Annotated in this window: 47 protein-coding genes (2 of these 47 cut by a window edge); 15 read left to right on the top strand and 32 right to left on the bottom strand. The window is 54.2% G+C overall.

The annotated features are described in order from the left end of the window. A protein-coding gene (locus LQK91_RS09475) for a TfoX/Sxy family DNA transformation protein (protein ID WP_003850036.1) crosses the window boundary here: on the bottom strand, window positions 1–341 show its 5' portion. 289 nt of this gene lie to the left of the window's left edge; the window shows 341 of its 630 coding nt (coding positions 1–341); the start codon lies at window positions 339–341; its stop codon lies beyond the left edge, outside the window. A 210-nt stretch (window positions 342–551) separates the two neighbouring features. On the opposite strand from LQK91_RS09475, the gene sulA reads away from it, so the two are divergent. Next, window positions 552–1,043 carry an SOS-induced cell division inhibitor SulA gene (gene sulA / locus LQK91_RS09470; protein WP_003850038.1) on the top strand — a complete coding sequence of 164 codons (492 nt, stop codon included), beginning with the start codon at window positions 552–554 and terminating at the stop codon, window positions 1,041–1,043. 350 nt (window positions 1,044–1,393) lie between these two features. Continuing rightward, window positions 1,394–2,464, top strand: coding sequence for a porin OmpA (gene ompA / locus LQK91_RS09465; RefSeq protein WP_039660959.1), 1,071 nt, complete (start codon window positions 1,394–1,396; stop codon window positions 2,462–2,464). 97 nt (window positions 2,465–2,561) lie between these two features. Here the strand turns inward: ompA and matP are convergent, their stop codons facing one another. After that, complete coding sequence (gene matP, locus LQK91_RS09460) at window positions 2,562–3,029, bottom strand: macrodomain Ter protein MatP (protein WP_008925878.1); 468 nt, start codon at window positions 3,027–3,029, stop codon at window positions 2,562–2,564. Window positions 3,030–3,082: 53 nt separating this feature from the next. Here matP and LQK91_RS09455 point away from each other — a divergent pair, with 53 nt between their 5' ends. Beyond that, a complete protein-coding gene (locus LQK91_RS09455) occupies window positions 3,083–4,954 on the top strand; it encodes an AAA family ATPase (RefSeq protein ID WP_105099335.1) in 1,872 nt (623 codons plus the stop codon). A 68-nt stretch (window positions 4,955–5,022) separates the two neighbouring features. Continuing rightward, complete coding sequence (gene fabA / locus LQK91_RS09450) at window positions 5,023–5,541, top strand: bifunctional 3-hydroxydecanoyl-ACP dehydratase/trans-2-decenoyl-ACP isomerase (RefSeq protein ID WP_008925876.1); 519 nt, start codon at window positions 5,023–5,025, stop codon at window positions 5,539–5,541. A 68-nt stretch (window positions 5,542–5,609) separates the two neighbouring features. On the opposite strand, the gene rmf is transcribed toward fabA, so the two are convergent. From rmf to rlmKL, 6 genes are all read right to left on the bottom strand, one after another. After that, entirely contained in the window at window positions 5,610–5,777 is a 168-nt protein-coding gene (rmf, locus tag LQK91_RS09445; protein WP_008925875.1) for a ribosome modulation factor, read from the bottom strand. Between the two features lie 279 nt (window positions 5,778–6,056). Continuing rightward, window positions 6,057–6,626, bottom strand: a complete 570-nt coding sequence (gene pqiC, locus LQK91_RS09440; protein WP_105099336.1) for a membrane integrity-associated transporter subunit PqiC — start codon at window positions 6,624–6,626, stop codon at window positions 6,057–6,059. Beyond that, a complete protein-coding gene (pqiB, locus tag LQK91_RS09435; RefSeq protein WP_008925873.1) occupies window positions 6,623–8,266 on the bottom strand; it encodes an intermembrane transport protein PqiB in 1,644 nt (547 codons plus the stop codon). The genes pqiC and pqiB overlap by 4 nt, the downstream gene beginning before the upstream one ends. Beyond that, window positions 8,253–9,521 (bottom strand): membrane integrity-associated transporter subunit PqiA, encoded by a 1,269-nt coding sequence (pqiA, locus tag LQK91_RS09430; protein WP_008925872.1) that lies wholly within the window; start codon window positions 9,519–9,521, stop codon window positions 8,253–8,255. The genes pqiB and pqiA overlap by 14 nt, the downstream gene beginning before the upstream one ends. 14 nt (window positions 9,522–9,535) lie before the next feature. Next, on the bottom strand, window positions 9,536–11,452 hold the full coding sequence (locus tag LQK91_RS09425; protein WP_105099337.1) for an ABC transporter ATP-binding protein: 1,917 nt from the start codon (window positions 11,450–11,452) through the stop codon (window positions 9,536–9,538). Window positions 11,453–11,458: 6 nt separating this feature from the next. Continuing rightward, complete coding sequence (gene rlmKL, locus LQK91_RS09420; protein ID WP_039660952.1) at window positions 11,459–13,573, bottom strand: bifunctional 23S rRNA (guanine(2069)-N(7))-methyltransferase RlmK/23S rRNA (guanine(2445)-N(2))-methyltransferase RlmL; 2,115 nt, start codon at window positions 13,571–13,573, stop codon at window positions 11,459–11,461. A 110-nt stretch (window positions 13,574–13,683) separates the two neighbouring features. On the opposite strand from rlmKL, the gene LQK91_RS09415 reads away from it, so the two are divergent. Next, window positions 13,684–14,793 (top strand): YcbX family protein, encoded by a 1,110-nt coding sequence (locus tag LQK91_RS09415; protein WP_008925869.1) that lies wholly within the window; start codon window positions 13,684–13,686, stop codon window positions 14,791–14,793. Here LQK91_RS09415 and LQK91_RS09410 read toward each other — a convergent pair whose 3' ends face one another. The 4 genes from LQK91_RS09410 to LQK91_RS09395 all read right to left on the bottom strand — a co-directional run bounded on the left by LQK91_RS09410 (window position 14,794) and on the right by LQK91_RS09395 (window position 19,017). Further along, complete coding sequence (locus LQK91_RS09410; protein ID WP_008925868.1) at window positions 14,794–15,336, bottom strand: cell division protein ZapC; 543 nt, start codon at window positions 15,334–15,336, stop codon at window positions 14,794–14,796. A gap of 152 nt (window positions 15,337–15,488) precedes the next feature. Continuing rightward, the gene (gene pyrD, locus LQK91_RS09405; RefSeq protein WP_008925867.1) at window positions 15,489–16,499 is read right to left on the bottom strand and encodes a quinone-dependent dihydroorotate dehydrogenase; all 1,011 of its coding nucleotides are present in this window, start codon (window positions 16,497–16,499) and stop codon (window positions 15,489–15,491) included. A gap of 134 nt (window positions 16,500–16,633) precedes the next feature. Further along, window positions 16,634–17,935 carry a flippase gene (locus LQK91_RS09400; protein WP_039660951.1) on the bottom strand — a complete coding sequence of 434 codons (1,302 nt, stop codon included), beginning with the start codon at window positions 17,933–17,935 and terminating at the stop codon, window positions 16,634–16,636. Between the two features lie 101 nt (window positions 17,936–18,036). After that, window positions 18,037–19,017, bottom strand: a complete 981-nt coding sequence (locus LQK91_RS09395; protein ID WP_105099338.1) for a glycosyltransferase family 2 protein — start codon at window positions 19,015–19,017, stop codon at window positions 18,037–18,039. 749 nt (window positions 19,018–19,766) lie between these two features. Between LQK91_RS09395 and ssuE the strand changes: the two genes are divergently transcribed. The 5 genes from ssuE to ssuB are packed head-to-tail and all read left to right on the top strand — an operon-like array spanning window position 19,767 to window position 24,031. After that, window positions 19,767–20,318, top strand: coding sequence for an NADPH-dependent FMN reductase (ssuE, locus tag LQK91_RS09390; protein WP_105099339.1), 552 nt, complete (start codon window positions 19,767–19,769; stop codon window positions 20,316–20,318). An 11-nt stretch (window positions 20,319–20,329) separates the two neighbouring features. Next, on the top strand, window positions 20,330–21,283 hold the full coding sequence (locus LQK91_RS09385) for a sulfonate ABC transporter substrate-binding protein (RefSeq protein WP_105099340.1): 954 nt from the start codon (window positions 20,330–20,332) through the stop codon (window positions 21,281–21,283). 12 nt (window positions 21,284–21,295) lie between these two features. After that, window positions 21,296–22,444: an FMNH2-dependent alkanesulfonate monooxygenase gene (gene ssuD, locus LQK91_RS09380; RefSeq protein WP_039660947.1), complete on the top strand. Its 1,149-nt coding sequence runs from the start codon at window positions 21,296–21,298 to the stop codon at window positions 22,442–22,444. A 10-nt stretch (window positions 22,445–22,454) separates the two neighbouring features. Then, window positions 22,455–23,246 carry an aliphatic sulfonate ABC transporter permease SsuC gene (ssuC, locus tag LQK91_RS09375; protein WP_105099341.1) on the top strand — a complete coding sequence of 264 codons (792 nt, stop codon included), beginning with the start codon at window positions 22,455–22,457 and terminating at the stop codon, window positions 23,244–23,246. Then, the gene (gene ssuB, locus LQK91_RS09370; RefSeq protein ID WP_039660944.1) at window positions 23,243–24,031 is read left to right on the top strand and encodes an aliphatic sulfonates ABC transporter ATP-binding protein; all 789 of its coding nucleotides are present in this window, start codon (window positions 23,243–23,245) and stop codon (window positions 24,029–24,031) included. The genes ssuC and ssuB overlap by 4 nt, the downstream gene beginning before the upstream one ends. A 73-nt stretch (window positions 24,032–24,104) precedes the next feature. Here ssuB and pepN read toward each other — a convergent pair whose 3' ends face one another. Continuing rightward, window positions 24,105–26,720: an aminopeptidase N gene (gene pepN / locus LQK91_RS09365; RefSeq protein ID WP_105099342.1), complete on the bottom strand. Its 2,616-nt coding sequence runs from the start codon at window positions 26,718–26,720 to the stop codon at window positions 24,105–24,107. Between the two features lie 243 nt (window positions 26,721–26,963). Between pepN and pncB the strand changes: the two genes are divergently transcribed. From pncB to LQK91_RS09345, 4 genes are all read left to right on the top strand, one after another. Continuing rightward, entirely contained in the window at window positions 26,964–28,169 is a 1,206-nt protein-coding gene (pncB, locus tag LQK91_RS09360) for a nicotinate phosphoribosyltransferase (RefSeq protein WP_008925858.1), read from the top strand. Window positions 28,170–28,325: 156 nt separating this feature from the next. Continuing rightward, a complete protein-coding gene (gene asnS, locus LQK91_RS09355; protein WP_008925857.1) occupies window positions 28,326–29,726 on the top strand; it encodes an asparagine--tRNA ligase in 1,401 nt (466 codons plus the stop codon). 299 nt (window positions 29,727–30,025) lie between these two features. Beyond that, window positions 30,026–31,150, top strand: coding sequence for a porin OmpF (gene ompF, locus LQK91_RS09350; protein ID WP_105099343.1), 1,125 nt, complete (start codon window positions 30,026–30,028; stop codon window positions 31,148–31,150). Between the two features lie 233 nt (window positions 31,151–31,383). Beyond that, a complete protein-coding gene (locus LQK91_RS09345; RefSeq protein WP_008925855.1) occupies window positions 31,384–32,574 on the top strand; it encodes an amino acid aminotransferase in 1,191 nt (396 codons plus the stop codon). Window positions 32,575–32,639: 65 nt separating this feature from the next. Here the strand turns inward: LQK91_RS09345 and LQK91_RS09340 are convergent, their stop codons facing one another. The 7 genes from LQK91_RS09340 to cmoM all read right to left on the bottom strand — a co-directional run bounded on the left by LQK91_RS09340 (window position 32,640) and on the right by cmoM (window position 43,296). Then, the gene (locus tag LQK91_RS09340; protein ID WP_003849395.1) at window positions 32,640–33,269 is read right to left on the bottom strand and encodes an MBL fold metallo-hydrolase; all 630 of its coding nucleotides are present in this window, start codon (window positions 33,267–33,269) and stop codon (window positions 32,640–32,642) included. A 39-nt stretch (window positions 33,270–33,308) separates the two neighbouring features. Further along, window positions 33,309–33,857, bottom strand: coding sequence for a YcbK family protein (locus tag LQK91_RS09335; protein ID WP_003849393.1), 549 nt, complete (start codon window positions 33,855–33,857; stop codon window positions 33,309–33,311). A gap of 185 nt (window positions 33,858–34,042) precedes the next feature. Continuing rightward, window positions 34,043–35,854, bottom strand: coding sequence for a L,D-transpeptidase (ldtD, locus tag LQK91_RS09330; RefSeq protein ID WP_105099344.1), 1,812 nt, complete (start codon window positions 35,852–35,854; stop codon window positions 34,043–34,045). Window positions 35,855–36,001: 147 nt separating this feature from the next. Further along, window positions 36,002–40,489, bottom strand: coding sequence for a chromosome partition protein MukB (gene mukB / locus LQK91_RS09325; protein WP_008925853.1), 4,488 nt, complete (start codon window positions 40,487–40,489; stop codon window positions 36,002–36,004). Then, window positions 40,486–41,211, bottom strand: coding sequence for a chromosome partition protein MukE (gene mukE / locus LQK91_RS09320; protein WP_008925852.1), 726 nt, complete (start codon window positions 41,209–41,211; stop codon window positions 40,486–40,488). The genes mukB and mukE overlap by 4 nt, the downstream gene beginning before the upstream one ends. Further along, the gene (gene mukF / locus LQK91_RS09315) at window positions 41,192–42,514 is read right to left on the bottom strand and encodes a chromosome partition protein MukF (protein ID WP_003849384.1); all 1,323 of its coding nucleotides are present in this window, start codon (window positions 42,512–42,514) and stop codon (window positions 41,192–41,194) included. The genes mukE and mukF overlap by 20 nt, the downstream gene beginning before the upstream one ends. Further along, window positions 42,511–43,296, bottom strand: coding sequence for a tRNA uridine 5-oxyacetic acid(34) methyltransferase CmoM (gene cmoM / locus LQK91_RS09310; protein ID WP_008925851.1), 786 nt, complete (start codon window positions 43,294–43,296; stop codon window positions 42,511–42,513). Before cmoM ends, mukF begins: the two co-directional genes overlap by 4 nt. Before the next feature lie 125 nt (window positions 43,297–43,421). Between cmoM and elyC the strand changes: the two genes are divergently transcribed. Beyond that, window positions 43,422–44,204, top strand: coding sequence for an envelope biogenesis factor ElyC (gene elyC, locus LQK91_RS09305; RefSeq protein WP_008925850.1), 783 nt, complete (start codon window positions 43,422–43,424; stop codon window positions 44,202–44,204). Here the strand turns inward: elyC and LQK91_RS09300 are convergent. From LQK91_RS09300 to serC, 12 genes are all read right to left on the bottom strand, one after another. Next, window positions 44,184–45,077, bottom strand: coding sequence for a phosphotransferase (locus LQK91_RS09300; protein ID WP_008925849.1), 894 nt, complete (start codon window positions 45,075–45,077; stop codon window positions 44,184–44,186). The genes elyC and LQK91_RS09300 overlap by 21 nt on opposite strands. Before the next feature lie 111 nt (window positions 45,078–45,188). Next, complete coding sequence (gene kdsB / locus LQK91_RS09295) at window positions 45,189–45,938, bottom strand: 3-deoxy-manno-octulosonate cytidylyltransferase (RefSeq protein WP_008925848.1); 750 nt, start codon at window positions 45,936–45,938, stop codon at window positions 45,189–45,191. After that, window positions 45,935–46,117: a Trm112 family protein gene (locus LQK91_RS09290; protein WP_003849374.1), complete on the bottom strand. Its 183-nt coding sequence runs from the start codon at window positions 46,115–46,117 to the stop codon at window positions 45,935–45,937. Before LQK91_RS09290 ends, kdsB begins: the two co-directional genes overlap by 4 nt. 105 nt (window positions 46,118–46,222) lie before the next feature. Then, a complete protein-coding gene (locus tag LQK91_RS09285) occupies window positions 46,223–47,437 on the bottom strand; it encodes a winged helix-turn-helix domain-containing protein (RefSeq protein ID WP_008925847.1) in 1,215 nt (404 codons plus the stop codon). Window positions 47,438–47,476: 39 nt separating this feature from the next. Beyond that, the gene (gene lpxK, locus LQK91_RS09280; RefSeq protein WP_008925846.1) at window positions 47,477–48,463 is read right to left on the bottom strand and encodes a tetraacyldisaccharide 4'-kinase; all 987 of its coding nucleotides are present in this window, start codon (window positions 48,461–48,463) and stop codon (window positions 47,477–47,479) included. Then, window positions 48,460–50,208, bottom strand: a complete 1,749-nt coding sequence (gene msbA, locus LQK91_RS09275) for a lipid A ABC transporter ATP-binding protein/permease MsbA (protein ID WP_003849365.1) — start codon at window positions 50,206–50,208, stop codon at window positions 48,460–48,462. The genes lpxK and msbA overlap by 4 nt, the downstream gene beginning before the upstream one ends. A 34-nt stretch (window positions 50,209–50,242) precedes the next feature. Beyond that, complete coding sequence (locus LQK91_RS09270; protein ID WP_105099469.1) at window positions 50,243–52,498, bottom strand: DNA internalization-related competence protein ComEC/Rec2; 2,256 nt, start codon at window positions 52,496–52,498, stop codon at window positions 50,243–50,245. Window positions 52,499–52,702: 204 nt separating this feature from the next. Further along, window positions 52,703–52,987, bottom strand: coding sequence for an integration host factor subunit beta (gene ihfB / locus LQK91_RS09265; protein WP_003849360.1), 285 nt, complete (start codon window positions 52,985–52,987; stop codon window positions 52,703–52,705). An 82-nt stretch (window positions 52,988–53,069) separates the two neighbouring features. Further along, window positions 53,070–54,743 (bottom strand): 30S ribosomal protein S1, encoded by a 1,674-nt coding sequence (rpsA, locus tag LQK91_RS09260; RefSeq protein ID WP_003849352.1) that lies wholly within the window; start codon window positions 54,741–54,743, stop codon window positions 53,070–53,072. Between the two features lie 108 nt (window positions 54,744–54,851). Continuing rightward, window positions 54,852–55,538, bottom strand: a complete 687-nt coding sequence (gene cmk / locus LQK91_RS09255; RefSeq protein WP_105099345.1) for a (d)CMP kinase — start codon at window positions 55,536–55,538, stop codon at window positions 54,852–54,854. A 200-nt stretch (window positions 55,539–55,738) separates the two neighbouring features. Beyond that, window positions 55,739–57,025: a 3-phosphoshikimate 1-carboxyvinyltransferase gene (aroA, locus tag LQK91_RS09250; protein ID WP_003849347.1), complete on the bottom strand. Its 1,287-nt coding sequence runs from the start codon at window positions 57,023–57,025 to the stop codon at window positions 55,739–55,741. An 81-nt stretch (window positions 57,026–57,106) separates the two neighbouring features. After that, window positions 57,107–57,671 carry the 3' portion of a 3-phosphoserine/phosphohydroxythreonine transaminase gene (gene serC / locus LQK91_RS09245; RefSeq protein ID WP_003849345.1) on the bottom strand. The gene runs 521 nt beyond the window's last position, so only the last 565 of its 1,086 coding nucleotides appear in the window; its start codon lies off the right edge, out of view; its stop codon occupies window positions 57,107–57,109.

Here is a 57,671-nt window from a genome sequence, read left to right as displayed (position 1 = left end):
GCTTGTCTGTGCTGCAACTCGCGCTGTGCCGTTTCTAAAGAGGCCGCGGAGAGCGTCAGAAGATGGTCAGGATCCCGCCATAAGGCTTCATCGACCTGAAAGTAATCAAGCTTCACTGACTTGCCCCGTTTGCGAAAAATCAGGGGCTGGAGCGGACGGTCGGTAATGTAATCCCGCAAGGGTTCACTGGCCCGCAGGTAGAGTTCATCTTTATTAATTAACGCGAAAACCACGCTTTCGACAGCCAGTGCATAGCCACCAAACTGGGTCCGGGACTCAATTGTTCCCAACGGGCCCAGGTGCGCTCTGGAGCGCTCGACAACCGGATTAATCTTTTTCATTGCACCACCTCCATGTAAGAAATATCTGGTAAATTACGTTGTGTATCAGGTAATTAGAAGATAAAAAAAAGTGGCAGCGTGTTCAATGAATAAATAGTGCTTCAACTAATCTTGTCGCGTTTTTGCGAGGCGTTTTCAGAAATTTGGGTTGATCTTTATCCAGGATGACAGTACTGTATATTCATACAGTCCACTGCTGGTGATTAACTTATGCGAACACAACATCCTAATAATGCACGCTATGCTCATCATTATGCGTCCTCTTCTGTTCCGTCCACGCAGGGTGGTGGAATTACTGAGTTACGTTACAGCGAGCAGCCCGGTATGATGCAGATGATGCTGTTGCCGTTATTACAGCAACTGAGTCAGCAGTCACGCTGGCAGTTGTGGTTAACACCCGCACATAAACTGAACCGCACCTGGTTGCAGGAATCAGGCTTACCATTAGATAAAAGTATGCATATCGCCGATTCTGAACGTCTGAATGCGGTTGAGGCGATGGTTAAAGCGTTGCGTACGGGAAATTACAGCGTTGTTCTGGCATGGATTCCGTACGATCTTGATGAAAATGAGCGTCGTCAACTTGAAAATGCGGCAGCTGAGGGTGAAGCGCTGGGTTTGATTTTGCGGGCCAGTGGGACAACGGAAGCGCCTCTGAGACCGCAAAGTGCGATAAAAATTCAGTCGGATTTGTTTCATTAAGTAAAAATAAGAAGTTTCCCAGGCTATTATTCTTATCAGTTGTCGCTAAACCACTGATTCTGTTAGTTCGAGCTGTGACAATGGGTTAGCAGGTTTTTTGGGCTTTTTGCTGCGACGTTACGACCATCCTAATTGTTAGAAATTGTGTATAAACCGCTGTTTTTTTACAGTAGCGCCTCACATCATACTTGTAAGTTTCCAATCTCGTTGTAGACTTTAGCTCGCCAGGGTGCTCAATAACCTCCGTTTTTTGCGGTAGAGTCATAAGCGAGCGTTTTGACCCGGCGAAGGATTTAAACCAAGAGCAACCTTTTTGCTCATTGCCTATTTGGATGATAACGAGGCGCAAAATGAAAAAGACAGCTATCGCAATTGCAGTGGCACTGGCTGGCTTCGCTACCGTAGCGCAGGCCGCTCCGAAAGATAACACCTGGTACACCGGTGCTAAACTGGGCTGGTCTCAGTATCACGACACTGGCTACTACGGTCACGGTTACGAGAACAATGACGGTCCAACTCATGAAAGCCAGCTGGGCGCAGGTGCGTTCGTTGGTTATCAGGCAAACCCATACCTGGGCTTCGAGATGGGCTATGACTGGCTGGGTCGCATGCCTAATAAAGGCAATGTGACTAACGGCGCATTCAAAGCACAGGGCGTTCAGCTGGCTGCTAAACTGAGCTACCCAATTAATGACGATCTGGACGTGTATACTCGTCTGGGCGGCATGGTATGGCGTGCGGATGCAACGCAGACTAACTCAACTACTGGCCGCATCAGCGACCACGACACCGGCGTATCTCCGCTGGCTGCAGTTGGTGTTGAATATGCGCTGACTCAGAACTGGGCTACCCGTCTGGATTACCAGTGGGTTAACAACATCGGTGATGCACAGACCGTTGGTGCTCGTCCAGACAATGGCATGCTGAGCGTAGGCGTTTCATACCGCTTCGGTCAGGATGACGTCGCTGCTCCGGCACCAGCTCCGGCTCCAGCACCAGCGCCAGTTGTTGAAACCAAGCGTTTCACTCTGAAGTCTGACGTTCTGTTCACCTTCAACAAATCTACCCTGAAGCCAGAAGGCCAGCAGGCTCTGGATCAGCTGTACAGCCAGCTGAGCTCAATGGATCCTAAAGATGGTTCCGTTGTCGTACTGGGCTTCACCGACCGCATCGGTTCAGAGCAGTACAACCAGAAACTGTCTGAGAAACGTGCTCAGTCAGTCGTAGATTACCTGGTCTCTAAAGGTATCCCTTCTAACAAGATCTCTGCACGTGGCATGGGTAAATCTAACCCAGTTACCGGCAATACCTGTGACAGCGTGAAAGGCCGTAATGCCCTGATCGATTGCCTGTCTCCGGATCGTCGCGTAGAAATCGATGTTAAAGGCATCAAAGACGTTGTAACTCAGCCACAGGCTTAAGTTTACATGTCATAAAAAACCCCGCCAAGGCGGGGTTTTTTTATGCCAGTAATAAAGCTGGCATCAGGCGTTCAGGGATGACATTGCTCCCGTTACGTTACTCGCTTTCAGAGCCTGAATTACCCAGGATCGCCTGCAAATCCTGTTTCAGGCTGGACATCTGAGTGGCATATTTCTCTTTACGTTCTGCATCTTCTATCAACTGAACAATTGTTTCAGAAAGCGTGCAGCCGCGCCGCTGTGCCAGTCCCGCCAGTCGTTGCCAGACCAGATATTCAAGGTCGATGGATTTTTTACGGGTGTGCTGATGTTCAGCATTGAAATGGCGTTTTCGCCGGGCACGGATAGTCTGTTTCAGCCGATTATCCAGATCAGAATGGATATGTTCCGCGATCCATTCATTCACCGTGACCGGATTATTTTCCATCGCCAGAAGCTTATCGACTGCAGCCTGCGCCGCACTTAATTCAAGGTGACGCGTGATCAGTTCACCTTCCCGATGTTTTTTCACCAGGTATTTCCACTTCCATCCACATTCAAGATTTTCGAGTTGCTGGTATTTCATCGGAATCTCATCGTGATCACGTAACGAACTAAGAATAACAGCTTTTTTCCCGGATGCAGCAACGAAAAACATGCTGTCATCATCACATCTTCAACAGGAAGTCTGCAGTGCTTAACAAGGGTGATTCCTGTATAATCTCGCTTTTCTTAATACAGACAAATGCGATTATTTTGACCAGCACCCAACTTACGTGGCAGACCTTACAGCCGGATAGCGCGCAATACCAATCCGTTTTCTCCCGAATTGCTGATGAAGAAACTGATGCTCTGGCAACGGTACAGCCCCGTTTGCTGAATGCACTTGCGCATTTACACCATCAGACGCAAGGGTTCCCATTACTGCTGGTTCGTAGCCAGGAGAATCGCGATTATCTGGCATTCATTGCCCAGGCCGCACAACGGGTTATGGCCGACAGTACCACGCTGTATGGTGGTGATTACCATATCATGGCAGATAATGTCACGCTCCAGCCTCCCTCCGATCCGCAACGCCCGTTCACCAGTCAGGGTGGTATTCACTTTGCTGAGTGGATTGAGATGGAACAGTTGTTTGGCTGCGTGCGCCAGTATAAAGATCGCATCCAGCTCGAGCCGGGCCTGATACATCGCGCTAACGGCGGCACGCTGGTGCTCTCCTTGCAAAGCCTGATGACGCAGCCCATTCTCTGGTTGCGCCTGAAAAAGTGTATTGAACAGGGCTATGTCGAGTGGACATCCCAGGACGAACGCCAGCCGCTGCCGGTTTCTATTCCGCCTCTGCCACTCAGCCTCAATCTGGTCCTGTGTGGCGAACGTGAAACGCTGGCAGATTTTCAGGAGCTCGACCCTGAAGCACACGAAATGGCCATCTATACTGAGTTTGAAGAGAATATTCAGATTCTGGATGAGGATGACATGCTTGCCTGGTGTCGCTGGAACGCAGAACTGGCACAGCAGGCGGGGCTGCCCCTGCCGGAAGAGGACTTCTGGCCCGAGCTGATTAAAGAAGGCGCTCGCTATAGCGGCGATCAGGATACCCTGCCACTTTGTCCCCGCTGGCTCCAGCGTCAGATGCGCGAGTCAGCCCTGATGGGCGATGAACAACTCAATGCTGAAGCGCTACGTGATGCGTTGGAAGCGCGCTTATGGCGCGAGAATTATCTCAATGAACGGATGCGTGATGAGATCCTGCTGCGGCAGATTCTGATTGAAACTGAAGGTGAAGTTGTCGGTCAGATTAATGGTCTGTCAGTGGTGGAATTTCCTGGCCACCCGCGCGCCTGGGGCGATACTTCTCGCATTACCTGCGTAGTCCATCCTGGTGATGGTGAGTTCATGGATATCGAACGCAAAGCGGAGCTGGGCGGGAATATCCATGCCAAAGGTATGATGATTATGCAGGCTTACCTCACTGCCGAGCTGGAACTTGATCAGCAACTGCCCTTCTCGGCCTCAATGGTGTTTGAACAATCTTATTCCGAAGTGGATGGTGACAGCGCCTCGCTGGCTGAACTCTGTGCCTTAATAAGCGCATTGGCAAATCAGCCCATCAATCAGCAAATTGCTGTCACCGGCTCGGTCGATCAATTCGGCAACGTGCAACCTGTGGGCGGGCTGAATGAGAAGATCGAAGGCTTCTTTGATATTTGCCATCAGCGAGAACTGACGGGCCAGCAGGGAGTGATTATTCCTGCCTGCAATGTGCGTCATCTTAGTCTGAATCAGGCTGTTGTCACGGCGGTTGAGCAGGGTCGCTTCCACATCTGGGCCATTGACCAGGCCGAGGAAGCACTGCCGCTGCTGACGGGGAAAATCTGGAGTACCGAGGATGGTCTGGGTGATTGCCTGCTGAATACCATCCAGGAACGCATTAGCCTGTTCAACCAGCCGGACGGTCCGCAACGTCCCTGGGCGCTGCGCTGGCTTAACTGGTTTAACCACCGTTAATCCGATTTGCTCAGCGTACAACTGTTCGCTAATATTCGTGATTCACTAAAACAAGGCTTATTGAAAACATGGTAGATAAACGCGAATCCTATACCAAAGAAGATCTGATTCTGTCAGGTCGTGGTGAACTGTTTGGCGAAAATGGTCCGCCGCTTCCATCCGGCAACATGCTGATGATGGACCGCGTGGTCAAAATGACCGAAGACGGCGGCAAATATGACAAAGGCTTTGTTGAAGCGGAGCTGGATATCAATCCCGATCTCTGGTTCTTCGGTTGCCACTTCATTGGCGATCCGGTGATGCCGGGCTGCCTGGGCCTGGATGCCATGTGGCAGCTGGTTGGTTTCTATCTGGGCTGGCTGGGCGGCGAAGGTAAAGGCCGTGCACTGGGCGTGGGTGAAGTGAAATTCACCGGTCAGGTGTTGCCAGAAGCGAAGAAAGTTACTTACCGCATTCACTTCAAACGCGTGATCAACCGTAAACTGGTGATGGGCGTGGCAGATGGTGAAGTGCTGGTTGACGGTAATCTGATCTATACCGCCAGCGATCTGAAAGTCGGCCTGTTTAAAGATACCGCCGCTTTCTAAGCGTTTCCTCCGGAAACAAAAACCTCCGCGCATGGCGGAGGTTATATTCCCTTTTCAGTGACATCCGGTTATGCAGCTACCGACCTGTCCTCCATGGCTTGTCGCCAACCTCCCAACCAGTGAGACTTAGCGTCAATCAACTGATACGGACACATCTCTTTTGAGCGTCCAGTAATGCCTGCCTGATAACCACGTGAATGGGCGCGTTCGAGGCGGTCTCGTTTCTGTCTCTTCATACTCCGTGTCCCTCATGTAAGGTCTGTGGAATCTGGTGGAAAGAAAAGTGGTGATTTAATGTTCAACCACCCTTATGTTCTACCTCCTGCGAATCCAAAGATCAATGCTCAATCTTCATGCCAGTGTCATAAATGTGACCTTAATCGGTAAAAATAACGGCGTTTTGTGATGCACACATCAACACCATCTCTCTGATTAAGCTAATAAAAAAGCCCCTGGCCGGCGTCGAAAAATCACGACAACCGGACAGGGGCTTAGCTTATTTATTCACATTAATCTTAATTTAACGCAACCACACTGTTGGCAATCTTCTGCGCAGTCAGTTGCCAGCCCGCCGCCAGCGTACGGACCATAGCATCATAGCCATCTTCGGTTTGCGGCAGAACCAGATTAAACGCCTGCTTAGTCAGACGGCCCTGATGTTCCAGCGTCCATTCACCACTGACGATCGCTTTGCCATCGTAACGTCCCTGGAAGCCGGTGACCGTCACGTTAAGCGTATCGTGTTGCGCACCTAACGGTGAACCGGCCACCAGCCGGCCTGGCAACGCCTTGCTCAGGTTAGTGATCAGCGTCTGCTGCAACTGCTGATCGAGCGGACTGGCCCAGAGATTATTTGTGGCGATGACATATTTGACATCGCTGGTCTGATAAACCAGTCCATTGCCTGCCAGATAATCCGGCACCGTCACCTGCTGCACCCACAGCATCGGCTGCGCTTCATTCAGCTGGCTGCTGCTGACCTGCATGGATGCCGCCCCGGAGGGCAGCTGATACCAGGTATTGTCAACGCTGCTACTGCACGCACTTAACACCAGCGCGGCACAAAGTATCAATCCTTTCTTCACTGTTTCGCCCTCTTCGGCTGGGGATCCTGTCCCGGTTTCGCCTCAAATACCAGCGCATTGCTCTTATTGTTGAGCGTTCTCAGTACCGGCTGAAGTTCACGCAGTACCTGATCCAGTCGCTGCATATCGCCTACCACTTTGGTGTAAGCTGGCGAACCTGGCTGCAGGCCCTTCATGCTGCGGTTCAGCTCGCGCAATGTCTGCTGCAGATCTTCCGGCAGCGTTTTCATCGCCGGACTGCCAGTGACTTTGTTGATGTTGTCGATGGTGCGCTGCAGATCACGCATCGTTTTCTGGCTCTCTTTCAGTGTACCTGTGGCTTCGTTAACCATGCCGTTCAGTGGAAGACTGTTGATTTTATCCAGTGCCGCCATCAGCTTCTGCTGAATCTGGCTCAGGCCACCACTGACCGTTGGGATCACTTCATAGCCAGAGACTTTCTGTGGTCCTTTATAGGCTGGCGCATTGTCATAGAAGTCGAGATCGACATAGAGTGCGCCCGACAGCAGGTTGCCCGTTTTCAGCGTGGCACGCAGACCGCGTTTCTTACCATCCTGCAGATGCTGTTCAAGATCGAAATTTTCACCCAGCCGGCTGATAAAGCGATCCGGCTCAATACGAATCAGTACCGGTACGCGGTAATCATTATTCAGCGCCTGATCCAGGCCTGCTTTCATCAATGGCGCTTCAGAAACGGTACCCAGACGAATACCCCGGAACTCAACCGGCGCGCCTGCCTGAAGACCACGAATCGAGTCGGTGAAGAACATCAGGTAATCAATATGGTTGGTATAAAGTGAGTCCTGAATACTGCGCTGATCGTCAAACAGATGATAATCAGATTTGTTCTGCGCAGGCTCACCCAGTTCCCAGCCATCCGGCACATCAAAACTGACGCCACCACTGAAGAGCGTCGTGAGCGAACCCATTTCTACGCGCATGCCAGAGGCAGACATATCCACGGCGATACCGCTGTCCTTCCAGAAACGCACGTTGGTCGTCACCAGGCGGTCGTAAGGCGCAGCGACAAACAGCTGATAGGTCATCATACGTTTATCAGTATCAAAAACGCTGGTCTCAACCGTACCGACGCGATAGCCGCGGAACAGCACCGGATCGCCCGGATTAAGCTGACCCGCTTTTTTGCTGTCGAGAATAATGCGGATACCTTTCGCATCTGGCGGCGCTAAAGGAGGGGCATCGAGCAGGTTAAACTGTTCTGGCGCTTCACTTTTGGTGCCGGGCTGTAATTCAATGTAGGCACCTGACAGCAGCGTTCCCAGCCCGCTGATGCCTTCACGTCCTATTTGCGGTTTCACTACCCAGAAAACACTGTCTTTATGCAGCAGTTTTCCCATACCCGCATTAAGACGGGCCTTAATTTCTACATGGTGGAGATCGTCGCTTAACACCGCGCTCTCCACGATACCGACATCCACGCTGCGACTTTTAATTGTGGTTTTACCCGCAACAATGCCTTCGGCGTTTTCGGTGATTAAGGTGACTTCAGGCCCCTGATGGCTGAAATGGTAGAACAGGATCCACCCGCCAATTAACAGCGTAACGATGGGGACAATCCAGACCGGCGACCAGCGCTTAATCTGTTCCACCTTTGCATGGCCGTGGTTAGTTTCCGTCAAGGCGCGACTCCTTCATATTGTTTTCGCGTACACGATCCCAGGTTAATCGCGGGTCAAAGGTCATGGCAGCAATCATGGTGATAATCACCACCATCGCAAACAGTACTGCCCCCCACGCGGGATAAACATTCATTAATTGCCCCATACGCACCAGCGCAGAGAGCACGGCAATCACAAACACGTCAATCATTGACCAGCGGCCAACAAATTCAACCACTTCATAAATTTTGTGCATCCTGTGGCTGTCACGCCGTCCGCGCCCGCTGGCATCCCAGCAGAGCCAGCCAATCGCCAGCATTTTTAGCGTAGGCACCATAATGCTGGCGATAAAAATCACCAGCGCTACCGGATAAGAACCGTCATCCCACAGCACAATCACCCCCGCCATAATATTAGAGGGATACGCTGTGCCGAGGGTTTCCGTCACCATGATCGGCAACAGGTTGGCGGGGATATAAAGCAGTATGGAGGTAAACAACAGCGCCAGCGTCCACTGCAGGCTGTGCTTTCGTCGCGCCTGCGCCGTTACGCCGCAGCGCGGACAGGTATGCTCAGCTTCAGGCAGAATGGCCGTACAGCATGGGCAGGAACGCAGGCCCTGCTCTAAACCACTGATGCCCACTTCGGGCAGATGAGGTAGCGCGGGTCGGGGGGAGAGACTCTCCCACAACTCGCGCCGGTCAACGCACTGAAAGGCCCGAAGTTGTAACAGACAAAACAGCACCCACGGCCAGAAACTGGTCTCCAGGCCAATCTCACCGTAGGCCATCAGTTTGACGAAGCTGACCAGCACGCCCGCCATAAAAATTTCTGCCATGCCCCAGTTACGCAGCTGAAACAGGATGCGTGCCAGACCAATTTTAAGTCGGGTTGGAAAAGGAACCGGATTGACCAGCAGTATAATGGTGATCATGCAGAAAGCCGGGACCGCCTGCACAAAGAGCAGGAACAGCGTCGCCAGGCTGCTGTAATCTTCCGTCACCATGACCTTGGGGATCTGCGAAAGTGTAATCTGGCTGGTCAGCCCCGCAACTTTCATTGAGACAAAAGGAAACAGATTCGCCAGCAGCAGCATAAACAGTGCTGCCAGCGCATAGCCCGTCGGTCGTTTGCGCGGCTCGTGCCAGTTGGCCGTCAGGGAGGTGTGGCAGCGCGGGCATGATGCACGGCTGCCAACGGGAATGTCCGGCAGCTTAATCATTAAATCGCATTGTGGACAAAGTATCCACGCGTTACTTTTCACTGCTGAACACATCCGTTAGCCCTGCCCTACGCGCCGTTTTTCAGTGACTCAAGCTCTTCCCAGCGCGCAAAAGCGGTTTCCAGCTCCTGCTCAGCCTGCGCCAGATTATCCAGCACCGGCTGTGTCTGATCGTGTGCCTGACTGAAGAAGTCCGGGTGACTCATCTTCGCCTGCAGTTCGCCGATGCGCGCCTCCAGCTGCTCCAGTTTTTGCGGCAACTGTTCCAGCTCTCGCGCCAGGTTGTAGCTGAGTTTATTTACGTTACGCTTCGCATCACTCTTCTCTGCGGCAGGCTTAGCGGTATTAGCCGTCGCTTTTGCGGGTGTGGCAGCTCTGTGCTGACGGTAGGCGGCGCGCTGCTGCTGAGCATCGTGATAACCGCCTACAAAGGTGCCGATTTCGCCGTTACCTTCAAAAATCCAGCACTCAGTGACGGTATTGTCGACGAACTGACGATCGTGACTGACCAGTAAGACAGTGCCCTGATAACCATCAATCAGCTCCTCCAGCAGCTCCAGCGTTTCGACGTCGAGGTCGTTGGTTGGTTCATCCAGAATCATCAGGTTGCTGGGACGCAGGAACAGACGCGCCAGCAACAGGCGGTTACGTTCACCACCCGAAAGTGCGCGCACCGGCGTCATGGCACGTTTAGGATGGAACAGGAAGTCCTGCAGATAGCCCAGCACGTGGCGCGGTTTGCCGTTAACCAGCACTTCCTGCTTGCCTTCGGCCAGGTTGTCCATCACGGTGCGATCCGGATCCAGTTCAGCGCGATGCTGGTCAAAGTAGGCCACTTCCAGCTTGGTGCCGGAATGCACGCGGCCATGATCCGCTTTTAATTGCTGCAGCATCAGACGCAGTAAGGTGGTTTTACCGCAACCGTTCGGTCCAATCAGCGCAATTTTGTCGCCACGCTGAACCTGGGTTGAGAAATCCTTCACCAGCACTTTGCCGTCGACCGCGTAGTCGACATTTTCCAGCTCAAACACAATTTTGCCGGAGCGGGACGCTTCGCCCACCTGCATGTTGGCTTTGCCCATGACTTCGCGACGTTCCGAATGCTCACGACGCAGCGCTTTCAGCGCACGCACACGGCCTTCGTTACGTGTACGACGGGCTTTGATGCCCTGACGGATCCACACCTCTTCCTGCGCAAGCTTGCGGTCGAATTCTGCGTTCTGCATCTCTTCAACGCGCAAGGCTTCTTCTTTGCCTTCCAGATAGAGATCGTAGTTGCCCGGCCAGGAGACCAGCTTGCCGCGGTCGAGATCGACGATACGTGTCGCCATGTTGCGGATAAACGAACGGTCATGCGAAATAAAGATGATGCTGCCGGTGAAGTTCTTCAGGAACGTTTCCAGCCAGTCGATGGTTTTAATATCGAGGTGGTTGGTTGGCTCATCCAGCATCAGCACGCGCGGGTTACTGACCAGCGCACGGCCCAGCGCCGCTTTACGCAGCCAGCCGCCAGAGAGCGACGACAGTTCGGTATCGGGCTGCAGACCAATCTGCTCCAGCACGTCATGGATGCGACTTTCCAGCTGCCACAAATTCTGATGGTCGAGAATAGTCTGCAGACGCGCCATCTCATTGAGGTTTTTATCGCTTGGATCGTCCATCACCACATGGGAAATGGCGTGATAGGCTTTCAGATGCTCAGCCTGCTCTTCAACGCCCTCAGCCACGAAGTCATAGACCGAACCGGTGATGTTACGCGGTGGATCCTGTTGCAGACGCGCAACCACCAGATCGGTTTCATAAATAATGCGGCCATCATCCAGCGGCTGTTCGCCGTTGATGATTTTCATCAGTGTGGATTTACCTGCACCGTTACGGCCCACCAGACAGACGCGTTCGTTCTCTTCAATGTGCAGTTCGGTGTTGTCTAGCAGCGGCGCATCGCTGAAGGAGAGATAAGCGCCGTGGATACTGATTAATGACATGTAATCTTATTCCTTACCGGCGTGAGTGATCAGCCAGCAGTTGTGAATTTGACGGTTACGCGCGAAGTCCTGCGACTGTGTTTTCTGGGTAATATCCTGCGCCTGCAGGCCCAGTGCTTTCAGGCCATCCATGTCCATTTTGAAACCGCGTTTGTTATTGGAGAACATGATGGTGCCGCCGCGTCGCAGCAGGCGCTTCAGGTTACGCATCAGCATCATATGATCGCGCTGAACGTCAAAGCTCTCTTCCATACGTTTTGAGTTGGAGAAGGTTGGCGGATCGATAAAGATCAGGTCAAAATTCTCGTCACTCTCATTCAGCCAGCTCAGGCAGTCTGCCTGCATCAGGCGGTGCTGACGCCCGGTCAGTCCGTTAAGACGCAGGTTGCGCTCCGCCCACTCCAGATAGGTCCGCGACATATCGACCGTGGTGGTTGAACGCGCCCCACCCAGACCGGCATGCACACTGGCGGTGCCGGTATAGGCAAACAGGTTCAGGAAATCTTTGCCCTGGCTCATCTGGCCGAGCATTTTACGGGCAATGCGGTGATCGAGGAACAGGCCGGTATCGAGATAGTCGGTCAGATTCACCCAGAAATGCGCATTAAACTCTTTAACTTCGAAATAGTCGCCCTTTTCGCTGAGCTTCTGATACTGCGCTTTGCCTTTCTGACGCTCACGCGTTTTCATAATCAGACGGTCGGCAGGCAGTTCCAGTACGCTCAGGGTCGCGCTGATCACATCGAACAGGCGCTGACGCGCTTTGTTCGGATCGATCGTTTTCGGTGGCGCGTATTCCTGGATAATCACCCAGTCGCCATAGCGATCGACAGCGACGTTGTAGTCTGGCAGATCGGCGTCATAAATGCGGTAGCATTCAATGCCTTCCTGACGCGCCCACTTCTCCAGCTTTTTCACATTTTTACGCAGACGGTTCGCGTAATCTTCCGCAATCTGACCGGCGCTTTCATGGCTGTTGACCGCCAGCTGATAATTTTTCTGAACGCAATCCAGCGGACCGTTTTTCGCTTTGAACTGGCGGTCGGCACGCAGTTGCAGGCAGCTCAGCAGTTCAGGCGAGGCGCTGAACAGCGACAAATTCCAGCCGCCAAAATGCTGCTTCATCAGACGTCCAAGCTGGCTGTGCAGCGCAATGAGGGCGGGTTCGCTCTCCAGACGTTCACCGTAAGGCGGATTGCTCAGCACCGTGCCATGCACAGCCGGATCGACCGGATTGGTCAGCTTCAGCAGGTCCTGTTGAGCAAAGGTAAAGAGTTCATAAACGCCTGCGCGACGGGCATTCGCCTGCGCCCACTCCAGCACGCGGCCATTATTATCATAGCCAAAGAAGCGCGCCTGGGTGGCGGCGGTGCCCGCACGGGCACGCGCCTGCGCCTCGGCTTTCACGTCCTGCCACAGAGCCGCATTAAACTGGCTCCAGGCGGTGAAGCCCCAGTGCTTGCGCAGCAGGCCTGGTGCGCGATCGCAGGCGATCAGTGCGGCTTCAATCAGCAGCGTACCGGAACCACACATCGGATCGATCAGCGGCGTGGTCGGCTCCCAGCCAGAACGCAGCACAATCGCTGCGGCCAGCGTCTCTTTCAACGGTGCCTGACCGGTTTGCTGCCGATAGCCGCGCTGATGCAGCGAACTGCCGCTGAGATCCAGCGCAATACTGGCACGATCGTCATTCAGCCAGACGTTGACACGGATATCCGCCTGCTCACGATCGACATTCGGCCGCTCGAGGTTTTGACGGGTAAAGCTGTCCACGATGGCATCTTTCACTTTCAGCGCGCCAAACTGGCTATTACGAATCGAGTCGTTGGTGCCGCTGAAATGCACGACAAACGTTTTGTCGCTGCCGAACATCGTCGGCCAGTCCACGCTCTGTACACCCAGATAGAGATCAAGATCGCTGTAGACGCCAAACTCTCCCAGCGGCAACAGGATGCGTGATGCTAAACGACTCCACATCAGACTTTGGTACATGGCGCGATCGTCGGCTTCGTAGTGAACGCCTCCCTGCACCACTTGCAAATCCTGCGCGCCCAGCGCGTCCAGCTCACTTTTTAACAGCTCTTCGAGCCCACGCGCCGTGCTGGCAAACAGAGAATTCATATCGTCACTTTTTAACTCTTGAGAAAATTGTCGCGCATTATAGCGAATCGGAGACCTATGTCATAAAGTTAGCTTCTTTTGTGTCGCGCGTCGGGTTCAAGGAGAACACCATGATCACGCTTTCCCGCTTATTTATTCATCCTGTGAAGTCGATGCGGGGATTAGCGTTATCACACGCGCTGGTCACTGACAGCGGACTGGCGTTTGATCGTCTGTTTATGGTGACCGAACCTGATGGCACCTTTATTACCGCCCGCCAGCACCCGGAGATGGTGCGCTTTACGCCCGCGATTCTGCCGGATGGCCTGCTGTTGGCGGCGCCAGATGGGAGTCAGTCCCTGATCCGCTTCAGCGATTTCGATGAGCAGGATCATCCCACCGAAGTCTGGGGTAATCATTTTACCGCGCGCATAGCGCCCCTTGCGATAAATCAGTGGCTGAGCCAGTTCTTCCCGCGCGACGTTCAGTTGCGCTGGGTCGGGCCACAACCCAGCCGCCGGGTCAAAAAGTTTGATCATATTCCGCTTAGCTTTGCCGATGGCTTTCCGTTTTTGCTGATCAACAACGCGTCGCTGCATGATCTGCAACAACGCTGCCCGGCCAGCGTCCGAGCCGAACAGTTTCGTCCGAATCTGGTCGTCAGCGGTGCTGCCGCATGGGATGAAGATAGCTGGGCAGAAATTCAGATTGGCGACGTGATATTCGAGGTGCCAAAGCCCTGCAGTCGCTGTGTGCTCACCACGGTCAGCACCGAGACCGGCGTTAAGCATCCCACCGGTCATCCGCTGGCGACGTTGCAGACTTTTCGTACCGCTCAGGATGGCAGTGGTGACATCGATTTCGGCCTGAACTTAGTGGCGCGTAGCAGCGGCGTGGTGCGTGCGGGTGATGAAATGATTGTCCTGAAACGTCATGCATCGCGCAGGTATGGGGCGGGTGAAGTGGTTGAAACGTTGAAACCAGAAAAACAGGCGCCTGAAACCGTGAACATTACTTATCAGGGTCAGACATTCACCGGGGATAATCAGCAGGTGTTACTGGATCAACTGGAGATGCAGGGCTTTCGCATACCCTATTCCTGTCGTGCAGGTCTCTGTGGCAGTTGCAAGCTGAATCTGGTCGCAGGTGAGGTGAAGGCGCTGAAACAGAGTGCCCTGCGTCAGGACGGCACACTGTTAAGCTGTAGCTGTATTCCGGCGGGCGATGTTGAACTGAGATGATCAGACAGCGCGGGCGAAAGGTGCAGCAACGTCCTCATGCCAGGGCTGCAGGCGATCGTTCATCACTTTGATGGCATCGCCGAGCACCATGTTTTTTCCCGCCAGCGTGAGACCTTGCTGCGCCAGCAGACAGAGCGCCGCATTATCACCACTTTCAACCACCAGCAGACGTGCCTGTGTTCCCTCTTCAGCCAGCGTAACCTGTACCATTTCGCCAGGACGAGGCTGCATGGCCGGGGCATATGAGGTGAAATGCCAGCTTTTAGGCATCAGGGGTTTGAGAAAGCGGGCAGCGACCAGTGCGTTTAACACCAACTCAGCACGGTGACTGCCACTGAGTTTGCAATGACGGCAGGTCTCTTCAAACGTGTAATAAAGAGCAGCGTCATCGACACAAAAGCCCGATTCAGCGAAAGCGTCCGGCGTGAGCATTTTGCGGGAATAGCGGGAACGAAACAGCATACCGTCGGCCAGGTCGAGCATCATTCGATCGTGGCTGCTGTCAAAATACCAACGCCAGTTATCATCGGGTTTAATTTTCATCGTGTGCCCTGTATTTACCGCTGCGCCAAAAATCACGCAGAATTCAGCGAAAAAGAAACATAAGGAAAAGCTGAAAAAGCGTGCAACAGGACAAAATATAAACGAGCCGAGGGGATAAATAAAGCCCCCGGCCCGTCATTGTGAGAATTGTCTTAGATATTGGTAACGATATCTTTAATTAAGCCCGGTCCCTGATAAATAAAACCTGAATAAATCTGAACTAATGTTGCCCCGGCGGCGATTTTTTCACGTGCGGCCGTTAAAGAATCAATGCCACCAACGCCAATAATCGGCAGGCGTCCCTGCAGTTCCTGAGAGAGGCGCTGGATAACCGCTGTGCTCCGGGACTGAACTGGCCGGCCACTTAATCCGCCTGCTTCCTCAGCATATTTGAGTCCACTAACCAGCGAACGATCGAGGGTGGTATTGCAGGCAATAACACCATCAATCTGATGACGAATTAAACTGTCTGCGACCTGAATTAACTCCTCTTCCGAGAGATCGGGCGCAATTTTCACGGCCAGCGGAACATATTTAAGGTGACGCTGTTCCAGCTCTTTTTGTTTTTGTTTGATTGAGGAGAGCAGATCATCCAGCGCCTCGCCATATTGCAGCGAACGCAAACCTGGCGTGTTAGGGGAGGAAATATTGATGGCGATATAACCGGCGTGGGCATAGACCTTCTCCATGCAGATCAGATAATCATCTTTGCCCTGCTCGACTGGCGTATCTTTATTTTTACCGATATTGATTCCCAGCACGCCGTTAAAACGCGCTTTTTTCACGTTTTCAACCAGATGATCGACACCCAGATTATTAAATCCCATCCGATTGATAATTCCGCCTGCTTCCACCAGCCGAAACATGCGTGGCTTATCATTACCCGCCTGAGGGCGCGGCGTGACGGTACCGACTTCAACAAAACCAAAGCCCATCGCGGCAAACGCATCAATACACTCTGCGTTCTTATCCAGCCCGGCGGCCAGGCCCAGGGCGTTCTTAAAGGTCAGTCCCATACAGGTAACCGGACGCGACGGCAGAGTCTGGCGATAGAACATCTCAAGTGGCGTGCCGCTCATAAAGCGTAGTTGCTGAAAGGTGAGTTCGTGTGCGCGTTCGGGGTCGAGTTTAAACAGCGCCGGTCGGACGATAGGATAAAACATGCACTCTCCTGAAGGACGGAAGCGATCGTGGAAGTCGGTGCACGGGAAAATGTGCGCCAGAATGGTAAAGTGCTCTGGCGCAAAAGTAAATCGAACTGCGGGGTGGTGGGAAGTTAACTGAAAATCCCTTGATCTTACGCAGCGGAATCGTTTACGGGGTGATTTTCCACCTGCGAGGGGAACAGATATTCCCGCAGGATCCCGTGACGCTGCATGATGCCAAAAATACCGATGCAGACGAACGCTTCTGCCCCGACCATCGACCATGCGGCCCCGATCGCACCAAACTTCCACGCCAGGAAACAGCACAGCGGCACGTTAATCACACCCGCGGCCATCATCACCCACATACGCTGACGCGCTAAACCATGTGGAATCAGAATCTGTAATCCGGCCGGATAAGCAATGTTGCCAAACAGGAAGCAGAGCACAAAGACACGCAGCACATCCGCCGACGGAATAAAGTCCTTACCCAGTAAGATTGAAACCACCAGGTCAGCAAAGAACCAGGTAAAGATCACAATCGACAGACTCAGGGAAAACGACAGCAGCAGGCTTTTGCGCGTCGCTGCAATGGCAGCCCGTTTATCCCGGCCAAACAGATGACTGACGCGCGGGAAGAAGGCGCTGCCAATCTGCTCTGGCACAGAGTTAGCGGCTTTACGCAGACGATCCGCACCGTTATAGATACCCACCATATAGGTGGAGGTAAAGGAAGCGAGAATCACGACGTTGACGCTGTTGAACAGATTGGCACCGGCAATGGCGATAAAGACATCCATGCTGTCGGTGATGCGCTGTTTGATTTCACGGGGCTCAAAGCGATAACGGCCAATGACCTTCATCTCCAGCACAAACTTCAGCGTAATCGCTGCACTGATGATCGAGACAGTGCCAGGGATCAGGGCAGCCAGCCAGGTATCCTGCGGGGATTTCACCAGTAAAAACGTTAGCGGAATCGCACAGAAGTTCCCGAAGGTAGCGATCATTGCCGTCTTACCCAACTTCTCAAAGCCCTGCATCAGCCAGCCAAATGAAAACAACGAGCCTATCAGCGTGGTGCAGTTCGCCAGGATGATAAAGAACAACGGATGCCAGGCAGGATTGAACCAGGTCGCGGTCAGCAGCGTGCCGCTGGTCACCACCAGCAGCATCAGCTTGGCGTTAAATGTTGACCAGAAAAGCTGAGTGACGCGTTCTTTGTCATCACGATGGTGAGCAATATCTTTGGTGGTAAAGACATTGAATCCCCAGTCAGAGATGGTACTGCAATAGAGCACACAGGCGATCGCCAGTGCCAGCGTACCCATCTGCTCTACACCCAGAACACGGGCAAGATAGGGCAGCGTCGCCAGCGGAAAAAGAAACGACGCACCACGATAGGCCAGCAGGGAGAAAATATTAATAATCAGACTTTTATCAAGAACTTTTGCCATGACGCAACAACCTTATACACATTGCATGTCTCACCTTCTCATTTCGCTAAGGCATAAACAATATCGCTTCACATTTTTCAGAATCAGGCTGTTTTTTGTGATCAGGCCGCGTTTTTCAACTCTTTTTTGACTTTGTAATGCTGCAGCGCAATAAACAGTTCAGGACGATTAAACAATAACCGCTCTTTAAAGCTCTCTGCTTTTACATTACGTCCCAAAAAGCGAATAGCATTCAGCACATATTCAGGAACAGGTGTTCGATTGTAGAGTGATAAATAGATCATCAGACGAAACGAGTGAACTAAATAGGCTTTTTCCAGGGTGTCACGCCATGCTGATTTAACCATCGATCCGGTTAACGTGTTGTAGGCATGCATAAAAGCGTCATAGCGCTGATGGAAAAACTCATTGCTTTTAGTACTGTTGGTCAGTGAACCGTTGCGAATACGCTGTTTATAATAGACCTGATGACTGACCCAGGCCTGCTGACTTTTCATAAAACAGGAAAGGGTAAAATTGTGGTCTTCATGAACACGTTTAACAAAGCGCAATTTATGCTGCTCAATAACGCGTTTGCTGATGACATAACTCCAGGCCGCCGAGGTATAGCTGCCATTACGCAGCAGCGCCAGCAGGACCTCCTGTGGCTTTTGCTGGCCAAAGAGTTCGTGCCTCACTTTTGGTGAAGTGATGTCAATCTGACCATCGCGGAATACACACGATTTAAAACAGAACAGGTCCGTTTCACGATGCGTTTCCGCCACCCTGGCCAGCTCGGCCACCAGGCCGTCCGCCACGACGTCGTCCGGATCACAGAAAAAGAGAAACTGTCCCTTCGCCTGTGCAATGCCCACATCCCGGGCCTGACCGGCGCCTCCATTTTCAGTGGTAATTATTTTCACCTGAGGAAGATGCGCATAATTCTGTTCAAGTAAGGCTAATGTTCCATCGGTGGAACCATCATTCACAATGAGTATTTCATTGGGCGCTTTAACCTGACGTAATAATGAATCGACGCACTCCACAATATATTTTTCAACATTGTAAGTTGGAATAATTACAGATAATAGAGTGTCAGACATAGGCAATTCTCTGCTGTTAGAAAAAAGACAATACGCGTCACCTGCCAGATGCAGGTCCTGACCAGAGGCGAAACGTCGAAAAGAGTAATGCGCTATTATTATGATAGCTTTCATTTGGCCTGATTATCTTAAACCGGTAATGCGAATAAAGACCAGTCGTAAAAATTATCTTAACGTTTCCTGTGAAAATCACTGTTAATGAAAGTGCATCTATAGTCCGCGTAAATGTTAAAACCGTTGATGATCGATTTAAAATAGCCCGGCAAAGCAGACGTAACCATGTTCAGGAATGTGTAAGAGAACATCTGTAATAGTGAATAACTTCACCATTACTTCATTTTCATTGCAGTTTTCTTTCTGCGATTAATCTTAGCTTCAGGCAGGGGCTTCCGCAGACAGGCAGATTCTGTGCCGCTCAGAGGGGCTGTTATGCTCACCGCTTCGCTTTAACGCTGTATGACTCTCAGGAAGATTGATTAAGCAATCAGACGAAAACGATTTTTTTCAGCACCCTCCCCCGTTTTGACCATCTCGTATCACACTCCTTAATCAATTCACCGCCTGCCGGAACCTAAATTAAGAATTATCGGAAGCTTATGCGTTCCCTTCTGCAGCGGCGTCTTCTATTTGCATTTTTCACCCTTACTTTGCCGGATAAATCATTTAAGCCCACTCCGTAGCTCTGACAGTATGAAGCCATTAGTTCTCAACTTTAGATAATCAATAACTTTTAGTTATAAGGAGTGATGATGCGCGTTATTACGCTGGCTGGCAGCCCACGATTTCCTTCCCGCTCGACTTCATTACTGACGCTGTGTCAGCACAAGCTGGAAGCGCGTGGCATTGAAGTCATTCCCTGGAATATTCACAACTTTCAGCCTGACGATCTGATCAATGCACGTTTTGATGCACCCGCACTCCTGGCCCTCCGTAAAGACCTCGCGTCTGCTGATGGCCTGATTGTGGCGACACCTGTTTATAAGGCGTCCTTTTCAGGCGCGCTGAAAACCCTGCTCGATTTGCTACCTGAACGTGCACTCGAGCACAAGGTTGTGTTGCCGCTGGCCAGCGGCGGCAGTGTCGGCCACATGCTGGCGCTGGATTACGCCCTGAAACCGGTTCTTAACGCCTTAAAGGCGCAGGAGATCCTGCACGGTGTTTATGCCGAGGACAGCCAGATTACCCACTACGATCGTCAGCCGGTTTTACAGGATTCACTGTCACAGCGTCTGGATGAAGCCGTCACTGCGTTCTGGCTGGCGCTGACCCGTCACCACCACCCCGTTGCACAAGCGGTATAAGGAAGAGTTCGATGAAGCAAATAGTTGGAAAGTGGCTGGTGGCAGGCCTTTTACTCATCGCCCCTCTGGTTCAGGCCGCCGAATCCGATCCGGCTGAGATTCGTATCGGCTATCAGAAAGGTTCAGTCAGCATGGTGCTGGCAAAATCACATCAGTTACTGGAGAAGCGTTTTCCCCATACTCAGATTAAGTGGATCGAGTTCCCGGCGGGTCCACAAATGCTGGAAGCGCTGAACATCAACAGTATTGACCTCGGCAGCACCGGTGACCTTCCGCCACTGTTTGCCCAGGCCGCTGGCGCGGATCTGCTTTATGTCGGCTCTGAGCCGCCAAAGCCCAAAGCAGAAGTGATTCTGGTCCCAAAAGAGAGTCCTCTGAAACAGGTCGCAGATCTGAAAGGGAAAAAGGTCGCGTTCCAGAAAGGCTCCAGCTCGCACAATTTACTGCTTCGCGCCTTACAGCAGGCGGGCCTGAGTTTTAAAGATATTACACCGGTTTATCTGACACCCGCCGATGCGCGCGCCGCCTTCCAGCAGGGAGATGTTGATGCCTGGGCAATCTGGGACCCCTACTACTCCTCGGTGCTGTTGCAGGGTCATTCGCGTCTGCTGACTGATGGCAGCGCACTTAATCTGACTGGCTCATTCTATTTAGCGACCCGCAGCTATGCCGAAGCCCATGGCGCCTTTATCCAGCAGGTTCTCGATACCTTTAGCGCGGCCGATGCGCTGACAATCAGCCAGCGTCAGCAGAGCACCACACTGCTGGCGCAGGCAATGGGTCTGCCTGCGCCGGTTATCGCCAGCTATCTCAGCCATCGGCCACCAACCCGGATTTCACCGGTGAGCGCTGAAACCGCTGCGGCTCAGCAGCGCACCGCTGACCTGTTCTATGCCAATCATCTGTTGCCCGTAAAAGTGACGATTCAGGATCGCATCTGGCAACCGCATACCGTAACGCAATAAGGAGCAACAATAATGAGCGTATCCATTTTCTGGTTTCTGCCAACGCATGGCGACGGCCACTATCTTGGTACTGCCGAAGGGGCGCGACCGGTTGATCACGCCTATCTGCAACAGGTGGCACAGGCCGCCGACCGCCTCGGCTTCGGTGGCGTATTAATCCCGACCGGCCGTTCATGCGAAGATGCCTGGCTGGTTGCCGCCTCGCTGATTCCGGTCACTCAGCGTCTGCGCTTCCTGGTGGCGCTGCGCCCCGGCGTGATTTCACCGACTCAGGCGGCGCGTCAGGCTGCCACTCTGGATCGGCTCTCCAATGGCCGCGCGCTGTTCAATCTGGTGACCGGCGGCGATCCGGAAGAGCTGGCGGGCGACGGTGTGTTCCTGGATCACCGTGAGCGTTACGCAGAGTCTGCCGAGTTTACCCGTGTCTGGCGTCGGGTGCTGGAAGGCGAAACCGTCGATTATGAAGGCAGGCACGTGAAGGTTCGCGGCGCGCGTCTGATGTTTAAACCGGTGCAGCAGCCTCGTCCGCCACTCTGGTTCGGTGGCTCTTCTGAACCGGCCCAGGAGCTGGCGGCCGAACAGGTCGATGTTTATCTCACCTGGGGTGAGCCGCCTGCACAGGTCAAAGAGAAGATTGACCAGGTGCGTGCAAAAGCCGCTGCTCAGGGACGCACCGTACGCTTCGGCATCCGTCTGCATGTGATTGTGCGTGAAACAAATGAAGAAGCCTGGCAGGCCGCTGACCGGCTGATTGCCAATGTCGATGACGCCACTATCGCGAAAGCACAGGCAGCGTTCCAGCGGGCAGATTCTGTGGGTCAGCGCCGGATGGCCGCCCTGCACGGCGGTCGACGCGACAAGCTCGAAATCAGCCCGAACCTGTGGGCCGGCGTGGGCCTGGTGCGCAGCGGAGCCGGTACGGCGCTGGTCGGCGATGGTCCGACGGTTGCCGCACGTATCAGGGAGTATGAAGCGCTGGGCATCGAGACCTTTATCCTGTCGGGGTATCCGCATCTGGAAGAGGCGTATCGCGTTGGCGAACTGCTGTTCCCGCATCTGGATCTGCAGGTTCCCCTGGTGCCTCAGCCGCGGGTGGTTCAGGCGCACGGTGAAGCGGTCGCCAACGATTTTACCCCTGAGAAAAAAGTCGCCCGGGGCTGAGGAGAGCATGATGGCCAGAACCCGAAAACGCCTTGCTGATACATTGCTACCCTGGCTCCTGCCAACGCTGCTGGTCGTGGTGTGGCAGCTAGCCTCACAGACCGGCTGGTTATCAAACCGCATTCTGCCGGCACCGGAGAAGATCGTGACCACCTTCTGGCAGCTGACCGCCAGCGGTGAACTCTGGCAGCACCTGGCGATCAGCAGTTGGCGGGCGCTGATCGGCTTCAGCATCGGTGGATCTCTCGGCCTGCTGCTGGGCTTAATCACGGGCACCTCAAAAACCGGTGAGCGGTTGCTGGATACCTCGCTGCAGATGCTGCGTAATGTGCCGCATCTGGCACTGATCCCGCTGGTGATCCTCTGGTTCGGCATTGATGAATCCGCCAAAATCTTTCTGGTGGCGCTGGGCACGCTGTTTCCGATCTACCTGAATACTTATCATGGCATCCGCAACCTTGATCGCGGGCTGGTTGAGATGGCCCGCAGCTATGGCCTCTCCGGCTGGAGCCTGTTTATTCAGGTGATCCTGCCCGGTGCGCTGCCCAATATTATGGTCGGCGTACGGTTCGCGCTGGGTCTGATGTGGCTGACGCTGATTGTCGCCGAGACTATCTCCGCCAGTTCTGGCATCGGCTATCTGGCAATGAATGCGCGTGAATTCCTGCAGACCGATGTGGTGGTGGTGGCCATTATTCTCTACGCCCTGCTCGGCAAACTGGCGGATGTCGCCGCGTTGTTACTGGAACGTGTCTGGCTGCGCTGGCATCCCGCTTACCAACTGAAGGAGGAGAATGCATGAGCCAGACTTTCTCACCGGCCCGCCTCAACACCGGTACGCCGGTTGGCGTCAACGGCGTCAGCAAACAGTATGGCAGTCGCACCATACTCAATAAGATCGACCTGCATATTCCTTCAGGTCAGTTTGTGGCGGTAGTGGGTCGCAGCGGCTGTGGCAAAAGCACTCTGCTGCGTCTGCTGGCGGGACTTGAACAGAGTTCCAGCGGTGAACTGCTGGCGGGCAATGCGCCGCTGCAGTCAGCGCGAGAAGATACCCGCCTGATGTTTCAGGATGCGCGACTGCTGCCGTGGAAAAAAGTGATCGATAACGTCGGTCTGGGCCTGCGCGGACGCGAATGGCGCAGCGCGGCAATGGATGCCCTGGCGGCGGTAGGACTGGCCGATCGGGCCAGTGAGTGGCCGGCTGCACTCTCTGGCGGTCAGAAACAGCGCGTGGCACTGGCCAGGGCGCTGATCCATCGACCGGGTTTGCTGCTGCTGGATGAACCGCTGGGCGCACTGGATGCCCTGACGCGCATTGAAATGCAGGGATTGATTGAGTCACTGTGGCAACAGCATCATTTTACTGTGTTGCTGGTCACACATGATGTCAGTGAAGCGGTGGCAATGGCGGATCGCGTGCTGTTGATTGAAGAGGGCGAGATCGGTCTGGATCTGCTGGTGGACCTGCCCCGTCCGCGGCGTCGTGGATCTGCGCGGCTGGCCGAACTGGAAGCGGAGGTACTGGATCGGGTGATGCAGCGCACGGAACGCCCGCAGCCCGTCCGTTACGCGCAACAGCGCTGAAATAAAAAACGCCTGATGCAGTGCATCAGGCGTTTTAACAGCATAGCGTGTCAACCTATGCCAGGACGGGTCATCAGGCGTTCAGTGCCCGGGTAATTTTCTCGTAAAGATCGCCAGAGAGCTTATCCAGCTGCAGCAACTGCTCAAGCGCCTGGCGCATCATCGCCTGACGGTCTTCGTCATAACGTTTCAGACGAATCAGCGGTTCTACCATTCGCGCCGCGACCTGCGGATTACGGGTGTTCAGGTCGGTAAGCATCTCCACCAGGAACTTATAACCGCTGCCATCTTTCGCATGGAACGCGGCCGGGTTAGCCGAGGCAAAGGCCCCCACCAGCGAGCGAACGCGGTTCGGGTTACTCATGGTAAAGGAGCGATGAGTCAGAAGCTGACGCACATTGCGCATCACGTTGGCAGCCGGACTGGTGGCCTGCAGAACAAACCATTTGTCCATCACCAGACCATCCTGATGCCAGCGCTCATCGTAGGCCGCCAGCAGCGCATCACGGCACGGCAACTGAGCCGCCACAGCCGCGGAAAGCGCCGCCAGCGCATCCGTCATGTTGGTCGCCTGGTGGTACTGCGTCTGTACCAGCTTGTCTGCCAGCTGCGCATCGCTAAAGGCAAGATAGGTCAGGCAGGTATTTTTCAGGCTGCGCTGACCAATCGCATCATGCTCCACGCGGTATTCAGGCTGCTGATTGGCGTTGTAGATGGCAAAAAACTCATCGGCCAGTTCGCGGGCCAGCGTGCGTTGCAGAGCGTCACGCACCAGCGCAATCGCCTGCGGATCGATGGTATCGAACAGCTCGGCAATCTCATTTTCCGACGGCAGGGTCAGGATCAGCGCCGTCAGGGCCGGATCGCAGTCGGTATCCAGTAATACTGCACGGAAGGCGTCGGCGACATGCAGCGGCAGCGACAGATGCTGACCCTGCTGATAGCGTGCAACGTTCAGACGGATGTAGGTCGCCAGCAGGCTCTGCGCCGCATCCCAGCGGGAGAAGTCGTTGCGGGCATGGCGCATCAGGAAGGTGAGCTGCGCATCACTCCATTTATAATCGAGTTTCACTGGCGCAGAGAATTCGCGCAGCAGTGACGGCACCGGCTGGAAGTAGACGTTATCGAAAATAAAGGTCTGGAACTCCTCGGTGACATTCAGCACATGGTGCACCGGATGACCGTTGTTCTGCAGCGGGATCACCTTGCCTTCACCGTCATAAAGTTCAATATCCAGCGGGATATGCAGGGGCAGCTTCTCTTTCTGATCGGCGGTCGCTGGCGTGTGCTGCGTGACGTGTAGGGTGTACTGCTCCAGTTCCGGATTGTAATCGTCGCGCACCGTCAGTACCGGCGTACCGGACTGGCTGTACCAGCGGCGGAACTGCGACAGATCGACGTTTGAGGCATCTTCCATCGCCTGGACAAAGTCATCACAGGTGGCGGCGCTGCCGTCATGACGATCAAAGTAGAGCTTCATGCCTTTCTGGAAATTCTCTTCACCCAGCAGGGTATGCATCATACGGATCACTTCTGACCCTTTCTCATACACCGTCAGGGTGTAGAAGTTGTTCATCTCAATAACCTGATCCGGACGGATCGGGTGTGCCATTGGGCTGGCATCTTCGGCGAACTGTGCCCCACGCACGATACGCACATTATCGATGCGGTTCACGGCACGTGAACCCAGATCAGAGCTGAACTCCTGATCGCGGAACACGGTCAGTCCCTCTTTCAGGCTGAGCTGGAACCAGTCGCGGCAGGTCACGCGGTTGCCGGTCCAGTTGTGGAAATATTCGTGGCCGATAACGGCTTCAATACCGAGGTAATCTTTGTCGGTTGCCGTTTCCGCTTTCGCCAGTACATATTTGGCGTTGAAGACGTTCAGGCCTTTATTCTCCATCGCGCCCATGTTGAAGAAGTCCACCGCCACGATCATAAAGATGTCGAGGTCATACTCCAGGCCGAAACGCTCTTCATCCCACTTCATGCTGTTTTTCAGCGAGGTCATCGCCCAGTCAGCACGGTCGAGATTACCGCGATCGACGAAGATCTCCAGCGCCACATCACGGCCTGAACGGGTGGTAAAACTGTCACGCAACACATCGAAATCGCCTGCCACCAGCGCAAACAGGTAACACGGTTTCGGGAACGGATCTTCCCACTTCACCCAGCTGCGGCCCTGCTCATCCCGGCCGCTGTCAATGCGGTTACCGTTGGAGAGCAGGAATGGATAGCGTTCACCGTCGGCATAAATGGTGGTGGTAAAGCGCGCCAGGACATCCGGGCGATCGAGGTACCAGGTAATATGGCGGAAGCCTTCAGCTTCACATTGGGTGCAGAGCGCCTCGCCCGATTTGTACAACCCTTCCAGCGCGGTGTTCTGATCCGGATGAATATCATTGATGATTTTCAGGGTGAAGCTTTCCGGCAGCTGGCCGATCACCAGTGCGCCCTCTTCTTCACGGTAAGCCGTCCAGGGTTGCCCGTCGATCTCCAGCGCAATCAGCGTTAACGCTTCGCCGTCCAGTCGCAGCTCAGCCTGGCTGTCGCCCAGTCGTTTAACCTGGCTGATGGCCGTAACACGGGTGGTGGACGCATCCAGTTCAAAGGTTAAATCGATATCGGTGATGGTGTAATCAGGCGCACGATAATCGTGGCGATACTTGATTTGGGGCTGTTGCGTCATATTGCGTCTCGCGTTGTTATAAGTTTACCGGCAAAGTCTAAGCTTGTTACTACAAGCTTGCCACGCACAATGCACCTAAAAGGTGAAATGGCTACAGTTTGTTAACAAAGGCACAGATTGGCCTCGACCCACCCGACTGAAATATGCTGTGATCGGGTTCAGATAGTGAATTATACTTTCGCGTCTTTATGACTGTGTACAACACCGGGCTCTGCGCCACCGAACAGGATGCTGAAACGCGCCATGACAGGACATGCTTCCCCGATACTGACCTCGCTGCTGGATACGGACGCCTATAAGCTCCATATGCAGCAGGCCGTTTTCCACCGCTATCATGACGTAACGGTGGCGGCGGAGTTTCGCTGCCGCGGCGACGAACTGCTGGGTCTCTACGCTGACGAAATTCGTGACGCGATAACCGCTATGCAACACCTGGCGCTGACTGATGATGAAGCGACCTGGCTGTCTCACCTCCCCTTCTTCCAGCAGGATTACCTCAGCTGGTTACGCCAGTTCCGCTATAACCCGGATCAGGTTGAGGTGCGCAATCACCATGGCAAACTGGATATCCGTATTCAGGGGCCGTGGCGGGAAGTCATTATGTGGGAGGTGCCGCTGCTGGCGCTAATCAGCGAGATTGTGCATCGTCATCGCACACCGCAGGTCACCACCCAGCAGGCAATTGACCATTTACACCAGAAACTCGGCGACTTTAAGACGCAGGTAGCTGACCTGGATATGTCACGCTTCCGCCTGATGGATTTCGGCACCCGTCGTCGCTACTCGCAGGATGTGCAGCAGTCGATCGTCTCAACGCTGAAACAGGATTTCCCGTGGTTGATTGGCACCAGTAACTATGATCTGGCGCGCCGTCTGTCACTGACGCCGGTCGGGACGCAGGCACATGAGTGGTTCCAGGCCTTCCAGCAGATCAGCCCGGTCCTTGCTAATAGCCAGCGCGCGGCGCTGCAGGCGTGGCTCGATGAGTATGACGATCAACTGGGCATTGCGCTGACCGATTGTATTGCCATGGACGCCTTCCTGCGCGATTTCGGTCCGTTGTTTGCCCGTCGCTATCAGGGACTGCGCCATGACTCCGGCGATCCGGTTGAATGGGGCGAGAAAGCCCTTGCCCACTATCAGAGCCTGGGTATCGATCCGCAAAGCAAACACCTGGTCTTTTCTGACAACTTAAACCTCGACAAAGCCCTGGCGTTATACCGCCACTTTGGCCAGCGGACGAATGTCGTGTTCGGTATCGGTACCCGCCTGACCTGCGACATTCCGGGCGTAACGCCACTGAATATCGTTATCAAGCTGGTGCAGTGCAATGGTAAACCGGTGGCAAAACTCTCAGACAGCCCCGGCAAAACTATCTGTCAGGATAAAGCCTTTGTAAAAGCCCTGCGAAAAGCCTTTGATTTGCCGCTGGTGAAAAAAGCGAGTTAATCCTCTTCTTATCGGGGCGTTGATGCGCCCCGCCTCTGCTGTAATAAATCTGCATTCCCCCTGAATTTTGCTTGTTTCCTGAAGACTCGCAAGTAACATAGCAAAACCCCGGATGGGGCAACTTTTAACTCACTTCTTCTATATAGAGAGATATTTATGAGCGTAGTGCCTGTAGCGGACGTACTGCACGGTCGCGTCGCGGTTGACAGTGAAGTCACCGTACGTGGTTGGGTGCGTACCCGAAGAGATTCCAAAGCCGGTCTTTCCTTCATCGCTGTCTATGACGGCTCCTGCTTTAATCCCGTTCAGGCTGTCGTCAATAATTCTCTGAATAATTATCAGGATGAAGTGCTGCGTCTGACCACCGGCTGTTCCGTTATCGTCACCGGTAAAGTGGTGGCATCGCCGGGTCAGGGCCAGGCGTTTGAGATTCAGGCAACCAGCCTGGAAGTGGTGGGCTGGGTGGAAGATCCGGACAGCTATCCGATGGCGGCGAAACGTCACAGCATTGAGTATCTGCGTGAAGTGGCGCACCTGCGTCCACGCACCAACCTGATTGGTGCAGTGGCCCGCGTTCGCCATACCCTGGCGCAGGCACTGCATCGCTTCTTCCATGAAAATGGCTATTTCTGGGTCTCCACCCCGCTGATTACCGCCTCCGACACCGAAGGTGCAGGTGAAATGTTCCGTGTCTCTACGCTGGATATGGAAAACCTGCCGCGCAACGATCAGGGCAAAGTCGATTTCAGCGAAGATTTCTTTGGCAAAGAAGCTTTCCTGACCGTTTCCGGTCAGCTGAACGGTGAAACCTATGCCAGCGCCCTGTCGAAGATCTACACCTTTGGCCCGACGTTTCGCGCAGAGAACTCCAACACCAGCCGTCATCTGGCAGAATTCTGGATGCTGGAGCCGGAAATTGCGTTTGCGACACTGGATGATGCCGCCGCACTGGCCGAGTCAATGCTGAAGTATGTGTTCAATGCGGTGCTGGAAGAGCGCGCCGATGACATGGCCTTCTTCGCTGAGCGCGTCGATAAAGAAGCTGTAGAACGCCTCCAGCGTTTCATTACCACTGATTTTGCCCAGGTCGACTACACCGACGCGGTTGAAATCCTGATGAATTGCGGTCAGACCTTCGAAAACCCGGTTTCCTGGGGAATCGACCTCTCTTCTGAGCATGAGCGTTACCTGGCAGAGAAACATTTTAAAGCGCCAGTGGTGGTGAAAAACTATCCGAAAGACATTAAAGCGTTCTATATGCGTCTGAACGACGATGGCAAAACCGTGGCGGCAATGGATGTCCTGGCGCCTGGCATTGGTGAGATCATCGGTGGTTCACAGCGTGAAGAGCGTCTGGATGTGCTGGATGCACGACTCGAAGAGATGGGTCTGAATAAAGAAGATTACTGGTGGTATCGTGATCTGCGTCGCTACGGTACCGTGCCACATTCTGGATTTGGTTTGGGCTTTGAACGTTTAATCGCCTATGTCACTGGCGTACAAAATGTAAGGGATGTTATCCCCTTCCCGCGAACGCCACGCAACGCGAGTTTCTGATTTCGGCATTAAATATAAGAAATTCATATATATAACGAGGTCGGCACTGCCGGCCTTTTTTTATTTTTGTAAATTTTGAGTTCACTCACAAAGTTCCGTGTTTTTTACATTTTGTAATACATATTTTCCTGCTGAAACAAGATTACGAGTTTAGTAGCATTTAAGCGCTAGAATTACGGCGGGTGGGATGGAAAGATGCGTGCAGACACAGGAAGACACCAAACTTCGTTAAGGGTTCTGTAAAGATTTCCTGACGGCAGTGGCAGGTGTACAAATAACTCCAATGAGGGTAATGAATAATGATGAAGCGCAATATTCTTGCAGTGGTTATCCCTGCTCTGTTAGCCGCCGGCGCAGCAAATGCTGCAGAAATCTATAACAAAGACGGCAACAAACTGGACCTGTACGGTAAAGCTGTTGGCCTGCATTATTTTTCTGATAACGATGGCTCAGATGGCGACGGCAACAACGGCGACAAATCTTACGTTCGTTTCGGCTTTAAAGGCGAAACCCAGATTAATGACCAGCTGACCGGTTACGGCCAGTGGGAATACAACATTCAGGCGAATAACTCTGAAGGTTCTGACGCACAAAACGGCAACAAAACCCGTCTGGGCTTTGCCGGTCTGAAATTCGGCGACGCTGGCTCAATCGACTACGGCCGTAACTACGGTGTGGTTTATGATGCAATCGGCTGGACCGATATGCTGCCAGAGTTCGGTGGCGACTCAGGATACTCAGATAACTTCATGAACGGTCGTAGCACCGGCCTGCTGACCTACCGCAACACCAACTTCTTTGGTCTGGTAGATGGCTGGGACTTCGCACTTCAGTATCAGGGTAAAAACGAGCGTACCGACACGCGTCGTGCTAACGGCGACGGCTGGGGCGCATCAACCAGCTATACCTCACCAATCGGTGTTGGTGTTGTTGGCGCATACAGCAGCAGCGATCGCACAAACTCTCAGGCAGACGGCACTACCGATATCAATGGTAACGTTGTTGGCCAGGGCAAACGTGCTGAAAACTGGGCAACTGCTCTGAAATATGATGCAAATAATGTTTACCTGGCAGCGATGTACGGTGAAACCCGTAACTCTACACCAATCTCTGTTGTGACTGGTCTGAACAACACCACCAGCGCTGCTTCTGCTAACAAAGCACAGAACATTGAACTGGTTGCACAGTATCAGTTCGACTTCGGTCTGCGCCCATCCATTGCTTATGTTCAGTCTAAAGGCAAGGATATCGAAGGCGTTGGCGATGCTGACCTGATTAAATACATCGACGTTGGCGCGACTTACTACTTCAACAAAAACATGTCTACCTACGTGGATTATCAGATCAACCAGCTGGATGACAATAACGCGCTGGGTCTGAACACCGATGACACTGTAGCAGTAGGCCTGGTTTACCAGTTCTAATCCTGCTTCCGACGTGTTAAAAAACGGGGCTTAAGCCCCGTTTTTTTATGGCTGTCATTCCTGAAATCTGCCCGATACTCCGCTTTTTACTTCGCCTGAAATTCAGCTTCTCCTCGTCGTGAAATGAACACAGTAAAATTGATGATTTTGTCTCGCAAACGGTTGGCATTTCCCTGGCCTGACGTTAACCTGACAGCTCTTTCCGCTAACGTTCACGCTAATGGACCTGACACATGTTTGAATCGATCTCTGCTGCACCCGCCGATCCTATTCTTGGGCTGGCCGATCTGTTTCGTGCTGATGACCGACCTGAAAAAATCAATCTGGGTATCGGCGTCTACAAAGACGAAACCGGCAAGACCCCGGTGCTGACCAGTGTTAAAAAAGCTGAGCAATACCTGCTGGAAAACGAAACCACCAAAAACTATCTGAGCATTGATGGCCTGGCTGATTTCGCCCGCTGCACACAGGTCCTGCTGTTCGGTAATCAAAGCCCGCTGATCACGGCAGGCCGCGCCCGTACGGCGCAGACGCCAGGTGGCACAGGTGCGTTACGTGTGGCAGCAGATTTCCTCGCGACGCAGACCTCCGTGAAGCGGGTCTGGATCAGCAATCCGAGCTGGCCTAACCACAACAACGTGTTTAATGCGGCCGGTCTTGAAGTCTGTGAATACCACTATTATGACGCGGCAAACCATACGCTGGATTTTGAAGGCATGCTGACGTCGCTGCAGCAGGTTCAGCCAGGTGATGTGGTGCTGTTCCACGGCTGCTGCCATAACCCGACCGGTATTGACCCAACCGCTGAGCAGTGGCAACAGCTGGCGGAATTGTCACAGGCCAATGGGTGGCTGCCGTTGTTTGACTTCGCCTACCAGGGCTTTGCCCGTGGTCTGGATGAAGATGCAGAAGGCCTGCGCATTTTTGCCGCCTCGCATCAGGAACTGATCGTCGCCAGCTCCTACTCCAAGAACTTTGGTCTGTATAACGAGCGTGTCGGTGCCATCACCGTGGTGGCGGCTGAAGCCAGCGTGGCAGATACGGCGTTCAGTCAGGTGAAATACACCATCCGCGCTAACTACTCCAATCCGCCGGCGCATGGTGCCGCTATCGTCGCCACTATTCTGGGCAACGATACACTGCGAACCATCTGGGAGCAGGAGCTGTCAGATATGCGCCAGCGCATTCAGCGCATGCGTCAGCTGTTTGTGAACACCCTTGCAGAGAAAGGCGCTCAGCGTGACTTCAGCTTTATTATTAAGCAAAACGGTATGTTCTCGTTCAGTGGCTTAACCAAAGACCAGGTAATTCGCCTGCGTGAAGAGTTCGGTGTCTATGCCGTTAACTCAGGCCGGGTGAATGTGGCAGGCATGACGCCAGACAATATGTCGGCACTGTGCGAAGCGATTGTCGCGGTGCTGTAACGCTGACGACGAAACAAAAATGGGCCTGATGGCCCATTTTTTATTGCAGGAAAGATCGCTGATTTTTACTGCAGAAAAGGGTTACTCACGCGCTCATGTCCCAGCGTAGAAATCGGACCGTGACCGGGCAGAAACGTCACATCATCGCCCAGCGGCAGTAATTTTGTGCGGATAGCATTGATAAGCTGCTGATGATCGCCCTGCGGGAAGTCTGTGCGTCCCACCCCGCCATTAAAGATAACGTCGCCTGAAATCAGCAATCGTCCCTGACGGTCAAAGAAGACCACGTGGCCAGGTGAATGTCCCGGACAGTGCAGGACTTCGAGCGTGATCAACCCTACCTGAACGCTCTCCCCCTCTTCAAGCCAGCGATCGGGGGTAAAAGGTGCGCACTCGTCCAGGCCGAACATCCGGCTCTGGGTAGGTAGCGCTTCCAGCCAGAAAGCATCGCGCTTTTGCGGGCCGATAATCGGAATCTGCCAGAAGGCAGCCAGTTCAACGGCAGCCCCGACGTGATCAAGATGTCCATGCGTCAGCAGAATCTGAGCAGGTTTAAGTCCGAGTTGTTCCAGCGTTTGTTTGACAAGTTCGGCATCGCCGCCGGGATCGACCAGCGCGGCTTCGCGCGTGGAGTCGCACCAGATCACTGAGCAGTTCTGGGCAAACGCTGTAACAGGAATAATGTGGTAATTCATAACGCTCCATGACCGGCTCACGCAGCGTTGCCGGTGTCGTTACCAGTGCCTGATCGGCCCGGTATCAATATGTACAAAGTTACTGCGGGGATAATATCCTACACCACCTGCGCGCAGAGATAACGCCGCTTTGCGTACATTGGCGAGCGAAACGCCTTCGATATGAAAATCCATCGCCTGACCCTTGGTGTGGTAGCTGTGCTTTGCCACACCTGGACCACTCTCACGTAGCATGTTGTTGGTTGCCAGTGAGCGATAGCCGGACACCAGCTGAATCGGTTTACGCATACCCAGCAGCGCCTGCAGGCGAAAAATCTGATCAAACAGGTGCGGATCGATGCTTTTCACTTTATTGGCGCGATAGTCCCGGAAAAAGTGATTTAATCGTGACAACTCATCCTTGTCGTAACTCTTACCATTAAAAAACTCAGTTTTAAGGGTTTCACCGGTGTGAAGATTATTAAGCATCAATACACGCGGACGAGACGTAGAAAGCGAGGCCCTTGCGGAAGCAGGCAATAAAGCCAGTCCGGCGGCGGCACTACCACACAGCAGTAGTTTGCGACGAGAAGAATCAATAGTAGACATGTAACGATTTACCTGAGAATGAAGCCCGAGAAATGTGCAAAAAGCGCACAGGCCGAACCATAACTTTCTCTCAGAGAAGCGTCAACCCATCTGCCCATGGTTTGTGAGGCGATCCCCGGAAGGATCGCCATTTGAAAATATTAGTGTAAATGACCGGGACGCTGCTAACGATTTAAAATCAATCACTAGAGCAGTAACTGCTCAGCCCGACTGAGAGCCTGACTGCCCGAAAGGGCGGTGTCATCATAATTGTAAATATCTGTGCGGAACTGGGGTTTGCCATCATCAGCGACCCACGCCGTAAGATAATAGAGATTCACTGGAATGCGATGGCGAATCGGAACATAGCGGGTGTCGCCCTCTTTTAACGTGCTGGAAATACGCGCATCGTTCCAGCCCGCGTCCTGCAGTAATAATCCCGCCAGTTCAGATGCTTTATTCACCCGGACACAGCCGGAGCTGAGCGCGCGGATATCACGCTGGAACAGATTATGGTTTGGCGTGTCATGCAGGTAGATCGCATCTGAGCTTGGCATATTAAATTTATAACGGCCCAGCGCATTCGCCTCCCCCGGTGCCTGAATCAGGCGATAAGGGAATGATGAGGCGGTGACCATACGCCAGTCGATCATGCTGGGATCAATCACTTCAGCATCAGCACTCCAGCCCGACAGCAGGGTATAACCATGCTTATAAAGATAGGTCGGATCCAGCTTCACTTTTGGAATAATATCTTTTCGCACCAGTGTTGTTGGTACATTCCACGGCGGATTCAGCACCACATTATTGAGTGCGCTGCGCATCAACGGCGTTTTACGGTCCGGACGTCCGACGATGACGCGCGATGAGAGGATCTTATTGCCGTTGTTGTAATAAATCAGCGAGTAGTTGGCGATGTTCACCATGATGCCGTTATGCATATCGTCCGGCAGCAGGCGGAGACGCTGAATGTTCAGCGCGAGTAACGACGCACGCATCTGCGGAGAGACGTTAAGCCACTGACGGGTTCTGGCACCGATAGCCCCATCACCATCCAGTCCCTGCCACTGCTGGAAACGCTTCACCGCCGCCACCAGCGTCTCATCATAAATATTGGCGGTATTTCCTTCCAGCGTCTGACTCTGTACGTTACCCGGTGATTGTGGTGATGGGGTAAGCAGATTGCTGACTGGCGCGGCAGAAGGACTGACTGCAACAGGCTGATCGCTGTGCGTTACTGGCGAGGCGGCAACGGGTACCGCATCGTCATTGGGTGCCGGCGCGTTAACCTGCGCCGTTAACATGCCGCTGCGCTGCAAAATTTCGCGTAGCGCAGGCACGTCATCACTGACCTGGCCCGGACGCAGTGTTTCACTGCTTTTCAGCTGCGGCCAGGGCTGCTTATCGCTAAGCAGGGTGATAAGCGCAGCATGCATGGGCTGATACTGTGGATGCTGCGGCTGTAAGGAGGCAATAAATGCATTGTCAGAACCGGCATTGACCGCATTCTGCCACTGATTAACCACCGCCACGGAGGGCTGGGTCAGCCTGTAGGGAATATTGCTGTAGAGCCAGGTTTCACCCTGCGTCGGCACATTCGACACAAATTGCAGATAACCCAGCATCGCATCAGACAACGCAATATCCCGGGCAAAGCCGGTAATGGCGGGGTTGGTCAGACGCTCAATCCAGCGCGTGAACTGCGGCTGAACGCCAGACAGCGCCACTTCTGCCAGCTGCTGCTGAAATTTTTGCACCGCCTGAGGATCCTGCCAGAGCGGTTGCATATGACGGGATGCATAAAGCGTTGCCAGCGGTCCCAGATAAAATGGCTGGTCGGCGCTGGAGAACGCCTGCCGAATGCGCTGCTGACTGTCGGATACGGAGATGGCCGCCTGGCTAGTTCCAGACAAAGCGGCGATGACAGCAGCCTGCGGTAGCGTAAATGGAACAACGGATAGCGCCAGCGCCAGCAATGATACAACGCGATGATGATGTAATTTTTTTACCCGCAACATCCCTGCCTCCTTATTTTTCAACTTCGCAGCGTTCCCTGTATCCGCTGCGACCGCGCTGTGACTCATCATGTGAGTATACAAACAAAAACGGCATTTGCCTCATGCGACAAATGCCGTAACCAGATTAACGAATGGTTCAGTTTTTGACTACGTTTCCGCCTGTGATTTTTCAGCCGTTAAATCGGGCAATGCATCGGCTTCGCTTCCCGCACGCACCGGCGAAGGATCCGCAGCAAAACCACGCAGGCCAACCACATGCACATGCTCGGTGTTATTAAACACTTTACGCACCAGTTTGTAGGTCGTGCCTTTCTCAGGGCTGATGTTCTCTGGCGCGGCAATAACCAGTTGCATCTCCAGTCGTTCACACAGTTCAAACAGCGTGGCGATGGAGCGGGCATCCAGACGGGCCGCTTCATCAAGGAACAGCAGTCGGCATGGCGAAATGTCTTTGCCGCGCAGACGACGGGACTCCTCTTCCCAGCTCTGCACCACCATCACCAGAATGGACATACCAGTACCGATCGCTTCACCGGTTGAGAGCGCACCGCTCTCTGCGCGCAGCCAGCCATCAGAACCCCGGTTAACTTCCACTTCCATCTCCAGATAGTTGCGGTAGTCCAGCAGCTCCTCGCCGATGGTCTGCGGCGTACGCTGCCCCATGTCGATGTGCGGATTAAGACGCTGATAAAGCTTCGCCAGCGCTTCGGAGAAGGTCAGGCGATTACTGTTAAACAGATCCTGATGCTGCTCGTGCTCCTCCGACAGTGTGTCCAGCAGCATGGCATGCGTTTCACGCACATTCACGTTGAGCCGCACGCTGTGCACCTGACCAAAGCTGACGGTCTGCAAGCCCTGGTTGAGCTGACGGATGCGATTCTGTTCGCGCTGGATTGTTTTACGGATGATATTGGCCGCACTGCGCGAACTGATCGCCAGCATCTGCTCACGTGCCGTCAGCTCTTCGGTCAGACGGTTCAGTTCGATTTCCATCTGCTCAATCGCTTCGACCGGATCGTCAGTACGAATAATATCCTGACGGATACGCTCACGCAGATGCTGATAAACCGCAATAAAGAACTGAATCTTACGTTCCGGACGTTTTGGATCTTCCGACAACCGCAGCACGTCGCGCAGATGTTCGTTATCCGCTACCGCCAGACGCAGCGCACCCAATGCTTTATCCGACATCGAGCGCAGTTCATCGCCGCTCAGGTAGGCCAGTTCACGGCGATGCAGACGACGCTCAACGCCATTCTCTTTCACCAGACGCAGTACGGTACACCAGCCCGCTTTGGCGCTGACCACCTGCTCCCGCACCAGATGATATTGACGCTCCAGCTGACGCAGTCGCTTCTGCAGGTTATCCATCTCCGCTTCGCAGAAAGTGAGTTGTTTCTCCAGCTGATTGCGGCGGGCACGGTTGTGGCTGAGTGCTGTGTACAGTTCGTCACGGCGAACGCGCGCGCGCGCTTCTGCACTGCTGTCAGCCTGGACGCCAATGTCCTGCATTTCCTGCTGCAGCTCTTTCAGCATGTCGCGTTTCGCGTCATAGGCGCTTTTCAGCGAGGCGAGCACCTGCGAGTATTGTGTCAGCTGCGCCTGATGTTCACGCAGGCGATCACGACTGCGACTACGTTCACCTTCAGCCTGCTCCAGACGCTGACGCAGCTTATCGCTGAGGTCATTGTTGCCGTTGAGCATGCTGGCTGAGTCGTCATAGCTGAAGTGGGCGCGACGCTGCACCACTTCGGTCAGGGCAAAGGCCTGCTGACGCGCATTACGCTGTTGCTGCTGTGCCTGCTGATAATCCGCCTGCAGCTGCTCGTGCTGTTCCGGGTCGCTCTGCAACACGGCGATAATTGGCTCAAGTTTCGCCAGTTTCGCGCCGTGCTGATGCAGAAAGCGCGCCGCATCCTGCGCCGCATCGACCTGCTCACGAATCTCTTCGCAACGATCGCCCAGCGTATCATCCAGCAGCAGGTTAACGCGTGGCAGCAGTCGGTTTAGCTGTGACACGCCCTCTTTCGCCAGCTCATACTGCTGGCGCTGCTGCTGATTATTGCTCTCGTGCTGATTCAGCGCCCGTTCCAGTTCAGCCCGGCGTGCGCCCAGCTGACGGATCTGCGCTTCCGGGTCAGCGTCAAACGCCACGGCCAGATGACTGCCGATAAAACGGCTGAACGACTGATGCAGACGTTGCGTTTTCTGCACGTCAAACGACAGCGTCGCGTAGCGTTCGGCCAGCCTGTCACGTTCAAGATGCAGCAGCTCCAGCTGATTTTCACGCGCAGCACGGCCAAACAGCGGTATTTTCGGGAAGCGGGAGTAGCGCCACTGACGCTCAGCTACCTTCACAACCACCGCATTCTGCAGCTCATCCACGCTGAAGACGCTGTCATCGAACGACTGCGGATCACCTTCGATCAGATAGAGATCTTCCGGGCAATCCTCGAGCCCGTCCAGCAACTCACGAACACGTGACAGATCCGGCACCACGATCGCATGACGTGACGGACCATAGAGTGCGGAGAAGTACGGCGCATCGTCCAGTGTAACATCATCATAAATTTCAGACAGTAAGACGCCGCCAAAACGTTCCGCCAGCTGGGTCAGCCGCGCATCTTCCGCTCCGCCTGGCTGGCTGAGTCGTTCAATCTGCTGCTCGATATCGCGTTTTTGGGCGGCCACTTCGTCGCGCTCGACGGTGGTCTCACGCTCACGCTCCAGCAGCTGCTGCATATATTCGGTGACGTCCTGGCTGCTGTTCAGCGCCTGGCCAGTCTGTTCGCTGAGCTGCGTCAGAATCTCCTGCGCCGCCAGCCAGTGTGGCGCGCGGGCAGTCAGGCTGGTGATGCGTTCACGCAGCTGTTCCAGCTCCTGACGCATCATCATGCGCTGCTCACCAGCGTCCGAGACGCTGCTGTTCAGCTGTTCAATCTGTGCTTCCAGTTCCTGCTGCAGGCCAGCCAGCGCATCGGCTTCGTAATGCTGCCCCTGGCGCTTGCAGAACTCGGCCAGCAGACGCTCCGCCTCATGCTGTTCGCGCAGGCGCTGTTCCAGCTCATTGAGACGCAGACGCAGCGATGAGAGCTGTTCAGCGTGATGACGCTGATTGCTGGCATCACGCAGCAGTTCGCGACCGGTTTGCCAGGCATCCTGTCGGGACACATCACCGGCAATGCTGGTCACCAGCGCCAGCGCCTGTTCAAACTGACTGTGTGCCGCTTCCGCCACGCTCAGCTTCTGCTCCAGACGCAGCAGGCGTTCTGTCGCCTCTTCCTCTTTGGCCTGGAAACTTTCCTGCCATTCAGCGGCATTGTCGATGGTCAAATCGGGCAGTTGGCAAAGCGTACGGGCGCGTTCCAGCGCCTGCAAGGCCTGCTGATACTGGATGGCGCGGGTTTGCTGCACGTCGAGTGCCTGCTGGAAATCGGCCAGCTGACTTTTCAGCTCATCCACTTCCAGCTCAGCGGCTTCGGCACGCGCTTCATTCTCTTCCTGAATTTCACGGGCTTCGGCGACCACTTCAGTCTGCTCTTCCAGACGCAACGTCAGATCTTCGATATCGGCATCGTAACGCTCAATCTTCTCCTGCTGACGCATCGCCGTCTGCACCAGGTTCAGATGATCGCTGGCGGCCTGATAATCGACTTCGAGATCATTCTCTGCGCCACTGTGCTCAGCCAGTTCGCGCGCCATCTCAACATGACGATACTGCTCGGTGGCGAGCTGCTTGCGACTGCTGAACAGCTCACTGCGCAGTTGTAACGCACTGTCGAGATGCCCCCGACGCTCGTTGGCGTGGCGCATATAGTCAGCCGAAACGTAGCTGGTCGCCTCGGAGATCAGATGCTTAAAGAGATCGCGGTCAGACTGGGTAACGCGGATTGCCTCCAGCGTCATGCGGTTTTCGCGCAGCGCCGCTTCCATATCCTGAAACGCTTTACGCACGCCGCTGTTTTCAGGCAGCAGGTAATCACGCAGCGATCGGGTGATGGCGCTGGAGATACCGCCATACAGTGAGGCTTCAATCAGGCGATAAAACTTGCTGCGATCGCTGGCAGAGCGCAGACGTCGCGGCACCACGCCCAGATCAAACATCATGGCGTGATAATCGGTGATCGAGTTATAAGCGCGGAACTGTACGCCTTCCTGCGCCTCAACCCGCTCTTTCACCTCATTCAGCGGCAATACGCGTGCCTGACGGCTGTTAAGCACTTCCGTCAGCATATCGGTCGGGTTGGTATCGGTTGGCAGGCCATGGATACTGAAAGGTTTAATATCGACCTTTTTATCGCGTCCGGCGACCTGTTGCAGACGGACACCGACCACCACACGCTGATGGCGTGAATTCACGACATCCAGCATGGAGTAACAGACGCCAGCCCGCAGCTTCCCGTGCAGACCTTTGTCACGTGATCCCGACGTTGCGCCCGCTTCGGTGGTATTACGGAAGTGCAGCAATGTTAAATCGGGGATCAGCGCGGTCACAAATGCCGCCATGGTGGTGGACTTACCCGCACCGTTTCCGCCTGACAGCGTGGTCACTAATTCATCGAGATCAAAAGTACGGGCAAAAAAACCGTTCCAGTTGATCAGCGTAAGCGAACGAAACTTTCCGCGCTCAATCATGCCTGTTCTTCCTCTGCGTTCTCACTCGCGTCGCCTTCCTGACCGTCACCTTCGTCGGTGTCGACCGGTGCTGTCGCGTTTTCCAGTAGCATGGCTTCGCCATCACGAATCAGGCGAAGCTGCGCTTCACGGGCGTCATCACCGCTGCGCACGTCGGCACCAAAGCGAAACACGGATTCAGTGATGCGGAATTTGCTGCTGTCGTTACCGTAAAACCACACCATACCCAGACGGCGCAGACGGCTCAGAGAGGCGCGCACTTTCTCCTGCAGTTTGGTGCGATCCAGATCCGAACCGGTTGAACGCTGGTTAACCAGCTTCAGCAGGCGATTCTCGTCCGCCAGCGAGAGCAGCTCGTCGTAGAGCTCCTGCTGGGTAAAAATCCCTTCATTGGCAAGGCGTTCCGGACTGAGGTAGAGATAGCAAAGAATCTTCCCGACCATCATGTCCAGCTCAGAGAGCACGGAACGCGGAATCAACGTTGTTGAACGCGGACGCAGATAGAAAAAGCCTTCCGGCGCACGAATCAACTCAACGTGATAACGGCTGTAAAACTCTTCGAGAAACGACTGGTAGTCCATCAGAAACGCATGATTATCCAGCTCTTCGATACCGATATGACGTCCGGCGCGTAACTGGCTATCCAGCGCGGGAAAAATCGGGTTGGCCAGTGCCTGTGCCAGCTTAACCGGCATCACTTGTTCAATATTTGTCGATGACATGTGCCTGCACCTTGGCTCCGTAATCATTGATGGCTTGCCATTCCACAGGCAAACCGGCTAAATCAGCTTCTGCTACGCCAAGGCGCACCGCCTGATCCACCACAATGCGTGCCAGATCGAAATGGCGGGCGCGTGGATACTGGGCCAGGTAGTCGCGCATCACTGACGCGAGGTTGAGCGGTTTTTGTTGCGATTTATAGACCTGCAGCGCTTCTTCAATCATCGCTGCCAGCTGTTCGCGAATTTCGTTGATCTCTTCGTATTCCATCTCCGGCGGCAGTTCGCCCATCACTTCGTCATTCCGCAGCGTCAGCGCTTCATCACGCATGTCATACAGACGGTCAGCGTTGGCGTAGGTCAGCGCCCAGGGAGCGTCGAAGTAATTCTGCACTGATACCCGCAGGCGCTGCGCAAAGACGCGGTTCTTATCCATGTCGATGGCGGTACGGATGAATTTATGGACGTGGCGGTCATAGCCGATCCACAGGTCGATTGCCTGCTGGCCCCAGCTGGTAATCCGGTCGAGTTTGCTTTGCAGATCAAACACCAGCTTATCGACGAAGCCCAGGTCCGGGCTGTCCAGCGTGGCATCCTGAATCCGCAGCAGGTTTTCCTGAAGTTTGTCGCCCGCAGCTTCCAGCGTATCCTGCAGTTCACGCAACGTCCCTGACGTTTCGGAAAGCAGCATTTCACAGCTGGAGATAGCCGCGCGCCAGTCTTTGTTCAGCAGTTCAGCAATATCGTTTTTCACCGCCTGTTGCTGTTCATCCATCAGACGCTGGGTCATATCAATGCTGTCGAAGATCTCCGCCACCGAATATTTCAGCGGCGCAAAAACATTGCGATGCCAGTGGAACTCGTCGCCGTTTTCCTGCGCCGCATCGGCTGCTCGCTTAAGCTCATTGGCCACAATCGACAGCTGCATAGACAGGCGCAGCGTCGAAAATTCTCGCTGACGGATGTAATAGTCAGTGATGCCGATGGCCAGCGGCGTCAGGCGATAGATAGCATTGCCTTCGGTCAGTTCGCTGGTAAAGCGGTTGAGCAGGCGCTGTCGCACCATGTCATTGATGGCGTTGTTGGCGCGAACCAACACGGTTTCGTGGGTTTGTTCGAAAGCTTTACTGACGTGACGGAATGCATCAATCAGATCGCCTTCACTCATTTCGCCATCCATCCGCTCACCATTAAGGGTGGCGATAGCCAGCAAAAAGGCCAGACGTTCCACTGGCAGCGCAAGGGAAAAGTCATTTTTGCGCGCCCAGGAGACCAGTTCAGGTACCGTCTGGGAAAATTCACTCATAATTCGTCCTTCTGCCCGGGTTTACGCGCGGTCACGTGGATGTAACGCCCTAAGCTCAAAAAGGGTTCCTGACGGCAGTAACGCCGCTCCATCTCAATAATTTCGTCGTCGCTTTTTGGTTCGCCCTTCGGCGGCTTCATGTAATCACTGAATACCCGGATCCCGGCACGCTGTTCAATCACAAAACCACACGCCTCCAGCCAGCGATAAACCTGTTCAGGGTCGCGCGGATAATCAGGCGACAGCGTTCGCTTTTTGCGTTTGGTCAGATTGGTGCGCAGATAGCCGAAATTACCCAGCGTTAAGGTGCGCAGTGTCAGGCCGTGCAGATTGTAAAACATCAGCGACATGACGCCTCCTGGACGCAGCAGATCGAACAGCGCTTTCAGCACCGTCTCCGGTTCAGCGACCCATTCAAGCACAGCGTGGAACAATACCAGATCCACCGGCTTATCCAAATGTTCGCCCACCTGCTGAGCGCTAATTTGTCTGAATTGCATGTTATGGCTCACACCCTGCGACACCGCATTTTCCTCTGCCCGGCGTAGCATCTCACCAGAGAGATCGCACAGCAGAACCTGATGGCCCTGTGCCGCAAGCCCGCTGGAGACCTGGCCAATACCGCCGCCCGCGTCCAGCACCGACAGCGGGTGTGACGACAGATCGGGCAGAATCTTCTCCAGCTCGTCCCAAAGAATGGCCTGCCGTATTTTCCCTTTAGTGGTGCCGTAAATATTTTGCGAAAATTTATCCGCGAGATCGTCAAAGTTACGATCCTGCATGGCATGCGCTCCGGTATGCTGCGGTGAGACTTGTGCTATTTTGTCACAGGCACCAGAAGAATGAACCTTTCATCCCCATCTTCCCTTCCGGGTGCTCTATTTTCGGACAACAGGACGCATTTTTGATGTTATTTACCCTGAAAAAAGTCATTGGCGGGCTGCTTTTACCCCTGCCGTTTCTGCTTTTGTTGATGGCGCTTGGTATTTTACTGGTTTGGTTTACTGGCTGGCAGAAAAGCGGCAAAACCGTGATCTCGGTCAGCTGGCTGCTCCTTCTGTTGCTGAGTCTGCAGCCGCTGGCGGATCGTCTGCTGCTGCCACTGGACAGCCGCTATCCGACCTGGAAAGGCGCAGAGAAGGTGGACTATATTGTGGTACTGGGTGGAGGCTACACCTTTAATCCGGGATGGGCGCCCAGCTCGAACCTGTTGAATAACAGCCTGCCCCGCGTGGCAGAGGGTGTGCGCCAGTGGCGGCGTAATCCGCAGTCGACCCTGATTTTTACCGGTGCAGCGGGCGGCACCAATCCGAAGAGCAGCGCCTGGGTAGCGGCACAGGTGGCGGAAAGTCTGGGCGTTCCTCATGAACATATTCAGATCCTTGACCAGCCACGCGATACCGCAGACGAAGCGCAGGCAGTTAAAACTGTGGCAGGCAATCGCCCGCTAATGCTGGTGACCTCCGCGAATCATATGCCACGGGCAATACGCTTTTTCCACGCGGTCGGGTTGAAGCCCATTGCCGCGCCCGCCAATCAGCTTGCGATTACCTCACCGCTGAATGGCTGGGAACGGGCCATACCGTCATCGATCTGGCTAAGTCACAGCGAACGTGCCGTTTATGAAACGCTGGGCACGTTATTGCAACGGCTGAAAACCGAGGATGGCTCAGCCGAGCCAGGGAAGTAACTGTGCGCGAGCATGGTCAAAGCGCGGCCGATCAAAGGTGCCGGTCTGGATAAGCGTGTCGATGCAGTCCCACAGCTGATAAACCCACCGACGCCAGATAAAACCCTCTGAGACCGGCGCCCGTTGCAGGTAATGATGCAGTAGCGCCGTTTCGGCTGGCGATGCATCCAGATGGATCAGGTCATATTCACGCGGTGCCCAGAGAATCGTGCCGGGCTGTGTCATCGCGATTAACTGGTCACTGCGGCTGTTTTTCAGCATGCTCTGCAGCCGCACGTTGCCATGAACCATCACGCAGGGATCATCGAAGCCGCGAAACAGATGCGCCAGTCGCGCGCGGCAGCGGAACAGCACCTGGCGATCGTCCAGGGTAAAGGTGGGTGGACGCAGATAGCTCAGGGTCGCCCACAACACTTCAACCCGCTGTGCATACCAGGCGGGCCAGCGGTTCTGCTGCGTGCTGTCCACTGTGCCGACCAGGCCGTGGCTATCAAGCCGGTGCCAGGCCAGCAGTCCCTCGACGACCTGTTCGCAGAACTGTTGCCAGCGCTGAGCATCCCGCGCCGGTGCTTCCGCCGTCACACCATTCAGTCGCGCCATCAGAAGCATTTCATGCACTGGCGGCTGCTGGCTCAGCACCAGACCATAGACCGCGGGTACGGCGACCAGCCCGGCCTGCCCCAGCAACGCCAGTTTTCTGGCTTCCATCGCCGCCCTGCCCTGGTGACGAAAATATTTCGCCACCACTGGCATAGGAAGGCCGTCACGATTGTATAACGCATAGAGCCGGGTGGGTGGATGTTCACTGATCATTTCGAGGCGGCTGATGGTTTCACCCAGCGCCAGCGTGAGTTCTGATTTAAGCTGTTCCATGCGGCATCCTCCTCAGATGAATATCACCCTATCCTGAAGGAAGTGTTGGCCATAAGTTTAGCGGCGGATCAATAACGTGGTGCTGAAACGGGGAGACAGGCTCCCCGCTTGTCAGGCCTGCATGGCAATACGAACACGTTGCAAATCGTTTGGCGTATCCACACCCACGCTCGGGATGGTTTTCGCCACGGCGACATGAATTTTCTCGCCGTACCACAAAACGCGCAATTGCTCGAGCAGCTCAATCTGTTCCAGAGGGCAAGGCGCCCAGGCAACATAGCGGCGAATAAAACCGGCACGATAAGCATAGATGCCAATGTGGCGCAGTAGCGTGTCACCGATCTGCTCGCGCGAGGCGGCATAGCGTTCACGATCCCACGGAATGGTAGCCCGTGAGAAATAGAGCGCGTAGCCATTCACATCCATGACCACTTTCACCGCATTCGGATTAAAAGCTTCTTCCGCATCCGTAATTGGCACCGCCAGCGTCGCCATGCCCGCTGCTGACCCCGCCAGATTGGTCGCCACCTGACGCACAATCTCTGCCGGGATCATCGGCTCATCGCCCTGGACGTTGACGATGATTTCGTCATCGGCAAACTGATATTTTTCGATCACTTCCGCCAGCCGCTCCGTGCCGGACTGGTGATCGGCGCGCGTCATGCAGACTTCGCCGCCTGCCGCCTCGACGGCCTTTGCCACGTCAGGATGATCGGTAGCAACGATGACACGGCTGGCACCCGATTCACGGGCGCGCTCCATCACATGCACGACCATCGGTTTACCATGGATATCAAGCAGTGGCTTGCCCGGTAAGCGGGTTGACGCATAACGCGCAGGAATGATGGCCGTAAAACTCATGGATGAATCTCTTCGACGGAGAGCGTGCGGGCTTCCGTTTCCAGCAGCACCGGAATGCCGTCACGAACCGGGAAGGCCAGGCCATCAGGTTTGCAAATCAGCTCCTGCTGTGCATTGTTGAAGTAGAGTTTGCCATTGCACACCGGGCAGGCAACGATTTCGAGTAAACGGTGATCCATATGTCCTCCATCAGGGACCGAATGCGTAAGGGTTCAAGCATACCATAGCGCGGCGTATGCGGGATGGAGTAAAACACCATCCCACAGCGGCTGCCGAAAATTTGATTAATCCAGCGTCCACAGGGCTGGCCAGTGCGCTTTAAGCGCATCGGGTACCTGCAGGATGGCGACGCTTTCTGCGCCCTGCCAGGCTGCGAAGCGTTCAATCGCGCGCCGGATATCTGCTGCAAAACGCGCCGTGACACGGGTTTTCTCTTCCAGCCAGAGTTTTTTAATCTCCAGCTGTTTTGACTGACGCAGCATACGGGCATCAAGCCGGCCTTTTATTTGCCCGCGATGGAGGATGGGCAACACAAAATAGCCAAACTTGCGCTTCTCCTCGGGGGTATAGCACTCGATACGGTAGTCGAAGTTAAACAGCTCAAGCGCGCGTTTGCGATCCCAGACCACCGGATCAAACGGAGAAAGCACTGTGCTGTGCGTCGCCTGCAGCGGCGTCTCCAGCAACGGCAGCAGGTCACGATGCAGCCACATCTCGCCCAGACCCTCTGTATTGACGGCGACCAGATCGCCCGCAGCCTCGGCGTCAGCGATAAAGTCTTTTACGGGTGTCCGCTTCAGGCGATAGTAATCCGCCAGCCAGGCCGCGCGGAAAACCCCTAAGCTGCGGGCGCTGTTCATCAGCATCTGACGGGTCGCTTCGGCTTCGCTGATACCATGCAGTTCATCCTGCCAGTCAGGCATTACGCGGCTGCGCAGATCGTAGACGCGCTGAAAATTGCGGCGTTCTGCGACCATCAGCTCACCGGCGCTGAAGAGATTTTCCAGATGACGTTTGTGCGGTTTCCATGCCCACCAGCCTGACTTCGGGTTATCGGCGTGCGTAAAATCGGCGGCGCGCACCGGGCCATTTTCCCGGATCTGCTGCAATAGTTCAGCAATCGCCTGCTGGTGGTCAGCAACCCATTGCGCGTTGTATTTCCAGCCCAGACGTTCAGGCGACAACATGCGATGACGAAGCAGTCTGTAATCGGCGCGGGGAATAAAACAGGCTTCATGCGCCCAGTATTCAAAGAGTTCACCCTGCGCCAGCGCCTGCTCCAGCCATGCCTGAGGATAATTACCCAGGCGACTGAACAGCACCAGATAGGGACTGCGGGCCACCACATGAATGGTATCGATTTGGAGCAGCGACATGCGGGAGATGCAGTTGATCAGATCCTGATACACCGCGCGTTTTGCCGGCGCGCGCAGCAGGCCCTGCGCGGCGAGATGAAGGTGACGTGCTTGCTGTAACGAAAGTGAATGCGGGCTGTTCATCCTCTTCCTTATCAGGCATCACCTGAATGGGTGCGGGTATCAGAGCGTGCGGCGACAGAGTTGTTCAATATCAGCCAGTAATGGCGTGACGGATTTACCGGTCAGGTGAGCATCGACCGGCAGATACCACCAGTCAGGCTGAGCAAAGTCGCGGCATTTCACCGCGTCTTTTTCGGTCATCAACAGCTGCTGGCCTGTCTGGAGTAATCGGGTCAGCTCATCCTCGCTGTAGGCATGATGATCGGCAAAGGCGATCTCTGCAACTGGCGTGATGCCCTGCTTTTTCAGCGTGGTGAAAAAACGGGGAGGATGACCTATACCGGCCATCGCAACTACCGCACCCAGCTGCTCAGCTGGGCAGGTTTCCCCGGTCAGGAGATTAGTGGCCAGCCCCGGCTGAAGCTGCATGGCAATCTCGTCGGGCTGCGCGTCGCCACCGTTGATGATGACGGCATCAACCTGCCGCAGACGAGAAGCGCGTTCGCGCATCGGACCTGCGGGCAACCACCAGCCATTGCCAAAGCGGCGTACGCCATCCACCACCACGATCTCGCGATCGCGCTGCAGGGCGTAATGTTGCAGGCCGTCATCAGTGATGACCACATCCAGCGAACCCTGTTGCAGTAATGCCTCAATCGCCTGTCGCCTTCTGGGCGCCACCGCGACCGGCGCCCCGGTGCGCTGAGCGATTAAAACCGGCTCATCACCGGCCTGTTCCGTGCTGGTCTGTGCGGTGACCAGCAAGGGATAGTGATCCGCCTTGCCGCCATACCCTCTGGAGACCACGCCAGCACGCAGGCCGCGCTGCTGCAACGCCTCAACCAGCCAGATCACCACCGGCGTCTTTCCGTTGCCGCCGGCAGTGAGGTTACCCACCACCACGACCGGCAAAGGCGCGCGCCAGCTTTTACGCCAGCCACGCCTGTAACTGAAACGTATCAGGGCCGTGATCGCACCATACAGCAGGCTGAATGGCCATAGCAGTAGCCATAGCGGTGAGCGACCACTCCAGATACGTTCTATCATTGGCCGAATTGCATCTTGTGCAGTTGTGCATAGGCGCCGCGTTCTGCCAGCAACACCTGATGCGTACCGCGTTCTACAATCTGACCATCTTCAATGACCACGATTTCATCCGCTTTCTCAATGGTTGAGAGGCGGTGCGCAATCACCAGCGAGGTACGGTTCTTCTGCAACTCATCAAGTGCAGACTGAATGGCGCGTTCTGACTCAGTATCCAGCGCAGAGGTCGCTTCATCCAGGATCAGAATCGGACAATCACGCAGCAGTGCGCGGGCAATAGCGATACGCTGACGCTGACCGCCAGATAACAGCACGCCATTCTCGCCAATCACTGTATCCAGGCCTTTATCCATCTTATTGATAAAGTCCATGGCATGCGCCATGGTGGCTGCCTGCTCGATCTCTGCACGGCTATATTGCTCACTCCGCGCATAAGCGATGTTATTGGCAATGGTGTCGTTAAAGAGATGCACATTCTGCGACACCAGCGCGACCTGATTACGCAGCGAACGCAGGCTGTACTCTCTCAGGTCATGTCCGTCCAGCAGGATTTCGCCCTGCTGAATGTCATAAAAGCGGGTCAGCAGGCTCGCCATCGTCGACTTACCAGAACCTGAACGGCCCACCAGCGCCACCGTTTTTCCTGCTGGCAGTGACAGATTGATATTACGCAGTGCCGGAATATCACGGCCCGGATAGGTAAAGGTCACATCACGGAATTCGATATCGCCTTTCGCCCGGGTCATTTCGCGTGTGCCATTGTCCACTTCCTGCTCACTGTCCAGAATAGAGAACAGCGTCTGACAGGCCGCCATGCCACGCTGGAACTGAGCATTAACGTTGGTCAGCGACTTAAGCGGGCGCATCAGGGCAATCATCGAGGAGAAGACCACGGTAATCGTCCCGGCGGTCAGCGTATCCATGACGCTTGGGAAGCTCGCGGCATAAAGTACAAACGCCAGTGCCAGCGATGCGATGAGCTGAATAATGGGATCAGAAATGGAGGATGCTGATACCAGCTTCATTCCCTGCTGACGCATACGGTTACTGACGCGGGAAAAGCGCTCCGATTCGATTTCCTGACCGCCAAAAATCAGCACTTCTTTGTGACCTTTCAGCATCTGCTCAGCGCTGGTTGTCACCTGCCCCATGGTGTTCTGCATACTTTTGCTGATGGTGCGGAAACGCTTTGAAACAGTACGGATCGCAAATGAGACGATGGGTGCCAGAACAATCAGGATCAACGACAGCTGCCAGCTGTAGTAGAACATCATAACAAACAGGCCAATAATGGAAGCACCTTCACGCACCACCGTCACCAGCGCGCCGGAAGAAGAGGAGGCGACCTGCTCGGAATCGTAAGTAATGCGTGACAACAGGGTGCCGGTCGACTGCTGGTCAAAGAATGAAACCGGCATTCCCATCATATGGCTGAACAGCCGACGGCGGATATTCATCACGACATTGCCTGAGACCCAGGAGATGCAGTAGCTGGAGATATAACTGGTCACGCCGCGTACCAGCATCAGGCCAATGACCACTAACGGCAGCCATAGCATCACCGACCTGTCAGCTTTACCAAAACCATCATCCAGTAATGGTTTCAACAGTGAGAGCATTAAGGCGTCGCCCGCAGCATTGATAATCAGGGCGACTGAAGCCGCAATTAATCCCGCTTTATTAGGCGCGATCATCGGCCAGAGTCGGCGAAACGTCTGCCACGTAGAGAGATCTTTATCTTGATGCATTATTTATTCACGCTGTTGGAAATAGCCGGCCATTCTACCTGGATTCGCGTTTGACGCCAAACCACTGATGATACCAACGGGGCATTAATTGTTCCCGTAGGGTGTAAACCTGCACGCTGCCCTGCTCTACCCTGATACTGATTTGTCCTGACTGGCCCGTATCCAGCCATGTAAAACCGGCTGTTCGATAGTTTTCCAGAACACTTTTCGCGGGCATACGCCATGCATTGTAGCGTGCGAGCGAGGCAATCGCGGTATGTCCGCCGGTTTTGCGCAGCAGCAATGAGGTCGACGAGGTACGGCTGCCGTGATGCGGTACCTGCAGAATATCCACCTTTAGCCCCTGCTTTTCCAGCGCCACCAACTGACGTTCCGCTTTCGCTTCAATATCGCCGGTTAACATCAGCCGGACCTGACCATCATCAACGATCACCACACAGGAATCGTTATTTTCACCCGGCAAAGGTGCCGTTAGCGGCCAGACTACCTGAAAGTGGAGTTGCCGCCAGCGCCACTGCGTGCCGCGTACACAGGGTAAATGCGTTTTCTCTGCCAGCGCGCTTCTGACTTCTACCGCTGGCCAGCGTTGCATAATCGCCTCCAGTCCGCCGGTATGATCGAGATGTTTATGACTCAGGATGATCTGTTTTAACTGTAACTGTTTGCGCTCCAGCCATGGAATGATTATCCGACTCCCTGCGTTGTCGTTCTGCCAGCGCGGCCCTGTGTCATACATCACCGCCTCCTTGCCCTGACTGATCACCAGGCTCAATCCGTGCCCGATATCCAGCATATCGATGCGCCAGCCCGGCTCCTGATGGGGCTGGCGACTCCATATCATCGCCAGCGCCAACACACAGCTGCTCAATGGCAAAGAAAAGAAGAACTGCGCACGCCAGAGAATCAGACTTCCCCATACCATAATCGTAAACCAGGTTGTGCCACTCAGCGGCCACCATCCTGGCGGCAGTAAAGCCAGACAATGAAACAGTGCACGCACGGAGAGATCGGCCGCCCCCCAGAAGAAGTCCGATACAGGCGCCATCGGCAGCAGCAACGCGAACGTTATCAATGGCATGGTAATGAACGAGATGACCGGAATTGCCACCAGATTTGCCAGCAGTGCGGTCAGGCTGATCCCGTTGAATATCGCTACCTGCAACGGCACCATTAAAATCATCATGCCCACCTGCAAATGCAGCAGTTGTATTGGAATCCATCGCTTTTGATGACGGAATCGTGCAGGCAAGGGAAACCAGTGGTACCAGACCAGCAGCATGCCTACAGCCAGTACCGAGAGCCAGAAACTGTCAGACAAAACGGTCAGCGGATCCGTCACCAGCAGCAATGCAATACAGAAGGTCCAGACCTGCCAGCTATTGAGTTGTACACCTGCAAACCGTGTTATTGCCCACAGCGTCAGGGCCAGCAATGCACGCGCTGCTGGAGGCTGTGCTCCTGAGAGCCAGGTATAGGTTGCAGCAAATAGCCAGCTTACGATAAGCGGAAGAAGATAGCCGATACGCCGGGCTGGCAGGACAAATTGCACCCCACGCGTAATGATCCAGCCGGTGCTGGCGGCCAGGGCGATATGCATGCCCGATATCGCCATTAAATGCGCAGTACCGGTATCCCGAAGTAACTGGCGAGTCTGCTGGCTCATTTCATCCCTGATGCCAAAGGAGAGTGCCTCCAGCGTGGCACGTGCAGGCATGGCGTGGGTCCTGTCGCGATGCCATAAAATAAATCGCCAGCGTCCATTACACTGTTCGCTAACGGCAACCTGATTAAGGATCCTGCCCTGGAGCGGCGTATTATTAGCCAGAGCAAAACGCTGCGCATCGAAATCGCCCTCATTGAGACGAGCATGGACTGGTCTCAAACGAAGTCGCATCGTCCAGCGTTGTCCCGGACAATAAGTTTCCGGATCAGTATCGAAATAAAGCCAGGCATAGCGGGGAGGGAATATCATTCTGCCCTCTTCTTCCAGCAGCCGAACCCGGATTTGCTTCCGATCTTTTCGCAGTTCATCAATCTTAAGGGTGAAGGTGGCGGGCCGTGCGGAGAGCTGTTCGATATCCCGCACCATCAGACGCGCATCGTTAAAAGCCCATGCCAGCAACAGCAGCGTAATACCGGTCCAGCGAACGGATGGGTAATGGCAATGGAGCAGAGCGAGGCCCATCAGTACCAGCATCACCATCATCTTACCTGAGGGCAGTTGGGCCATCAGCAATAGCGGTAATGTTGCAACGATCACCAGTCGCGCCAGAACGGTCCATGTCAGCATAATCGTATCCATTGTTTCAGTTCGATTATTCTGGGCAATTGAGGTGAAACTAACAGGGAACAATCAGGCAGGCTGGAGCGCCCTCACAAACAGAATGCGGCCTTGCAGTGTTGACGACAGTAATCTGGATATCAGTGCTCAGCCTGAATAGCAGGCAAAAAAAAACGACATCCGGAGATGTCGTTTATTGGGTTCGGTATCGGCTTAGCCGTAGATGTTTGCGCGATCGCGCAGCTCTTTGCCTGGCTTAAAGTGGGGAACGTATTTACCTTCCAGATCCACTTTGTCACCCGTTTTCGGGTTACGTCCAGTACGCGGAGCGCGATAGTGCAAAGAAAAGCTGCCGAATCCCCGGATTTCGATGCGCTCGCCCTGTGCCAGCGTAGTGGCCATGTGCTCAAGCATCTCTTTGACTGCATCCTCAACGACTTTCGCCGGTATATGAGTATGCTGTCCCGCCAGTCTTTCGATCAGTTCTGACTTGGTCATGTAACCTCCGGTTTATCCCTACAGGAATGTATGACAGCTTTTACCGAAACCGGGTGGTTGCCCACCCGGTGCTTCAGGTCGATTACTCGCCTTTAGCCGCTTTGAACGCTTCAGCCATAGCGCTAGAGAAATTGCCTTCTTCCTGTTTGGTGTTAACAGTATTGATAGCTTCTTTCTCATCAGCCTGGTCTTTCGCACGGACAGACAGGCTTACGACACGGTTTTTACGATCAACGCCGGTGAACTTAGCTTCAACGTCGTCGCCAACGTTCAGAACCAGAGTTGCATCTTCAATGCGGTCCAGTGAAGCTTCAGAAGCGCGCAGGTAACCCTCAACGCCGTCTGCTAATTCAACTGTAGCACCTTTAGCATCAACTGCAGTCACTTTACCGGTGACGATGGCACCTTTCTTGTTCAAAGTGATGTAGTTGTTGAACGGATCTTCTGCCAGCTGTTTAACGCCCAGAGAGATACGCTCGCGCTCTGCATCAACCTGCAGTACAACGGCAGCGATTTCGTCGCCTTTTTTGTACTCACGAACGGCTTCTTCGCCAGTCGCGTTCCAGGAGATGTCAGACAGGTGAACCAGACCGTCGATGCCGCCATCCAGGCCGATGAAGATACCGAAGTCAGTGATTGACTTGATTTTACCTTCAACACGATCGCCTTTGTTGTGCGTCTCAGCGAACAGCTGCCATGGGTTAGATTTACACTGCTTCAGACCCAGGGAGATACGACGACGCTCTTCGTCAATGTCCAGAACCATAACTTCAACAACATCGCCTACGTTAACAACTTTAGACGGATGGATGTTTTTGTTAGTCCAGTCCATTTCAGACACGTGTACCAGACCTTCAACGCCTTCTTCGATTTCCACGAAGCAGCCGTAATCAGTCAGGTTGGTAACACGACCGGTCAGGCGGGTGCCTTCCGGATAGCGTTTAGCGATAGCAACCCATGGATCTTCGCCCAGCTGCTTCAGACCCAGAGAAACACGGGTACGCTCGCGGTCGAACTTCAGCACCTTAACGGTGATTTCGTCGCCCACGTTAACGATTTCGCTTGGATGCTTAACGCGTTTCCATGCCATGTCAGTGATGTGCAGCAGGCCATCAACGCCGCCCAGATCAACGAATGCACCGTAGTCAGTGAGGTTCTTAACGATACCTTTAACTTCCATGCCTTCCTGCAGGTTTTCCAGCAGCTGATCGCGCTCTGCGCTGTTTTCGGATTCGATAACCGCACGACGTGAAACCACGACGTTGTTGCGTTTCTGATCCAGCTTGATCACTTTGAATTCAAGCTCTTTGCCTTCCAGGTGCAGCGTATCGCGCACCGGACGCACATCTACCAGTGAACCTGGCAGGAACGCACGGATACCGTTGAGCTCAACTGTGAAGCCGCCTTTAACTTTGCCGTTGATAACACCGGTAACAGTTTCAGCGTCTTCGTAAGCTTTCTCCAGCGTGATCCATGCTTCATGGCGCTTCGCTTTCTCACGGGACAGCAGGGTTTCACCGAAGCCGTCTTCCACTGCATCCAGAGCAACATCAACTTCGTCGCCTACCTGGATTTCCAGTTCGCCGGCTGCGTTCTTGAACTGCTCTGCAGGAATTGCAGATTCAGATTTCAGACCCGCATCAACCAGAACGACATCTTTGTCGATAGAAACGACGATGCCACGAACGATAGAACCCGGGCGGGTTTCGATTGTTTTTAAGGATTCTTCAAATAGTTGAGCAAAAGATTCAGTCATATTGATAATCTTCAGGATTCTTCAATTTAACGTCCATCTGACTTCATGTCGGATGGGGTTGTTTCACATGCCCGGCACCTGATCCATGGTACAGGGTGATAAATTCAATTAAGCCGAAATACCCAGCTTCTCGCGGGCATAGTGTAGCGCTTTTTCGATGACTTGATCGATAGACATCTCGGTAGAGTCCAGAACCAGTGCATCGCCAGCGGCTACTAAAGGTGCGATTGCGCGGTTGCGATCGCGGTCGTCGCGTTCTTTTATCTCGGCTAAAAGGCGGTCAAAGTTAACATTAAAGCCATTGTCCTGCAACTGTAGCATACGGCGCTGAGCACGTTCTTCCGGACTGGCATCCAGGAAAATTTTCACTGGCGCCTCCGGGAAAACCACGGTGCCCATGTCTCGTCCATCAGCAATTAATCCCGGCAGCTCGCGGAAACCGCGCTGGCGGCGTAATAACGCTTCGCGCACCCGTGGAAACGCGGCAACACGTGACGCGGTGTTGCTGACCTCCTGAGTACGGATTTCACCGGTAACATCTTCACCTTCAAGGATGACCTGCATGTCACCATTTTGTGACACAAAGCGCACATCGAGGTGTGCAGCAATCGGCACAAGCGCTTCTTCAGATTCGATGTCGACCTGATGATGCAACGCGGCTAATGCCAGCACGCGATAAATAGCACCGGAGTCCAGCAGATGCCACTGCAGCGATTCTGCCATCGCTTTACACAGTGTTCCTTTTCCCGCTCCACTTGGCCCATCAATAGTTATGACCGGGGCAGTTACTGTCATTATTCCCTCCTGTTGCTGCGTGCTTCCTGACCTTTCGGTCACCATTAATGACTCGCATTATACGCTGCATAGCGCGGCTTGGTTACTGTTTCGCACTAACCGGGTTCGTAATTTTAGTTAATTCAGAGGATCGCTGGGCCGTTACAGCCAGATTAAATCCGGGGAGATCCGGTGCGGAACCGCACCGGAAGAGAGAGATATCAGGCGCTCTGGCTGATTTTAGCCAGCTGAACGAAGTAGTCCGGGAAGGTTTTAGCTGTACAGCCAGGATCAAGAATGGTCACTGGCGTATCTGACAGTGCTACCAGAGAAAAGCACATTGCCATACGGTGATCATTGTAGGTGCCAATATCAGCATGCTTTAGCGTCGCAGGTGGGGTAATACGGATGTAGTCATGACCCTCTTCGACTTCCGCGCCGACTTTACGCAGCTCTGTCGCCATTGCGCTCAATCGATCGGTCTCTTTTACCCGCCAGTTATAAATATTACGTAACTGGGTGGTGCCTTCTGCAAACAGCGCCGTGGTGGCAATGGTCATTGCAGCATCCGGGATATGGTTCATGTCCATATCAATGGCCTGCAGCTTTCCAGCCGTACAGGCAATGTAATCATCGCCCCATTCGATCGCAGCACCCATCTTTTCCAGCACGTCAGCAAACCGAATGTCACCCTGCATACTCTGGCGTCCGATACCGGTGACCCGGACCGTTCCGCCTTTTATGGCTGCAGCCGCCAGGAAATAAGAAGCGGAAGAGGCATCACCTTCCACCAGGTAATCGCCCGGTGACTGATACTGCTGCTGTCCCTTAATCAGGAAACGCTGATAGCTCTGATTCTCAACGTCGACGCCAAAGCACTGCATAAGATTGAGCGTAATGTCGATGTAAGGTTTGGAAACCAAATCACCTTTAATCGTGATGCAGGTATCCTGCTGCGCCAGCGGCGCGGTCATCAGCAGCGCCGTCAGGAACTGACTGGAAACACTGCCATCCACACTGACATCACCGCCGGTAAAACCACCGCGTAAACGCAGCGGCGGATAGTTTTCGTTTTCCAGGTACTCAATGGTTGCGCCACCCTGACGAAGCGCATCGACCAGATGCCCGATTGGACGCTCTTTCATGCGGGGTTCGCCGGTCAGTTCGATATCGTGCTCGCCCAGGCAAAGTGCTGCGGCCAATGGACGCATAGCGGTGCCGGCGTTGCCCAGAAACAGTGACAGCGGTTGAGATGCGTTCAGTGGTCCTGCATTCCCCGTGACTTCACACACGGTACGATCGTCTGAAAGCGTATAGCTTACGCCCAGCGCGGTCAGCGCATTCAGCATATGCTTTACATCGTCGCTGTCGAGCAGGTTGGTGAGACGGGTAGTGCCTTTAGCCAGCGCAGCCAGCAGCAATGCGCGATTAGAAACGCTCTTAGAACCTGGCAGGTTCACGGTGCCATCGACACGCGAAATAGGTTGGAGAGTCAGGGAGTCCTGCATGTGAAACGAAATCCTCAAAAATACAGAGACCTCGCCGTGTGACGAGGTCTGGCATCAGCATTAGTGCTGATATTTTAATAATCAGCCGTGGCGACGTTCAAAATCGACCATGAAATCGGTCAGCGCTTTCACACCTTCCAGCGGCATCGCATTATAGATAGAGGCGCGCATACCGCCTACTACACGATGTCCTTTAAGCGCATGCAATCCCGCCTTAAATGACTCTTCCAGGAACAGCGCATCCAGTGACGCATCCGCCAGCTGGAAAGGAATGTTCATGCGTGAACGGTTTTCTGTCGCCACATCATTACGGTAAAAACCACTGTGATCGATAACGCCATAAAGCAGGTCAGATTTTGCCTGATTAATACGATCAATTTCAGCGACACCGCCCTTCTCTTTCAGCCATTTAAATACCAGCCCCGACAGATACCATGCAAACGTCGGTGGGGTGTTAAACATCGAATCGTTATCGGCCAGTACTTTGTAATCGAGGATTGAAGGCACTGAGGCATGCGCCTGGCCCAGCAGATCTTCACGCACAACCACCAGCGTTAATCCGGCCGGGCCTACATTTTTCTGCGCACCCGCATAAATCACGCCATAACGACTCACATCGATCGGACGAGACAGAATGGTAGAGGAG

Origin of the sequence: Pantoea sp. MHSD4, from assembly GCF_021043305.1 — a bacterium.
Taxonomy (GTDB): domain Bacteria; phylum Pseudomonadota; class Gammaproteobacteria; order Enterobacterales; family Enterobacteriaceae; genus Pantoea; species Pantoea eucalypti.
The sequence above is the reverse complement of the archived record's forward strand: the minus strand, read 5'-3'. Positions and strand labels throughout refer to the sequence as shown.

Bases quoted from the DNA above. Each gene is read 5' to 3' on its own strand.
- sulA (WP_003850038.1), top strand. From the start codon at position 552: ATGCGAACACAACATCCTAATAATGCACGCTATGCTCATCATTATGCG.
- ompA (WP_039660959.1), top strand. From the start codon at position 1,394: ATGAAAAAGACAGCTATCGCAATTGCAGTGGCACTGGCTGGCTTCGCT.
- matP (WP_008925878.1), bottom strand. From the start codon at position 3,029: ATGAAATACCAGCAACTCGAAAATCTTGAATGTGGATGGAAGTGGAAA.
- LQK91_RS09455 (WP_105099335.1), top strand. From the start codon at position 3,083: ATGCAGCAACGAAAAACATGCTGTCATCATCACATCTTCAACAGGAAG.
- fabA (WP_008925876.1), top strand. From the start codon at position 5,023: ATGGTAGATAAACGCGAATCCTATACCAAAGAAGATCTGATTCTGTCA.
- rmf (WP_008925875.1), bottom strand. From the start codon at position 5,777: ATGAAGAGACAGAAACGAGACCGCCTCGAACGCGCCCATTCACGTGGT.
- pqiA (WP_008925872.1), bottom strand. From the start codon at position 9,521: ATGTGTTCAGCAGTGAAAAGTAACGCGTGGATACTTTGTCCACAATGC.
- LQK91_RS09425 (WP_105099337.1), bottom strand. From the start codon at position 11,452: ATGTCATTAATCAGTATCCACGGCGCTTATCTCTCCTTCAGCGATGCG.
- rlmKL (WP_039660952.1), bottom strand. From the start codon at position 13,573: ATGAATTCTCTGTTTGCCAGCACGGCGCGTGGGCTCGAAGAGCTGTTA.
- LQK91_RS09415 (WP_008925869.1), top strand. From the start codon at position 13,684: ATGATCACGCTTTCCCGCTTATTTATTCATCCTGTGAAGTCGATGCGG.
- LQK91_RS09410 (WP_008925868.1), bottom strand. From the start codon at position 15,336: ATGAAAATTAAACCCGATGATAACTGGCGTTGGTATTTTGACAGCAGC.
- pyrD (WP_008925867.1), bottom strand. From the start codon at position 16,499: ATGTTTTATCCTATCGTCCGACCGGCGCTGTTTAAACTCGACCCCGAA.
- LQK91_RS09400 (WP_039660951.1), bottom strand. From the start codon at position 17,935: ATGGCAAAAGTTCTTGATAAAAGTCTGATTATTAATATTTTCTCCCTG.
- LQK91_RS09395 (WP_105099338.1), bottom strand. From the start codon at position 19,017: ATGTCTGACACTCTATTATCTGTAATTATTCCAACTTACAATGTTGAA.
- ssuE (WP_105099339.1), top strand. From the start codon at position 19,767: ATGCGCGTTATTACGCTGGCTGGCAGCCCACGATTTCCTTCCCGCTCG.
- LQK91_RS09385 (WP_105099340.1), top strand. From the start codon at position 20,330: ATGAAGCAAATAGTTGGAAAGTGGCTGGTGGCAGGCCTTTTACTCATC.
- ssuD (WP_039660947.1), top strand. From the start codon at position 21,296: ATGAGCGTATCCATTTTCTGGTTTCTGCCAACGCATGGCGACGGCCAC.
- ssuC (WP_105099341.1), top strand. From the start codon at position 22,455: ATGGCCAGAACCCGAAAACGCCTTGCTGATACATTGCTACCCTGGCTC.
- ssuB (WP_039660944.1), top strand. From the start codon at position 23,243: ATGAGCCAGACTTTCTCACCGGCCCGCCTCAACACCGGTACGCCGGTT.
- pepN (WP_105099342.1), bottom strand. From the start codon at position 26,720: ATGACGCAACAGCCCCAAATCAAGTATCGCCACGATTATCGTGCGCCT.
- pncB (WP_008925858.1), top strand. From the start codon at position 26,964: ATGACAGGACATGCTTCCCCGATACTGACCTCGCTGCTGGATACGGAC.
- asnS (WP_008925857.1), top strand. From the start codon at position 28,326: ATGAGCGTAGTGCCTGTAGCGGACGTACTGCACGGTCGCGTCGCGGTT.
- ompF (WP_105099343.1), top strand. From the start codon at position 30,026: ATGATGAAGCGCAATATTCTTGCAGTGGTTATCCCTGCTCTGTTAGCC.
- LQK91_RS09345 (WP_008925855.1), top strand. From the start codon at position 31,384: ATGTTTGAATCGATCTCTGCTGCACCCGCCGATCCTATTCTTGGGCTG.
- LQK91_RS09340 (WP_003849395.1), bottom strand. From the start codon at position 33,269: ATGAATTACCACATTATTCCTGTTACAGCGTTTGCCCAGAACTGCTCA.
- LQK91_RS09335 (WP_003849393.1), bottom strand. From the start codon at position 33,857: ATGTCTACTATTGATTCTTCTCGTCGCAAACTACTGCTGTGTGGTAGT.
- ldtD (WP_105099344.1), bottom strand. From the start codon at position 35,854: ATGTTGCGGGTAAAAAAATTACATCATCATCGCGTTGTATCATTGCTG.
- mukB (WP_008925853.1), bottom strand. From the start codon at position 40,489: ATGATTGAGCGCGGAAAGTTTCGTTCGCTTACGCTGATCAACTGGAAC.
- mukE (WP_008925852.1), bottom strand. From the start codon at position 41,211: ATGTCATCGACAAATATTGAACAAGTGATGCCGGTTAAGCTGGCACAG.
- mukF (WP_003849384.1), bottom strand. From the start codon at position 42,514: ATGAGTGAATTTTCCCAGACGGTACCTGAACTGGTCTCCTGGGCGCGC.
- cmoM (WP_008925851.1), bottom strand. From the start codon at position 43,296: ATGCAGGATCGTAACTTTGACGATCTCGCGGATAAATTTTCGCAAAAT.
- elyC (WP_008925850.1), top strand. From the start codon at position 43,422: ATGTTATTTACCCTGAAAAAAGTCATTGGCGGGCTGCTTTTACCCCTG.
- LQK91_RS09300 (WP_008925849.1), bottom strand. From the start codon at position 45,077: ATGGAACAGCTTAAATCAGAACTCACGCTGGCGCTGGGTGAAACCATC.
- kdsB (WP_008925848.1), bottom strand. From the start codon at position 45,938: ATGAGTTTTACGGCCATCATTCCTGCGCGTTATGCGTCAACCCGCTTA.
- LQK91_RS09290 (WP_003849374.1), bottom strand. From the start codon at position 46,117: ATGGATCACCGTTTACTCGAAATCGTTGCCTGCCCGGTGTGCAATGGC.
- LQK91_RS09285 (WP_008925847.1), bottom strand. From the start codon at position 47,437: ATGAACAGCCCGCATTCACTTTCGTTACAGCAAGCACGTCACCTTCAT.
- lpxK (WP_008925846.1), bottom strand. From the start codon at position 48,463: ATGATAGAACGTATCTGGAGTGGTCGCTCACCGCTATGGCTACTGCTA.
- msbA (WP_003849365.1), bottom strand. From the start codon at position 50,208: ATGCATCAAGATAAAGATCTCTCTACGTGGCAGACGTTTCGCCGACTC.
- LQK91_RS09270 (WP_105099469.1), bottom strand. From the start codon at position 52,498: ATGCTGACATGGACCGTTCTGGCGCGACTGGTGATCGTTGCAACATTA.
- ihfB (WP_003849360.1), bottom strand. From the start codon at position 52,987: ATGACCAAGTCAGAACTGATCGAAAGACTGGCGGGACAGCATACTCAT.
- rpsA (WP_003849352.1), bottom strand. From the start codon at position 54,743: ATGACTGAATCTTTTGCTCAACTATTTGAAGAATCCTTAAAAACAATC.
- cmk (WP_105099345.1), bottom strand. From the start codon at position 55,538: ATGACAGTAACTGCCCCGGTCATAACTATTGATGGGCCAAGTGGAGCG.
- aroA (WP_003849347.1), bottom strand. From the start codon at position 57,025: ATGCAGGACTCCCTGACTCTCCAACCTATTTCGCGTGTCGATGGCACC.